At 68.5% G+C, this 56,571-nt stretch carries 54 protein-coding genes and 1 pseudogene (2 of these 55 only partly in view); 36 read left to right on the top strand and 19 right to left on the bottom strand.

Translation table 11 applies throughout. From position 1 onward, the window contains the following. Window positions 1–484, bottom strand: the 5' end (the start) of a protein-coding gene (locus RHCRD62_RS22000; RefSeq protein WP_050066874.1) for a sensor histidine kinase. 662 nt of this gene lie to the left of the window's left edge; only the first 484 of its 1,146 coding nucleotides appear in the window; it begins with the start codon at window positions 482–484; its stop codon lies beyond the left edge, outside the window. A 142-nt stretch (window positions 485–626) separates the two neighbouring features. Here RHCRD62_RS22000 and RHCRD62_RS22005 point away from each other — a divergent pair, with 142 nt between their 5' ends. The 6 genes from RHCRD62_RS22005 (at window position 627) to RHCRD62_RS22030 (ending at window position 5,594) form a co-directional block, all read left to right on the top strand. Continuing rightward, window positions 627–1,217 (top strand): GlcG/HbpS family heme-binding protein, encoded by a 591-nt coding sequence (locus RHCRD62_RS22005; RefSeq protein WP_050066875.1) that lies wholly within the window; start codon window positions 627–629, stop codon window positions 1,215–1,217. A 143-nt stretch (window positions 1,218–1,360) separates the two neighbouring features. After that, window positions 1,361–1,957 carry an ankyrin repeat domain-containing protein gene (locus RHCRD62_RS22010; protein ID WP_253277441.1) on the top strand — a complete coding sequence of 199 codons (597 nt, stop codon included), beginning with the start codon at window positions 1,361–1,363 and terminating at the stop codon, window positions 1,955–1,957. Window positions 1,958–2,006: 49 nt separating this feature from the next. Further along, the gene (locus RHCRD62_RS22015; RefSeq protein ID WP_050066877.1) at window positions 2,007–2,549 is read left to right on the top strand and encodes a YaeQ family protein; all 543 of its coding nucleotides are present in this window, start codon (window positions 2,007–2,009) and stop codon (window positions 2,547–2,549) included. 168 nt (window positions 2,550–2,717) lie between these two features. Next, window positions 2,718–3,491: a hypothetical protein gene (locus RHCRD62_RS22020; protein ID WP_050066878.1), complete on the top strand. Its 774-nt coding sequence runs from the start codon at window positions 2,718–2,720 to the stop codon at window positions 3,489–3,491. A gap of 468 nt (window positions 3,492–3,959) precedes the next feature. Next, window positions 3,960–4,619: a hypothetical protein gene (locus tag RHCRD62_RS22025; protein ID WP_157051026.1), complete on the top strand. Its 660-nt coding sequence runs from the start codon at window positions 3,960–3,962 to the stop codon at window positions 4,617–4,619. 198 nt (window positions 4,620–4,817) lie between these two features. Next, window positions 4,818–5,594, top strand: a complete 777-nt coding sequence (locus RHCRD62_RS22030) for a hypothetical protein (RefSeq protein WP_050066880.1) — start codon at window positions 4,818–4,820, stop codon at window positions 5,592–5,594. Window positions 5,595–5,641: 47 nt separating this feature from the next. On the opposite strand, the pseudogene RHCRD62_RS22035 reads toward RHCRD62_RS22030, so the two are convergent. After that, window positions 5,642–5,955, bottom strand: a pseudogene (locus RHCRD62_RS22035) (TMEM165/GDT1 family protein); the annotation flags it as partial. A gap of 391 nt (window positions 5,956–6,346) precedes the next feature. On the opposite strand from RHCRD62_RS22035, the gene RHCRD62_RS22040 reads away from it, so the two are divergent. Then, window positions 6,347–7,090, top strand: a complete 744-nt coding sequence (locus tag RHCRD62_RS22040) for a hypothetical protein (protein ID WP_157051027.1) — start codon at window positions 6,347–6,349, stop codon at window positions 7,088–7,090. A gap of 135 nt (window positions 7,091–7,225) precedes the next feature. On the opposite strand, the gene RHCRD62_RS22045 is transcribed toward RHCRD62_RS22040, so the two are convergent. From RHCRD62_RS22045 to RHCRD62_RS22060, 4 genes are all read right to left on the bottom strand, one after another. Next, window positions 7,226–7,939 carry a TMEM165/GDT1 family protein gene (locus RHCRD62_RS22045; RefSeq protein ID WP_050066882.1) on the bottom strand — a complete coding sequence of 238 codons (714 nt, stop codon included), beginning with the start codon at window positions 7,937–7,939 and terminating at the stop codon, window positions 7,226–7,228. Between the two features lie 276 nt (window positions 7,940–8,215). After that, window positions 8,216–8,695, bottom strand: a complete 480-nt coding sequence (locus tag RHCRD62_RS22050) for a peptidase (RefSeq protein WP_253277442.1) — start codon at window positions 8,693–8,695, stop codon at window positions 8,216–8,218. A gap of 187 nt (window positions 8,696–8,882) precedes the next feature. Beyond that, window positions 8,883–9,707: an SMP-30/gluconolactonase/LRE family protein gene (locus RHCRD62_RS22055; RefSeq protein ID WP_050066884.1), complete on the bottom strand. Its 825-nt coding sequence runs from the start codon at window positions 9,705–9,707 to the stop codon at window positions 8,883–8,885. Between the two features lie 106 nt (window positions 9,708–9,813). Further along, window positions 9,814–10,437: a superoxide dismutase gene (locus RHCRD62_RS22060; RefSeq protein ID WP_050066987.1), complete on the bottom strand. Its 624-nt coding sequence runs from the start codon at window positions 10,435–10,437 to the stop codon at window positions 9,814–9,816. A 175-nt stretch (window positions 10,438–10,612) separates the two neighbouring features. Between RHCRD62_RS22060 and RHCRD62_RS22065 the strand changes: the two genes are divergently transcribed. Together RHCRD62_RS22065 and RHCRD62_RS22070 are read left to right on the top strand one after the other, a co-directional pair. Continuing rightward, complete coding sequence (locus RHCRD62_RS22065; protein ID WP_050066885.1) at window positions 10,613–11,752, top strand: acyltransferase family protein; 1,140 nt, start codon at window positions 10,613–10,615, stop codon at window positions 11,750–11,752. Between the two features lie 119 nt (window positions 11,753–11,871). Beyond that, entirely contained in the window at window positions 11,872–12,468 is a 597-nt protein-coding gene (locus RHCRD62_RS22070) for an Rv1733c family protein (RefSeq protein ID WP_050066886.1), read from the top strand. Window positions 12,469–12,550: 82 nt separating this feature from the next. Here the strand turns inward: RHCRD62_RS22070 and RHCRD62_RS22075 are convergent, their stop codons facing one another. Then, the gene (locus RHCRD62_RS22075; protein WP_050066887.1) at window positions 12,551–13,480 is read right to left on the bottom strand and encodes an LLM class F420-dependent oxidoreductase; all 930 of its coding nucleotides are present in this window, start codon (window positions 13,478–13,480) and stop codon (window positions 12,551–12,553) included. A 250-nt stretch (window positions 13,481–13,730) separates the two neighbouring features. Here RHCRD62_RS22075 and RHCRD62_RS22080 point away from each other — a divergent pair, with 250 nt between their 5' ends. From RHCRD62_RS22080 to RHCRD62_RS22110, 7 genes are all read left to right on the top strand, one after another. Next, on the top strand, window positions 13,731–14,075 hold the full coding sequence (locus RHCRD62_RS22080) for a rhodanese-like domain-containing protein (RefSeq protein ID WP_050066888.1): 345 nt from the start codon (window positions 13,731–13,733) through the stop codon (window positions 14,073–14,075). Beyond that, window positions 14,076–14,978, top strand: coding sequence for a DUF4328 domain-containing protein (locus RHCRD62_RS22085; RefSeq protein ID WP_050066889.1), 903 nt, complete (start codon window positions 14,076–14,078; stop codon window positions 14,976–14,978). It abuts the gene before it with no gap. Continuing rightward, complete coding sequence (locus RHCRD62_RS22090; protein ID WP_050066988.1) at window positions 14,975–15,733, top strand: glycerophosphodiester phosphodiesterase; 759 nt, start codon at window positions 14,975–14,977, stop codon at window positions 15,731–15,733. Before RHCRD62_RS22085 ends, RHCRD62_RS22090 begins: the two co-directional genes overlap by 4 nt. A 68-nt stretch (window positions 15,734–15,801) precedes the next feature. Then, on the top strand, window positions 15,802–16,713 hold the full coding sequence (locus RHCRD62_RS22095) for a DUF5926 family protein (protein WP_050066890.1): 912 nt from the start codon (window positions 15,802–15,804) through the stop codon (window positions 16,711–16,713). A gap of 183 nt (window positions 16,714–16,896) precedes the next feature. Continuing rightward, on the top strand, window positions 16,897–17,808 hold the full coding sequence (locus tag RHCRD62_RS22100) for a polyphosphate polymerase domain-containing protein (RefSeq protein ID WP_050066891.1): 912 nt from the start codon (window positions 16,897–16,899) through the stop codon (window positions 17,806–17,808). A gap of 54 nt (window positions 17,809–17,862) precedes the next feature. Then, window positions 17,863–18,540 (top strand): DUF4956 domain-containing protein, encoded by a 678-nt coding sequence (locus tag RHCRD62_RS22105; protein ID WP_050066892.1) that lies wholly within the window; start codon window positions 17,863–17,865, stop codon window positions 18,538–18,540. Then, window positions 18,540–20,168 (top strand): CotH kinase family protein, encoded by a 1,629-nt coding sequence (locus RHCRD62_RS22110; RefSeq protein ID WP_172671122.1) that lies wholly within the window; start codon window positions 18,540–18,542, stop codon window positions 20,166–20,168. The genes RHCRD62_RS22105 and RHCRD62_RS22110 overlap by 1 nt, the downstream gene beginning before the upstream one ends. A 15-nt stretch (window positions 20,169–20,183) precedes the next feature. Here RHCRD62_RS22110 and RHCRD62_RS25975 read toward each other — a convergent pair whose 3' ends face one another. The 4 genes from RHCRD62_RS25975 to RHCRD62_RS22130 all read right to left on the bottom strand — a co-directional run bounded on the left by RHCRD62_RS25975 (window position 20,184) and on the right by RHCRD62_RS22130 (window position 23,521). Beyond that, entirely contained in the window at window positions 20,184–20,420 is a 237-nt protein-coding gene (locus RHCRD62_RS25975; protein ID WP_157051028.1) for a S4 domain-containing protein, read from the bottom strand. Between the two features lie 214 nt (window positions 20,421–20,634). Continuing rightward, window positions 20,635–21,258: a LutC/YkgG family protein gene (locus tag RHCRD62_RS22120; protein ID WP_050066894.1), complete on the bottom strand. Its 624-nt coding sequence runs from the start codon at window positions 21,256–21,258 to the stop codon at window positions 20,635–20,637. Further along, on the bottom strand, window positions 21,255–22,769 hold the full coding sequence (locus RHCRD62_RS22125) for a LutB/LldF family L-lactate oxidation iron-sulfur protein (protein WP_050066895.1): 1,515 nt from the start codon (window positions 22,767–22,769) through the stop codon (window positions 21,255–21,257). The genes RHCRD62_RS22120 and RHCRD62_RS22125 overlap by 4 nt, the downstream gene beginning before the upstream one ends. Beyond that, on the bottom strand, window positions 22,766–23,521 hold the full coding sequence (locus RHCRD62_RS22130) for a (Fe-S)-binding protein (RefSeq protein ID WP_050066896.1): 756 nt from the start codon (window positions 23,519–23,521) through the stop codon (window positions 22,766–22,768). The genes RHCRD62_RS22125 and RHCRD62_RS22130 overlap by 4 nt, the downstream gene beginning before the upstream one ends. A gap of 154 nt (window positions 23,522–23,675) precedes the next feature. Here RHCRD62_RS22130 and RHCRD62_RS22135 point away from each other — a divergent pair, with 154 nt between their 5' ends. Together RHCRD62_RS22135 and RHCRD62_RS22140 are read left to right on the top strand one after the other, a co-directional pair. After that, window positions 23,676–25,343 carry an L-lactate permease gene (locus tag RHCRD62_RS22135; protein WP_050066897.1) on the top strand — a complete coding sequence of 556 codons (1,668 nt, stop codon included), beginning with the start codon at window positions 23,676–23,678 and terminating at the stop codon, window positions 25,341–25,343. A 46-nt stretch (window positions 25,344–25,389) separates the two neighbouring features. Beyond that, on the top strand, window positions 25,390–26,103 hold the full coding sequence (locus tag RHCRD62_RS22140; protein WP_050066898.1) for a FadR/GntR family transcriptional regulator: 714 nt from the start codon (window positions 25,390–25,392) through the stop codon (window positions 26,101–26,103). Between the two features lie 12 nt (window positions 26,104–26,115). Here RHCRD62_RS22140 and RHCRD62_RS22145 read toward each other — a convergent pair whose 3' ends face one another. Next, window positions 26,116–26,574 (bottom strand): carboxymuconolactone decarboxylase family protein, encoded by a 459-nt coding sequence (locus tag RHCRD62_RS22145; protein WP_050066899.1) that lies wholly within the window; start codon window positions 26,572–26,574, stop codon window positions 26,116–26,118. A 49-nt stretch (window positions 26,575–26,623) separates the two neighbouring features. Between RHCRD62_RS22145 and RHCRD62_RS22150 the strand changes: the two genes are divergently transcribed. Next, the gene (locus tag RHCRD62_RS22150; RefSeq protein WP_050066900.1) at window positions 26,624–28,009 is read left to right on the top strand and encodes a MocR-like pyridoxine biosynthesis transcription factor PdxR; all 1,386 of its coding nucleotides are present in this window, start codon (window positions 26,624–26,626) and stop codon (window positions 28,007–28,009) included. A 34-nt stretch (window positions 28,010–28,043) separates the two neighbouring features. On the opposite strand, the gene RHCRD62_RS22155 is transcribed toward RHCRD62_RS22150, so the two are convergent. From RHCRD62_RS22155 to RHCRD62_RS22175, 5 genes are all read right to left on the bottom strand, one after another. Next, window positions 28,044–28,595, bottom strand: coding sequence for a ferritin (locus RHCRD62_RS22155; protein WP_050066901.1), 552 nt, complete (start codon window positions 28,593–28,595; stop codon window positions 28,044–28,046). 133 nt (window positions 28,596–28,728) lie between these two features. After that, on the bottom strand, window positions 28,729–29,274 hold the full coding sequence (locus RHCRD62_RS22160; RefSeq protein ID WP_050066902.1) for a ferritin: 546 nt from the start codon (window positions 29,272–29,274) through the stop codon (window positions 28,729–28,731). A gap of 75 nt (window positions 29,275–29,349) precedes the next feature. Beyond that, window positions 29,350–30,837, bottom strand: a complete 1,488-nt coding sequence (locus RHCRD62_RS22165; RefSeq protein ID WP_253277432.1) for an LCP family protein — start codon at window positions 30,835–30,837, stop codon at window positions 29,350–29,352. A gap of 50 nt (window positions 30,838–30,887) precedes the next feature. Beyond that, window positions 30,888–31,700, bottom strand: a complete 813-nt coding sequence (locus tag RHCRD62_RS22170) for a CPBP family intramembrane glutamic endopeptidase (RefSeq protein ID WP_050066904.1) — start codon at window positions 31,698–31,700, stop codon at window positions 30,888–30,890. A gap of 36 nt (window positions 31,701–31,736) precedes the next feature. Continuing rightward, window positions 31,737–32,504: a DUF2470 domain-containing protein gene (locus RHCRD62_RS22175; RefSeq protein ID WP_050066905.1), complete on the bottom strand. Its 768-nt coding sequence runs from the start codon at window positions 32,502–32,504 to the stop codon at window positions 31,737–31,739. Between the two features lie 136 nt (window positions 32,505–32,640). On the opposite strand from RHCRD62_RS22175, the gene RHCRD62_RS22180 reads away from it, so the two are divergent. From RHCRD62_RS22180 to RHCRD62_RS22195, 4 genes are all read left to right on the top strand, one after another. Further along, a complete protein-coding gene (locus tag RHCRD62_RS22180) occupies window positions 32,641–33,372 on the top strand; it encodes a hypothetical protein (RefSeq protein WP_050066906.1) in 732 nt (243 codons plus the stop codon). 111 nt (window positions 33,373–33,483) lie between these two features. Continuing rightward, window positions 33,484–34,404 carry a prephenate dehydratase gene (pheA, locus tag RHCRD62_RS22185; protein ID WP_050066907.1) on the top strand — a complete coding sequence of 307 codons (921 nt, stop codon included), beginning with the start codon at window positions 33,484–33,486 and terminating at the stop codon, window positions 34,402–34,404. Between the two features lies 1 nt (window position 34,405). Continuing rightward, window positions 34,406–35,074, top strand: a complete 669-nt coding sequence (locus RHCRD62_RS22190) for a histidine phosphatase family protein (RefSeq protein ID WP_050066908.1) — start codon at window positions 34,406–34,408, stop codon at window positions 35,072–35,074. Between the two features lie 66 nt (window positions 35,075–35,140). Next, window positions 35,141–35,752: a TetR/AcrR family transcriptional regulator gene (locus RHCRD62_RS22195; RefSeq protein WP_050066909.1), complete on the top strand. Its 612-nt coding sequence runs from the start codon at window positions 35,141–35,143 to the stop codon at window positions 35,750–35,752. A 3-nt stretch (window positions 35,753–35,755) separates the two neighbouring features. Here the strand turns inward: RHCRD62_RS22195 and RHCRD62_RS22200 are convergent, their stop codons facing one another. Next, complete coding sequence (locus tag RHCRD62_RS22200) at window positions 35,756–36,358, bottom strand: TetR/AcrR family transcriptional regulator (RefSeq protein WP_050066910.1); 603 nt, start codon at window positions 36,356–36,358, stop codon at window positions 35,756–35,758. 86 nt (window positions 36,359–36,444) lie between these two features. On the opposite strand from RHCRD62_RS22200, the gene RHCRD62_RS22205 reads away from it, so the two are divergent. From RHCRD62_RS22205 to RHCRD62_RS22250, 10 genes are all read left to right on the top strand, one after another. Next, window positions 36,445–37,629 (top strand): aromatic ring-hydroxylating oxygenase subunit alpha, encoded by a 1,185-nt coding sequence (locus tag RHCRD62_RS22205; RefSeq protein ID WP_050066911.1) that lies wholly within the window; start codon window positions 36,445–36,447, stop codon window positions 37,627–37,629. A gap of 6 nt (window positions 37,630–37,635) precedes the next feature. Further along, window positions 37,636–38,400 carry an enoyl-CoA hydratase/isomerase family protein gene (locus RHCRD62_RS22210; RefSeq protein WP_050066912.1) on the top strand — a complete coding sequence of 255 codons (765 nt, stop codon included), beginning with the start codon at window positions 37,636–37,638 and terminating at the stop codon, window positions 38,398–38,400. Then, complete coding sequence (locus RHCRD62_RS22215) at window positions 38,397–39,056, top strand: hotdog fold domain-containing protein (protein ID WP_050066913.1); 660 nt, start codon at window positions 38,397–38,399, stop codon at window positions 39,054–39,056. The genes RHCRD62_RS22210 and RHCRD62_RS22215 overlap by 4 nt, the downstream gene beginning before the upstream one ends. Further along, window positions 39,053–40,303, top strand: coding sequence for a CaiB/BaiF CoA transferase family protein (locus tag RHCRD62_RS22220; protein ID WP_050066914.1), 1,251 nt, complete (start codon window positions 39,053–39,055; stop codon window positions 40,301–40,303). The genes RHCRD62_RS22215 and RHCRD62_RS22220 overlap by 4 nt, the downstream gene beginning before the upstream one ends. 245 nt (window positions 40,304–40,548) lie before the next feature. Then, on the top strand, window positions 40,549–42,090 hold the full coding sequence (locus RHCRD62_RS22225; RefSeq protein ID WP_050066915.1) for a class I adenylate-forming enzyme family protein: 1,542 nt from the start codon (window positions 40,549–40,551) through the stop codon (window positions 42,088–42,090). Between the two features lie 70 nt (window positions 42,091–42,160). Further along, entirely contained in the window at window positions 42,161–43,564 is a 1,404-nt protein-coding gene (locus RHCRD62_RS22230) for an MFS transporter (protein WP_050066990.1), read from the top strand. Window positions 43,565–43,569: 5 nt separating this feature from the next. Then, window positions 43,570–45,702 (top strand): molybdopterin-containing oxidoreductase family protein, encoded by a 2,133-nt coding sequence (locus tag RHCRD62_RS22235; protein ID WP_050066916.1) that lies wholly within the window; start codon window positions 43,570–43,572, stop codon window positions 45,700–45,702. Next, window positions 45,699–47,936 (top strand): molybdopterin-dependent oxidoreductase, encoded by a 2,238-nt coding sequence (locus RHCRD62_RS22240; RefSeq protein ID WP_050066917.1) that lies wholly within the window; start codon window positions 45,699–45,701, stop codon window positions 47,934–47,936. Before RHCRD62_RS22235 ends, RHCRD62_RS22240 begins: the two co-directional genes overlap by 4 nt. Next, window positions 47,936–49,564 carry an FAD-dependent oxidoreductase gene (locus RHCRD62_RS22245; protein ID WP_050066918.1) on the top strand — a complete coding sequence of 543 codons (1,629 nt, stop codon included), beginning with the start codon at window positions 47,936–47,938 and terminating at the stop codon, window positions 49,562–49,564. The genes RHCRD62_RS22240 and RHCRD62_RS22245 overlap by 1 nt, the downstream gene beginning before the upstream one ends. After that, entirely contained in the window at window positions 49,561–51,681 is a 2,121-nt protein-coding gene (locus RHCRD62_RS22250) for a molybdopterin-containing oxidoreductase family protein (protein ID WP_050066919.1), read from the top strand. The genes RHCRD62_RS22245 and RHCRD62_RS22250 overlap by 4 nt, the downstream gene beginning before the upstream one ends. Here the strand turns inward: RHCRD62_RS22250 and RHCRD62_RS22255 are convergent. Continuing rightward, a complete protein-coding gene (locus tag RHCRD62_RS22255) occupies window positions 51,656–52,615 on the bottom strand; it encodes a hypothetical protein (protein ID WP_050066920.1) in 960 nt (319 codons plus the stop codon). The genes RHCRD62_RS22250 and RHCRD62_RS22255 overlap by 26 nt on opposite strands. A 184-nt stretch (window positions 52,616–52,799) precedes the next feature. On the opposite strand from RHCRD62_RS22255, the gene RHCRD62_RS22260 reads away from it, so the two are divergent. From RHCRD62_RS22260 to eat, 3 genes are all read left to right on the top strand, one after another. Then, the gene (locus tag RHCRD62_RS22260; RefSeq protein WP_050066921.1) at window positions 52,800–54,323 is read left to right on the top strand and encodes a class I adenylate-forming enzyme family protein; all 1,524 of its coding nucleotides are present in this window, start codon (window positions 52,800–52,802) and stop codon (window positions 54,321–54,323) included. A gap of 2 nt (window positions 54,324–54,325) precedes the next feature. Further along, window positions 54,326–55,063, top strand: a complete 738-nt coding sequence (locus RHCRD62_RS22265) for an SDR family oxidoreductase (protein WP_050066922.1) — start codon at window positions 54,326–54,328, stop codon at window positions 55,061–55,063. A 161-nt stretch (window positions 55,064–55,224) separates the two neighbouring features. Continuing rightward, on the top strand, window positions 55,225–56,571 hold the 5' portion of the coding sequence (eat, locus tag RHCRD62_RS22270) for an ethanolamine permease (protein WP_050066923.1). The gene runs 108 nt beyond the window's last position; only the first 1,347 of its 1,455 coding nucleotides appear in the window; its start codon is at window positions 55,225–55,227; the stop codon falls past the right edge of the window.

Raw genomic sequence — 56,571 nt, forward strand, 5'->3', positions numbered from 1 at the left:
ACCGTTCCCGCTCGGCGCTTTCGCGCTGCACCTGCCCGAACGCGAGGACGATCAGAGCGCCCGTGCACAGCGGCGCCAACAGCACCGGCCACTCGGTCCGTCCACTGAACGACGAGAACTCGATACCCGCGAACAATGCCAGCGCCGCGACCACGGGATAGGCGAGCCGACGGGGGAACGCACTCGTGCACAGGAAGAAGATCGGGAACGCCGACCATGCGAAGCTCGGCGCCAGCCACACCAGCGCCACCCACGTCGTCAGCACCGGCCACACCCACGGCTGCCACACCGATCCTCGGCGCGACAGCACGACGACTACCGCATACAGCGCGGCGAGCACCAGGACAAGCGCCGCGACGATCACCCATCGGCCGTTGACCCCGTGATAGGTGAGGTAGCGGGCGGTCGACGCCGCGAGCAGCAGATAGAAGGAGGCGTGGATCGCGAGACCGATCGGTCCCCGGAACGCCGCATTGCCCTGCATCCCGTCGATCCTACGGACGGCGCGGCGGGCGCGGATCGGCCATTCGGATGATGTCGAGCCACCCGGGCGACCGATGCCGACGAGGCGGGGTGGGCGTCAGGCTCGATGTCGACCGATCAATCGTCACCCGAAAGGCTCGACCATGTCTCTCTCCCGTCGCCTGCCCCGCGTCCTCGCGATCACCGTTCCCGCGCTCACCCTGCTCGCCGTCACCGCGTGTGGTTCGACCGACGACGCCGCGGCCTACGAGAGCACCACCGGGGTCACGCCCGCTGCGGTGTCGCAGCAGCAGCCCAACGGCGGAGACGCGGGTACCGTGAGCGCCACCCGCCTGTCGGTGGATGCCGCCGGACGCGCCGCGCAGGCCGCGCTCGCGCAGTGCAAGGCGGACGGACTCGGGTTCGTCACCGTCTCGGTCGTCGATCGCGCGGGCAACGTGCAGGCGATGCTGCGCGGCGACAACGCTGCCGAGCACACCGTCGAGGCGTCACGGGAGAAGGGCTACACCGCAGCGGCATTCGGTGCGAACACCTCCGATCTCGCCGGCCGAGCGAAGGGCGACGGCGCGACCGTCGCCGATCTGCCTGGCACCCTGTTCCTGCCCGGCGGCGTGACGGTGAAGGTCGGGAACGCGTCGATCGCAGGCATCGGGGTCGGCGGAGCGCCCGACGGCAACGCCGATCAGGCCTGTGCCGCAGCCGGTCTCGCAGCGATCGAGGGAAGCCTGAAGTGAGGACCGTACCCCTGGCGGCGGCGCTGATCGGTGCGGTTCTGGTCGTGTCCGGCTGCGCGAGCGGCATTCCTGCCGGGAACAACCCTCCGCAGGTGGCGACGGTGCCCGATGCCGGGGTGACGTCGACGGCAGCCGCACCCGAAATCTCGCCGGAGGAGGCCGAGGCATCGATGTTCGAGGCCGCTGCCGCGAACAATGCGGACGGAGTGCGGGAAGCGCTGGCCCAGGGCGCGGACATCGAGGCCAGGGGAGAGGGGGGCCGGACCCCGTTGGTGACGGCGACGAAGGCCAACGCCGTGGCGGCGGCGAGCGCACTGATCGAAGCCGGAGCCGACGTGAACGCGAAGGACGACATGCAGGACTCGGCCTTCCTCTACGCGGGGGCCGCCGGACTGGACGAGATCCTCGCGCTCACCGTCGATCATGGTGCGGATGTTCGGAGCACCAACAGGTTCGGCGGCACCGCGCTGATTCCGGCGTCCGAGCACGGGTACGGGGAGACGGTGCGGACGCTCATCCGGGCGGGGGTGCCGGTGAACCACGTCAACGACCCCGGGTGGACGGCGCTGCAGGAGGCCGTCGTCTACGGCGACGGCTCGTCCCGGTACGTCGACGTCGTCGGGCAACTACTCGACGCGGGCGCCGACCCGACGATCCGTGACAACCGCGGACGCACCGCGTTGGAGAACGCGCAGCGGCGGGGGCAGTCCGATGTGGTGGCGTTGCTCACCTTGCGCTGACCGTGGCAGTTGGTGTGCGATCACGCAGCCGCGATAGGCTGGCGCTCTCATGGCACTCAGCGCAACCATCCACACCTTTGTCGTCCAGTTGGCGGACGTCGATCGCGGCGTCTATCAGGATCTGGAGCTGCGGGTCGCCCGTCATCCGTCCGAAACTGCCGAATTCATGCTGACGCGGCTGCTCGCCTACTGCCTCGAGTACGAGGATGGCATCGCCTTCAGCGTCGGTGGAGTGTCCGCCACCGACGAACCCGCGGTACTCGTCCGTGACCTCACCGGCCGCCTCACCGCCTGGATCGACATCGGCGCACCCGACGCCGACCGCATCCACCGCGCTGCCAAACTCGCCGACCGCGTCGCGATCTACACCCACCGTGACCCGGCGAAAGTGCTGGCTCAGCTCACCGGTAAGCGCATCCACCACGCCGACGCAATCCCTGTCTACAGCTTCGACCGTCCGTTCGTCGATGCCGCGTCCGCCGCTGTCGAGCGCCGGAACACCGCCACCCTCTCCGTCACCGAACGGTCGCTGTTCCTCGACCTGAACGGAACGGGTTTCAGCACGCCGATCGAGGAGCATCGGTTCGGGTAGCCGACCCGAGGTGGTTTCGTTGCTGCATCGGGAAAGCGGTTAACGCTTTGACCTGGGAGAACGCCTGCGTGGGGTTTTGCCGCGGTGGTCTTTTTCGTCCCTTATAGTCGCCGGGTAGTCGGGGCGGGCAGTGGGCCGGTCCCGTCGATTCGTGGAGGGGACTTTGTGATGGGTGGACTGGTGCGTGCGGGCGGGGTGATGCTCGCGGTGGCGACGATCGCGTCGGGTGGGCTGGCGATCGGGGCGGGGACCGCGGCGGCGCAGGGGTCTTCGGCAGGAAGTAGCGACTATTATTCGTATTCATCGGATCCCGGCCCCTGTGGCTGGCCCCCGGGGTTCTGCGACGACGAACGGTTCCAGGCTACGGTGCAGGTCGGCGACACCTATCTCGACTATCGCGGACCCGATCGCGCCGCACCGGGTACCGAAACCACGTTCATCGCCGACTTCTATGCGGGGGATCCGACCGCGTCCATGCCGCCGTTGGAGCCTGTGGAGATCAGCAGTGTCACCAACCACACCCCAAAGGGTTTCGAGTTCGTGGGGGCCACGGTAACGAGACACACCTACAACGGTGCCCTCGAGACGCTGGATTCGACCACTTCGGTGGACCCGAGAACCGGGGATGTGACAGTCAAAGCAGCCAACGGTGCCTGGGCAGTCCCGAAGGGGAACAACTCACGAGTGAAGGTCGTCCTGACCTACCGGGTGAACGAGGTGGGTTTCGACACCACCAGCGGGATCACGTTCACCGGCACCGACACCCCGACGTCGGGAAAATGGGTGGCAGTGGGGAACACCCAGAAGTACAACGACTACGAGACGGTATTCGGTAGCGCGGAGGAGGCCCTACCGAACTCGGATGAGGTGCTGGAGGTATTGTCGGTGCCCCTCATCCTCATGCTGTCGCTGCCTGGCTCCTCCGACGGAATCGGTTCGTAACCGCTGACCACCGGTTGACAGGTTCGTGGTCTTCCTGGACCGCGAGGATCGAAGCGGTGGCGATCGGGCCGGTCAGGCTGCCGGGGAACTGTCCGTCGAGGAGCAGCATCACGTCCGACACGAGAGGCATTGTCGCGGAACCGTATTGGATGAATCGCTCGGGTAGGTGCTTGCCGAGCGCCGGTGATGATTTTCGAGTGATGCCGCAAAAGTCAGTGTCGCCCTGCCCGACCAGTGTCCGCCGAGAGGCTCCGCAGGGCCCTCGGCGGGCCGGGCGGCGGGCCGGGTCGGGACGCCACCCGGGGAAGCAGTTAACGCTTTGACCTGGGTAAATGAATGTGTGGTTTCGCCGCTGTGGTCTGTTTCGTCCCTTATAGTCGCCGGGTAGTCGGGGCGGGCAGTGGGCCGGTCCCGTCGATTCGTGGAGGGGACTTTGTGATGGGTGGACTGGTGCGTGCGGGCGGGGTGATGCTCGCGGTGGCGACGATTGCTTCGAGTGGTTTGGCGGCGGGGGTGGGAGTCGCGGGAGCAGTGTCGCCGCTGTTCGCAGGTTCGTCGGGCGAGCCCGGCCTTTTCGACCAGTTCAGGGAGTACCCGGATACCGGCGACGAGTCCCTCGGATTCTCGTGCATGTACGAAGGCCCCGCTGGGGCTGTGGTGGGGCAGGAAATCGCGTTCAAGTCGGTGTGCAAAACGGCGTTGGGGCTAGGCACTTCGACGCCGAAGCCCGCCGCCGTCATGACTTCCTTCACGCACAGCGTGCCGGACGGCTTCGAGTTCGTCGGAGCGCAGGTCACGTCTTACGACTGGGATGAACCCCCGTACGTGATCAAGGTTCTGCCCTCGTCCGTCGCCGTCGATCCCACCTCGGGGGATGTCACGCTGACGGCACCCGCGGAGGGGTGGACGATTCCGGAGGGTTTCAACGGAAAAGCCACCTACTATTCCGGTGATGTCACCTTCATCCTGCGCTACAAGCCGACGGTGCCTGTGCTCGACGGTGTCAGTCACGTCAAGTACACCGGTATCTATGACGGTGTCACCATTCCCGCCACGACGGACAGGTGGTTCTCGACCGGTAATACGGGGGTTGCCGAACTCCCGGGGACCGGCAGCTCGGGATCCTGACCCGAGGCCACCGGTCGAGGGCACGTGGGTGCCCCGGCCGGGTTGCCGCGGTCGCCGCGTTGAGGAAGTGGTTAACGCTTTGACCTGGGTAAATGGACGTGTGGTGTCGCCTCGGTGGTCTGTTCCGTCCCTTATAGTCGCCGGATAGTCGGGGCGGGCAGTGGGCCGGTCCCGTCGATTCGTGGAGGGGACTTGGTGATGGGTGGACTGGTGCGTGCGGGCGGGGTGATGCTCGCGGCAGCGACGATTGCGTCGGGTGGGTTGGCGATCGGGGCGGGAACCGCCGGAGCAGAGGGAAGTAGCGACTACCTCGCCCCTGTATGTAAGAGCTACGGAAACATGATGGTCTCGTATCCGATCGACCTTGTAGCCGGCTCCGTCGGAAACGACTGCCATCCTGTCGGGTTCAGTTCCCAGGTGGCAGTCGGCAACGCGACCATGACGTACAGCGGAACCGATCGCGCCGAGGTCGGCGAAGAAATCCTGTTCCAGGCCCAAATCGAGGTGGAGGATCCGAACGCCCCCGACGTGGTCATCACGAGTCTTACCCACCATGCTCCGGCAGGTTACAAGTTCCTACGCGCCTACGCGTCGAAGTACACCCCCTCGGGAGTCAACCTGAATCCCGTGATCACGGTGGATCCCGTCACGAGGGACGTCACGCTGACGGCGGGGGACGGGGGTTGGTCGATCAATGGCGAGGGCGTCCAGATGATAAATGTCAGTCTGTTCTACGACGTCATTTCGGTGGATGGTGACAGCACCAGCGGGGTCAGGGTCACCAGTGCTGACGCCCCGGCATCGGGGGAGTGGATGGCGACCGGGGATACGCGGGCGTTCCCGAATTCCGTGGGGTGGCTCGGCAGCGTGGGGGACTACCTCTTCACCCCGATTCCGCAGACGACACCGCTGGACGGCTCCATCGAGGCAGCCACGATTGGGTCGCTGTCGCTGCCTGGTGTCTTCGCTCCCTAGCCGCTGTCTACCGGTCGAGGGACTCGTGGGTCTCCTCGACCGGATCAGGCCGGGCTGCCGGGGAACAGGCCGTCGAGGAGCAGCATCACGCCGAACACGAGAAACAGTGTCGCGGCGCCCCATTGGATGAACCGTTCGGGCAGGTGTTTGCCGAGAACCGCGCCGACGATGATGGCGAGGGCATCGGCCGCGACCATGCCGATCGTCGATCCGATCCACACGCCGACCCAGTCGTTGTCGGCCGCGAGGGTGATGGCCGCGAGCATCGTTCTGTCGCCGAGTTCGGAAAGGACGCGTACGCCACGGTCAGAAACGCGGAGGTGCCGACGCGGCCGGCCTTGCTCTGCTCGTCCTCGCTGAGAAGGGAGCGGACCCGCTCGTCCGGGGCGCGCGTGGGTGCTCCCACACTCCAGAATGCCTGGCTGCGTGGGCAATCCGACATCGTGGCATCGTGCCGCCCCGGTTCGAACCCCCTGCGAACGGTGAGCTTCACAACCTCGGCCGGCGGGAGGCGTACCGGGGACGGCGCCCAGCGACCCCCGCCGGCAGCGGTGGCACCGGCGTTTCGGGGGTTGAGTCCGGTCTTCGTCGTGGGCGGTATCGGGTTGCCTTTCGGGAAGCGATTAACGCTTTGACCTGCGGAAAAGAGATTGTGGGGTTCTGCGGCGGTGGCCCGTTCGGCCGTCTACGGTCGCCGGGTAGTCGGGCGGGCGAGGGGCGCCTGTCTTGTCAACCAATGGAGGGGATTGTCGATGGGTGGACATCTGGTGCGTGTGGGTGGGGTTGTGCTCGCGGCGCTGACGATTGCTGCGGGTGGGATGACGGTAGGGGTGGGAACTGCAGGGGCACTTTTGAGTAGCGGCCATTCGGACACGCCCTGCCCGCCGCAAGTAGGGCCGTGGTTCCCCCATCTGCCTACCCTTGAAGAAATCCTGATGCCCTGCGACGAGCAGGAGTTCTTCTCCGTGTCGAAGGTCGGGAACGCCTATCTGGGCTATCGAGGACCCGACGCGGCCGCACCGGGTCAGGTGGTTGATTTCGAGATGTGGTTCTCACTCGACTTTCCCCTCAACCGCAACGACGTCCCAGCCTCGCAACCGGACCGGGTCGTCACCACCCTCACGCACCATGTTCCGCGCGGCTTCGAGTTCCGGGCGGCCGAGGTGCGTTCGGATTGGATACCGTTGGACGCGACTACCTCGGTCGATCCGGTCACCGGGGATGTCACGATCACGGCGCCCAGTGATGGCTGGGTGATTCCGAACAACGGGACAATGGACACGCTCAACGTGACGATGACCTATGCGGTCACCGAGGTGGGTGAGGACGGTGCCAGCCGGGTCGGGTTCACCGGCACGGACTCCCCGGTGTCGGGGCAATGGGCGGCGACAGGGAACACCCGGGCACACCAGGACTTCATGGAAGGTCCGTTGGGGAGCGCGTCGCTGGGAAGTACCGCGCTCGGCGGCGCCGTGTTCGGTTCCTCGGATTCCTGACGCCCGTCGATCGGTCGAGGGGACTGCGGGTCTCCTCGACCGGTAGGGCGTCGGAACGCCGGGAACGCAGCCAATGTCAGACGCCCGCCACGTCACCTCGTGGGTGTCGTGGCGGGCGGTTGGACCGGATGCTGTTCAGCGTGCCTGATTGTCGAGGGTTGCGGGTCCTTCCCGGACGGGCAAGGCTGCGGCCCGCCGGGCAAGCGCGTATCGGATGCCTCCCGCCATGGCCGCGATCCCGAGGATCGATGCGGCGGCGATCGGTCCGGCCGGGCTTCCGGGGAACAGTCCGTCGAGGAGCAACATCACGCCGAACACGAGAAACAGTGCGGCGGCGCCCCATTGGATGAACTTTTCGGGCAAGTGCTTGCCGAGGACCGCGCCGACGATGATGGCCAATGCATCGGCCGCGACCATGCCGATCGTCGAGCCGATCCACACGCCGACCCAGTCGTTGTCGGCCGCGAGGGTGATCGTCGCCAGCATCGTCTTGTCGCCGAGTTCGGCGAGGAAGAACGCGGAGGCGACGGCCAGGAACGCGGAGGTGCCGACGCGGCCGGCCTTGCTCTGCTCGTCGTCGCTGAGGCTGTCACCGCGCAGCGTCCACGCCGCGAAGCCGATGAACGCGATACCACCGAGGATGCTGATGAGCGTCGTCGGGAGGGCTGCACCGAGGGAATGCCCGACGGCGACCGAGACGAGGTGGACGACGGTGGTGGCGACGGTGATGCCGCCGATGACGACCCACCAGCGGTAGCGCAGCGCGAATGTCATCGCCATCAGCTGGGACTTGTCGCCCAGTTCGGCGACGAAGATGACGCCGAAACTCAACAGCAGTGCGGCAAGCACGGGTGATCCTCCGTTTCGTATCGGAGGATGTTGGGAACGCTCCTCCGGCCGCGGACGCGGGGTGCGCCTACGGCCGAAGGTCTCGCCCACCGGTCACAACCGGTTCGGGCAGCCGGGCGGACCTCCGTCGCCGAAACTTCCGAGGTCCAAGCCAGTATGTCGACTGCTCGATTGGGGGCTACTCCCCTTCGCTAGCCGAAAGAATACCCAGAACTGGACAACTTGCCAAGTACCACAACAAGTTTGGGGACCCGAACTTTATAATTCCGTACCAGCTCAGGCGGCGAGCAACATCGCCAAAATTGCGGTGTCGGGATCACTGTTCGGATCGAGGCTGACTCGGCTGATCATCGATGTGACGGTGCCGTCCGCCTCCGTCTCCACCCAGGCCGCGCGATGATCGAGGCCCAGATACGGCAGGCCCGGCAGGAGTACGCACCCCGACGCCGCGCCCGTGCACTCCGGCAGCGACGGCACCGTCTCCGACGGTGGATGCAACATCATCAGCGCCGGCGGCTGCCGGTCCGCGAAACATCCTGGGCTGACAGCGGATTCGCCGATCACCGGACCCTCCGCGAGTACCAGTCCGACGGTTCCCGGCTCCGGATCGTCCGGAAGCTGCTCGTGGGCTCCGAAAACCGTTGACGTGGAAAGCAACCCCGGGATGGACGCCACCCGCACCGCAAGGACGAGCAACTGCGCCCACTCCTTCGTGGTGTCCGGCCAGCGCCCCGAGATGACGAACCCCCGCAGCATCCCGGCGGCATGGAAAGGTGAGACCCCGATGTATTCGTTCCTGCTCACGACCACACCTCCTGCCATCGTCGCTCGACCCGGCGACGCTGCCGGCAGATACCTCAAGGATGCGCCCAAAATGGCTGGCAGACAACTCGGGTCGAGTGCCAGGGAGCCCACGAAGTCGCCGGTCCACGCGGCTCGGACGTTACGTTCCGGCAACCCCGACGCGCAGGCGCAGCACGGCCCCCACCATGTCATCCGCCGACCACTCGGGAGTGCGCAGGGTGCACACGAACAGGTCACGTCCATCCGCGCCGCCCAACGCCAGAGAGTGCGGACCCGGCACCGGCAGACGGTCGGTGACCCGGCCGCCCGCATCGAGCCTCAGCACCTCGTCCGTGGTGACGGACGCCGCCCAGATTCCGTCCTCCGCATCGATCGCCAGACCCTCCGGGCGCGCGGACTCCTCGAACTCCGCGAACACCCGCTGCTGCTCGAGGCTGCCGTCCGGGGCGATGGTGAATGCCGTCAGGCGCGGCGGCACCGAGCGGCTCTCGGCGACGGTCAGCGTCACCCCGTCCGAGCCGACCACGATACCGCCCGTGCACGTCAGCGAGCTGGCAACATCGTGCACGGTCCCGTCGGGCTCGATCATCGCTAGGTCCGCCGTGGACGCGTCGTCCCCGCGACTGCCCACGTACGCGCGGCCGGACTCGTCCACGTACAGGCCCGCGAGGGGGCGGGTCGCGACGCCGTCGAGGTCGGCGTGAATGACCAGGCTGCCGTCGAACTCGCGACGTATCAGCAGGTGGTCGTTGCTGGATGCGATCAGTAGCCGTCCGTCGGGAAGAAAACCCAGGCCAGCGGGCAATCCGAGGACTTCGGCCACGGTGTTCAGGGTGCCGCCGGCGAGGTCGAGCGCCATTACGGTCCCCACGCCATGGTCGGAGAACCAGACACGGCCGTCGTGCCAGCACGCACCCACCGGGTAGGCGAGCCCGTCGACAAGTGTGTCCACCGTCACGGTCACCCCTTCACGATACGACCGGACGACCGCTCCGAGACACCCCCGAGCCCCCCGAAAGCACGGATCGCCGCACCCGAACACCGGGTGCGGCGATCCGACGAGCCGAATGTCAGGCGATGAGGCCTGCGGTCGCGGTGCGGGCCTTCTCGAAGCGCGCAGCGACGTCCGCCCAGTTGACGATGTTCCAGAAAGCCTTGACGTAGTCGGCCTTGACGTTCTGGTAGTCCAGGTAGAAGGCGTGCTCCCACATGTCGAGCAGCAGCAGCGGGACCAGGCCGATGGAGATGTTGCCCTGCTGGTCGTACAGCTGGACGATGATCAGCCGCTGGCCGATCGAGTCCCAGGCCAGGATGGACCAGCCGGAGCCCTGGATGGCGTTGGCGTTCGCGGAGAAGTGGCTGCGGAACGCGTCGAAGCTGCCGAACTGGTCGTCGATCGCGGCGGCCAGCTCACCCTCCGGCTTGTCGCCACCGTCCGGGGACAGGTTGTTCCAGAAGACGGTGTGGTTGGTGTGGCCGCCGAGGTGGAACGCGAGGTTCTTCTCGTGCAGGTTCACCACAGGAGCGAGCGCGTCGGCTTCGCGCAGCTCAGCGAGCTTCTCGAGGGCGGTGTTGGCGCCGGCGACGTATGCGGCGTGGTGCTTGTCGTGGTGCAGCTCCATGATCTTGCCGGAGATGTGCGGCTCGAGAGCTGCGTAGTCGTAGGGCAGTTCAGGCAGCGAGTAGACAGACACTTCGGTCCCTTCCTTACGGGCGCGGGTGACGCCCGGCATGTACCTTCTTCGATCCTTGCTCGGGCTCTAACCCAAACTCATTGGTACACCCTTCGCAATATTTGCGATCAGGCGCCCGACGGTCGGGACTGCCCGGAATTCGTACACGAGGTGAACGAAACCTTAAACTTGCGTGATGCCCGAGCCGACCGTCGCCCCGTCCCAGGGGACGCGACTCCGATTCGGCGGGGCGAATCTCCTGCGGACGCTTGCCGTCCTGGCGGTCCTGTACTCCCACATCTCGTACTACCTGATCGACGACCTCGGCACCGGATGGTGGGTGATCGACGTCGTCTACGAAACCCTGGTCGACGGTGTGAAGCTCAACCAGCACCTGTCGTTCCTCGGTGTCGCCGTCTTCATGATGCTCACCGGGCTGCTGTTGACGGCGTCCGTCGCCCGCACCGCACCGAGCCGATTCCTCGTCAACCGCATCGGACGCCTGCTGCCGGCCCTCTGGATCGCCGTGGCGCTCGCGATCCTGCTGGTCACACTCGGTATCAACGGCATGTTCAGCGGGCAGGACGGCATCACCTACGGGCAATCTGCGCTCAGCTTCGTCCTCGGGGGATTCTTCCTCACACCCGAGGTCGCGGTACTCGGCGTGACGTGGACGCTCGTCGTGCAGATCACCTTCTACCTGTACAGCGTCGCGACCCGGCCACTGCTGCGGCGGGCACCGATCGCCGTGCCGATCCTCGGCGCCGTCCTGTGCATCGGCGTCCTGCTCTACAACGTGTACATCCCACAGCCGTACTCGGTTCCGATGCTCACCAAGGTCGCGGCCACCCTTCCCGCCGTGTTCCTCGGCCAGATCATCTACATGGCGTGGACGTCGATGGCGAGCTGGCGATGGCTCGTCGTCGCCGCACTCGCGCAGGCCGAGGTCGTGCTCATCGCCACCGATATCCGTGCCTACTGGGCGGGCGACCGCTACCTGTGGACGATCGCCGTCGTCGCCGCCGCGGTCCTCGTCCTCGCGCGCTACGACGGACCGATCGCACACTGGTCGGTGGTCCGGTGGACCGGCACCCGCAGCTACGCCATCTACCTGCTGCACACCCTGATCCTGTACCGGGCGTACGACCTGGCTGTCGGTGCGCTCGGCAAGACGGGTGCAGTCATCGTGTTCCTCGCGGTCACCGCCGTCGCGTCGGAACTGCTCTACAAGCTGGTCGAAGTGCCCGCAGGACGCTGGATCGGGTCGCTGGCGTCCCGCGTCGGCAACCCGAAACCGAGCGTTCGCGGCAAATCTGAAGTCGCGGACGCCGCATAGCGACCGGTCGGTAGTGACCCACGCCACATGTGATCGCTCCTTAAACCTCTTGATCTTGGTCGCGACCAGGTCGACTCTGAAACAAGGGTCTGATGAACAAGTGACCAGGAGGGGCTCACATGTGGCGGGATGTGCGCGACTACGTGGCACTGACGCGGCGATCGCTGCGCCTCCGACACGACCCCCTCCGCAGACACCCCGACCGACTCGAAGCACTGCTCGCCGTCGGTCTCCTGCTCCTCCTCGTGGTGACGATTCCCCTCGCCGTGTGGCTCGGTGGCGCCGCCAGGGACCAGCAGTCGGCGCTCGCCGACCAGCAAGCCCGTGATCATCGGCAGATCGTGGCCACCACGGTCGAGGACGCCACCAGCCAGCCCGTCGCCTCCGACGCCGTACCCGTCAGCATCGACTCCGCGCCCGCGCGGTGGGTCGTCGACGAGCGCCCCCACCGCGGCGACGTGCCCGTGAACGCAGACGCCCCCGCAGGTACCGAAGTGACGATCTGGGTCGACGCGGACGGGAACCTCGCCGCTCCGCCCATCACCGACACCGCCGTGGCCACGGCCGGCGTGATGGTCGGTCTCTTCACCTGGACGTCCGTCGCCCTCGTCGCGACCACCGCCTTCCTCGGAGCCCGCGCCCTCCTCGACCGACGCAGGCGCAGGCAGTGGAGCGCGGACATCCGAGCCTTCCTCGGGTCCGCCACCTCGCACTGACCCGCTGCCGGCAGGCGGTCCCTAATGTCACATCGGGGAACGTCAAGTGACCCGATGTGACATTAGGGAACCCCGGGCGCTGTCAGCCGAGCTGCGGCATGACCTCGGACGCGACGAGCTCGAGCTGGTCGAGGTCGCCCAGATCGAGGGTCTGCAGGTAGATGCGGGTCGAGCCGAGTTCGGCGTACCGGCCGATCTTGTCGACCAGTTCGGCGGGCGAGCCGGCGAGACCGTTGGTGCGCAGTTCGTCGACCTCGCGTCCGATGGCGGCGGCGCGACGCTCGATTTCGGCGTCGTTCCGGCCGCAGCACAGGACGAGCGCGTTGGAGTAGACGAGTTCGCCGGGATCGCGGTCTGCGGCCCGGCAGGCGCTGCGCACCCGCTCGAACTGGGTGGCCGTCGCGTCGAGCGATCCGAACGGCACGTTGAATTCGTCGGCGTAGCGAGCGGCCAGTTCGGGGGTGCGTTTGCGGCCGTTGCCTCCGATGAGGATCGGGGGCCCCGCGTGCTGGTGGGGCTTCGGGAGTGCGGGGGAGTCGACGATGCGGTGGTGGGCCCCCTCGTAGGAGAACGTGTCGCCGATCGGCGTCTTCCACATCCCGGTGATGACGGCGAGTGCGTCCTCGAGGCGGTCGAAGCGTTCCTTCAGCGGCGGGAACGGGATGCCGTAGGCGAGGTGTTCCTCCTCGTACCAGCCCGCGCCGAGACCGAAGTCGACGCGGCCGCCGCTCATCGCGTCGACCTGCGCGACGGCGATCGCGAGGGGGCCGGGGTGGCGGAACGTCGCGGAGGTGACGAGTGTTCCGAGGCGGATGGTGGACGTTTCGCGGGCGATGCCCGCGAGGGTGATCCAGGCGTCCGTCGGTCCGGGAAGGCCGTCCGAGTTCATTGCCAGGTAGTGGTCGGAGCGGAAGAACGCGCCGTACCCGAGTTGTTCGGCGGCCTGGGCGACCCGCAGCAGTTGTTCGTAGGTTGCGCCCTGTTGGGGTTCGGTGAAGATACGCAGTTCCATGCCGTCAACTCTGCCCGATGCCGGGTCGCACCGCCGCGCTCGTAGTGTTGTGCACTATCTGTGAACAACCTTGTGGAGACTGTGGATAACTCGGTGGACAAATTGTGGCTTGGGTCACAGCGCGGCCCGGAAGATGCCGGATGGCCTGTGGAAACCCGTCCACAACGATCCACGGTCTGTGGAATTCACACCTGGGGACCGAACGCGAACTCGAATGCCGAGCCTGTGCAGAACGTGACAGTATCGAGGCGTGAGCTTCGCTGACGTTCCCACCGCCCCGGTGTCGGAGGTTCCCGCGCCGCCGTACACGGACGCGGTCCTCCTCGACATCCGCGAGGACGACGAATGGGCGGACGGGCACGCCCCCGACGCCCTGCACATCCCGATGAACGACATCCCCGCCCGGATGGACGACATCGACATCGACGCTGTCGTCTACGTGGTGTGCCGGTCCGGGGGCCGGTCGATGAGCGTCGTCCCATACCTCAATCAGAACGGATTCGAGGCCGTCAACGTCGCGGGCGGCATGGTCGCCTGGCAGAAATCCGGTCGTCCCCTGGTTGCGGACGACGGCAGGGCGGCGAAGATCTACTAGATGAGCGTCCAGGTCTGCGTTCGCTGCGCCAACCGTTGGCCCGTCGTCGGTGCGCCCGCCCGCTGGTGTCCCGGGTGCCGCGGCGCGTTGATGTCCCCGATTCGTCCCGGCCGCGTCGAGCCGCGTGAGGGCCGGAACTTCCGGTGGGTCGCGCGCCGACCCGGCGCCCGGTCGCTGCCTGCCGCACCTCGCGGTGTCGCCGACGACCGGACACCCACCTACCGGGAGACGCCGCGGTGGGGTCTGACGGACCCCCGGGAAGCCGATGCCCCGGCCCTGCAGACACGCACCGAGCGGCTCGCCGAGGTCGCGCCGACCCTGCTGGGCGCCACGGCCGCGTTGTTCGCACTGGCCGCCGTCGCCGAACTTCTCCGGTATGCCCTGCTGCTGTACAACCGCACCGCCCTCGTATCGCCGACGCTGCTCGCCGTCTCGGATGCACTGGTGTTCACGATGGGTGTGGTGGCGCCGATGGTCGCGTTCGCGGCGGCGGCCGCGTCGGTGGCGTGGCTGCTCGGTGCTCGACGCTCCGCGTGGGAGGCCGTGGGCCGGGAGGATCCCCGCTCCCCGGCGGCCGTCGCGTTCGGATGCCTTGTTCCGGTGGCGAACCTGGTCTGGCCCGGAGTGTTCCTCACCGAACTCGCCACCACGGACGACCGGATCCGGTTGCTGGTGCGGGTGTGGTGGGCGACGTGGGCGACCAGCGGCGTGATGCTTGTGGTGAGCCTCGTGTGGCGTTCCCACGACTCCCTGCAGGCCCGCGCCAACGGGGTTCTCTTCGCGGTCGTGATGAACCTGGTCGCGGCCGCGGTGGCGGTGCTGACACTGATGGTGATGCGCCGCGTCGACGGCCTCGACCTCGGTGGTCGGCCGCGGTCCCGGACCCGGTGGGTGGTCGCGTGAGTCCGGACCGCAGGGGCCCGCTCGTCGTCGCGCACCGGGGCGCGTCCGCCGCACTGCCCGAGCACACACTCGCCGCCTACGAACTCGCCCTCAAGGAGGGTGCGGACGGACTCGAGTGCGATGTGCGGCTGACGCGGGACGGGCATCTGGTGTGTGTCCACGACCGCACCGTCGACCGCACCTCGACGGGGACGGGAGTGGTCAGCGAGATGACGCTCGGCAACCTGTCGGAGCTGGAGTTCGGTGGCAACGGCGAGCCGGTGCTGACCCTCGCCGAGCTCATCACCCTCGTGCTCGACCACACCTCACGGCCGACGAAACTGTTCATCGAGACGAAGCACCCGGTGCGGTTCGGTGGTCTCGTCGAGAGCAAGGTCCTCGCGGAGCTGGCCCGATTCGGGCTGGCCGCACCACCGTCCGCGACCCATTCCCGCGCGGTCGTCATGTCGTTCTCGGCGGGAGCGGTGTGGCGGATCCGCCGTTCGGCCCCGCTGCTGCCGACCGTCCTGCTGGGGGAGTCGTCGCGCTATCTCGGCGGTGGCGCCGCGACGACGGTCGGCGCGACCGCGGTGGGCCCGTCGATCAAATCGCTGCGCGAGCACCCGGAGATCGTCGATCGGGCGGCCGCGGCCGGACGGGCCACCTACTGCTGGACGGTGGACGACCGCAGCGACGTCGAGTTGTGCCGTGACCTCGGGGTCGGGTGGGTGGCCACCAACCATCCGGGGCGGACCCGGGAGTGGTTGGGCCGCTGACGGCGGCCTCGACGCAGACAGTGCTGAGCGCTGCCTCGCGGCAGGTCCGGGAGTGTAGGTTTCCCGACGTGGGTAAGAGCAAAAGAAACAGTGGTCCGAAGCCCGACAGCAACCGCGCCGCGAAGCTGGCCGAGCGGCGCGCAGCGCAGGAGGCGGCCGCGTCGACCGCGGTGGCGCGTCCATTCGAGGGCCTCGCGGCCGAGTGCGATCTGATCGCGCTGCGCGAGTTCGTCCCGTCCGCGACGGCGCCGCTGCCCGTGACGTCGGGCGAGCGCGCCGTGACGGTCGCGACGGTGCTGCCCGGCGCGGTCGCCGCACTGGTGCGTGACGAGGACACCCCGACCGGTTTCGTGGGCCTGCAGGTGCAGGTCCAGTCGCCCGACCTGGGCGCGGATCTCGCGGCGGCCGCGACGTGGGCGACCACGGCGGCCCCCGGTGAGTCGTTGACGTCGGCGAACCCGACTTCGGACGGTCCGCGACTCGCGGACGTGGTCGACCCGAACGCTGCCCTCGACATCACCGTGTACCAGGACTTCAACTGGTGGATTCCGGAGGGCGTCACCCCGGCGCCGGAGGTCGCGGCGACGGTCGAGCAGGCCAACTCGGTGATCATGCCGTCCGCGCGACTCGAGGCCGACGGCGTCGTCGCGGCGTGGTGGGTCGACGCGGGGGAGAAGGCACACCTGCGCTGGGTGCGTCCCGAGGACGAGGACGCGCTGATGCTGGCGCTGGCGCGCGTGCACGCGTCCGGTGGCCTTCACCTCGGTGAGGGCTCCCGGTACGCGGGCTCGTTCCGCGCCCACGGACTGCTGGTGCCGGTGTTCGACCTGGACCCCGAGAAGCACGCGCAGGAGTGGGCGGCTGCGACCGCAGAACTGGGCGACCGCCTCGCACAGGCGCTCGCCGTCGACGCCCCGCTGACCTCCGACGAGCGGCGCGCCCGCGACGGCCTCCGCGGTCGCCAGATCACCCTGCGCTGAGGCGACTCCGCCGCCGGTGAGCGAGTTCGGTAGCCAGCGCCACCGAACTCGCTCATCCGGCCGAAGGCGAGTGGATTGGCAGCAAACTGCCAGGTTCACCCAACCAAATCTCTAGGCAAACAGTGTGTGCTGTCTGGGTAAACAAAACGTTTACGGAACCAGACATCACGGAAGGCTGAGCCGATGGGACTGTTCGACCGATTCCGCTCCCCCTCGCCGGAGGGCAGGCACCGGACGGAGGACGCGCCCACCGAACCGACCGGATATCAGCAGACCGCGAGCAGGTTGCACGCGTTCAACCGGTACGAGATCAAGTACTTCGTCGACGAGTTGAAGGTCCCCGAGTTGCGGCGGGAACTGTCCGCGCGCATGGACAGCGACCCGTTCTCGCCGCTCGGCGGATACCCCGTGACGTCGCTCTACTACGACACCCCCGACCTGCGGTTCTACTGGGAGAAGATCGAGGGTCTGAAGTTCCGACGCAAGCTCCGCCTGCGCCTGTACGGGCTGCCGGAGGAGTGCACCGACGAGACCCCGGTGCAGATCGAGATCAAACAGCGCGTCAACCGGGTGACGCAGAAGCGTCGCATCGCCCTGCCGTACGGCGTCACGCAGCGCTGGCTGAACGGCCGCGAGGAATTCGAGTGTCACCCCACCCAGCGGTCGTTCGTCAACGAGGTGACGACGCTGATCGGCAACCTCGACCTGCGGCCCGTCGTCACGACCGGCTACCTGCGTGAGGCCTTCGTCGGTCGCGAGGCCGACCTCGGCCTGCGGGTCACGATCGACCACAAGGTGCACGGCCGTGACCGTGACTTCCACTTCGCTTCCGGGGCGGAGAACCGGTTCACGCTGCCGCCGAAGCTGGCGGTCGTCGAGCTCAAGGCGAACGAGCGCGTTCCCTACTGGGCGACGGATCTGACTGCGCGACTGAACATGTCGGTCATCCGGGTGTCCAAGTACTGCCAGTCGATAGAGGCGTTCGGAATGGCTCCTCGATCTCGTAGCGGCTCACCGGAACTCGTACTCCCCACGGGATACGACGACCGCGCACCCGCCGACGTGCTCGACAACTCCGTCCGCACCGCGAGCTGACGGTCACACCGAACCATCTCCTTCACCCTTCACGACCATCGAGACAGGAAATCCATGACCCTCGACCTGCAAGACTTGAGCGGGACGTTCAGCACACTCGACATCATCGTGTCGTTGTCACTGTCGTTCGTGTTGTCCGCGATCATCGGCTGGGTCTACCGCTACACCCACAAGAACGTCTCCTACAGCCAGTCCTACGTGCAGACCCTCGTGATGGTCGGCATGGTCATCTCGCTGATCATGCTCGTGGTCGGCTCCAACATCGCACGTGCCTTCGCGCTCGTCGGTGCGCTGTCCGTCGTCCGATTCCGCAACGCGATCAAGGAAACTCGTGATGTCGGGTTCATCTTCCTGGTGATGGCGATCGGCATGACGACCGGTACCCGGTTCTATCTGCTGGCCATCGCGGCGACGGTCGCGATCTGCCTGGTGCTGCTGATCATGAACAGGTTCAGCTGGTTCAAGCTCGACGTCCATCGTCAGGTGGTCAAGGTTCAGGTGCCGCCCGAGCAGGAGTACTCCGCGCTCGTCGAGGACGTCATGATCCAGTACTGCACGGAGTTCGAACTCGTCTCCACAGAAGCGGTTCGCGCGGGCGCGCTGAACGAGCTCTACTACACCGCGCAGTTGAAGAAGGGTCGCAAGTCCACCGAACTGATCGCCGCACTCAGTGGGGTCAACTCCGGTCAACGCGTCACCGTCCTGACCGGATACGACCAGACGGACATCTGATGCACCCGACGAACACGTCCGGTTCGATTCCGCCCAAGAGCAGGTTCCGGCACAGGATTCCGACGTCACTGCGCCAGCACTGGAAGCTGCTGGCGGTGTTCGCCGCGTTCGTGACGATCATGGCCACCGTCTTCGGGGCCACTCGCATTCGGCCCCAGATCACGGGTGACGCCACGATCATCGCGTCCGAGGTCACCGACAACATCGCCGGCACCGTCGACCTGTTCGACGACTCCGTCTCCCACGAGGTGTCCCTCGACATCACCGATGCCGAGTACCAGGACATGATCACGACGTTCCAGAAGACGGGTGAGAAGAAGTGGGTCACCGCCGACATCACCATCGACGGGACCTTCGTGAACGACGTGTCGATCCGCCTGAAAGGCAACTCCACTCTGATGGGAGTGCGGGGCGAGAACGCCATGCCAGGCGGTGAGGGGTTCACTCCACCGGAGGGGATGGAGATTCCGGAAGGCATGGAGATGCAGGAGGGATTCAACCCGATGGGAGCGATGGGAACGCAGGCATCGGAGGATGATCCGACGTCCCTGCCACTGCTCGTCAGTTTCGACGAGAACGAATCCGGGCGCGCCTACCAGGGATTGACCGAACTGTCCGTCCGGCCGGGATCGCCGGTGCTCAACGAAGCGATGTCGCTGTCGTTGACGGGCGACACCGGGCAGGCCACCCAGCGGTACGCCTACACGGTGTACTCGATCAACGACAGTGCCACCACTACCCGACTGGTTCTCGAACACCCCGACGATCTGTACGCCAATACCCTGTACGAATCCGGCGGCTACCTCTACAAGGCAGACGCGAACTCGCGCTTCGAGTACGCAGGCGATGACCAGTCGGCCTACGCCGACCAGTTCAAGCAGATCAACGCCGTGGACAGCGGCAACCTGCAGCCGATCATCAACTTCCTGAAGTGGCTGGACACGGCGAGTGACGAGGAGTTCGACGCACACCTCGCCGCCTGGGTGGACGTCGACTCCTTCGCCGACTACCTGGCCACGCAGAACCTGCTCGTCAACGCCGACGACATGAGCGGCCCGGGGCAGAACTACTACCTCTGGTACGACCTCGAGACGGAGAAGATCACCGTGGTCTCGTGGGATCTCAACCTCGCGATGCAGGGGGACACCTCCACCGGGCCGCACGACGCGGTCTCGATGGGGATGCCCGGCGGCGACGCACCGGGCGGTGCCACGGCGCGCGAAGACATGACGCCCCCCGAAGGCATGACGCCTCCCGAGGGAATGATGTTGCCGGAAGGCATGACTCCGCCCGCCGCCGCCACCGACACCGTCGACGCGTCGTCCACGACGGACGGTCGGACACCGGGGCCGGGGATGGGTGGCCGCGGCGGACCGCAGGTCGAGAACACGCTGAAGACCCGGTTCATGGAATCCGATGCCTTCACCGCACCGTACGAGGAGGCCTACTGGGACCTGTTCGACCGGATGTACGCCGACGGACTCGCCTCGGACACCCTGGACCGGTTGGCGAACACGATCCCGGTCAGCGACGGGCTCACCGCAGAGGACCTGGAGTCGGCCGTCGCCGAGATGCGGACCTGGATCGATCAGCGCACCGTGGCACTGTCCGAGCAGCGCACCGCCTGATCGCCGTGGGAGCTGTCACGTGATTCGGGTCAGGTGACGACCACGAGTCGTGGTTTCACCGGCATCGGAGTGCCTGCGATCGTGACGTGGTCGGTCGGTCGGTCCGACGACCTGACCGGGGTGGCGGGCGGGCAGTCCGTTGACGAGCACGAGCCCCTCCATCGCGAGCACCGCAGCCTGGGAGCGGCCGACGCCGGGGTTCTGTTCGACGAGGGCATCGCACACCGGCTTGCATGCGGATACGTCGTTCATGTTCACAGTCTGCGCCGCACCCGTGAACGCCCCGGTCTCCGAATCTGGCGCGTGACGGACGTCCGGGTGAACACGACGTGGACGCCCAGGTGATTGCCAGCGGCGCCCAGCCTTTCTGCCAGGATCTGCGGCCACACTGAGACCGTCGGCCCGAACGTGGGGAGGCTGACGACTCACCGCCCGGTCACGCGCAACCCCGGGCGGTGGGTCCGCGTCAGCGCACTACGACGACGTGCAGGTTGCGGGGGCCGTGGACGCCCTCGACGCGCTCGAGTTCGATGTCCGACGTCGCGGACGGTCCGCTGATCATCGTCGTCGGCCTCTCCGGCACCAGCCGTGACAACGACTCCGGCACCCCGACCTCGATCGACTCGACCGACACCACGCACACGTGGACGTCGGGGACGAGCGTCAGCGCTCTGCGGCCCTGGTCGGGACTCCCGTCGAGGAAGATGGTGCCGGTTTCCGCGCAGGTGACGGTGGACGCCGTCACGACCGCGTCCAACTCCGACAGCTGCGGTGCCGGTACGTCGGCCGAGTCGACGACGACGTCGCCGCCGAAGCCGCCGAGCCACGACTCGTCCAGTCCTGCAGGCACTCCCACACGGCGTGCGCCGAGGTCGTCGAGTACCCGGGTGAGGGTCTCGGCGAGCGTTGTGGGATCGCACCGATGGACGTGCGCCTTGTAGTCGACGAGCCGGTCCACGAGCAGTTCGATCCGCTCGTCGTCCGGCATCGTCCGACCGGTCCGGTAGTCGCGTGGAATATGCTGCGGCACAGGTGAAGCCAGGGTCTGCGCGTCCCGGATCCGCGACAGGATTGTCTCCCGCGAGCTCATTTCCGTCCCTCCTCCCGTGCCCGGTCCACTTCCGCCCGCCCCTCCGGCGAGTCCCACCACTGCCGGAACGTCTGCTTCGGCGGCGCGGGAATATCGCGGGCAGCGGTCCACCCGCTCAGTGGGGGCGGGAGGGTCGAGATCTTCCCCTTGCGGCCGGCGGCAAGCCGGCCGAGTCCGGCAGCTTTCTGCGCCAACGTGAATCGTCGCGCCGAACTCATCGCCACCGACGCCGCCTTCATGACGGCCTTCTCCGCCGAGAATCCGGCGTTCTCCACCTTCTGGTGGCGCAGCTCGACGAGCAGTGACGGGATGTCGATCTTGACGGGGCACGCGTCGAAGCAGGCGCCGCACAGGCTCGATGCGAACGGCAGCGTGGCGTTCGGGTCGTCGGGGGCGTCCATCCCGGCGAGTTGCGGGGTGAGGACCGCGCCGATCGGGCCGGGATACGTGGAGCCGTAGGCGTGTCCGCCGGTGCGCTCGTACACGGGGCACACGTTCAGGCAGGCGGAGCAGCGGATGCAGTGCAGCGCCTGGCGTCCGATCTCGTCGGCGAGGGCGGCGGTGCGCCCGTTGTCGAGCAGGACCAGGTGGAACGACTGTGGCCCGTCGCCGGGGGTGACGCCTGTCCACATCGACGTGTACGGATTCATCCGCTCTCCCGTCGAGGAGCGCGGCAGCAACTGCAGGAACACCTCGAGGTCCGCGAACCGGGGGAGCACCTTCTCGATCCCCATGACCGTGATGAGCGTCTGCGGGATCGTCAGGCACATGCGGCCGTTGCCCTCGGACTCGACGACGCCGAGCGTTCCCGTCTCGGCGATCCCGAAGTTCGCCCCCGACACCGCGACCGGGACGGTCATGAACTTGTGCCGCAGGAACTTGCGGGCCGCGGCGGCGAGGTGTGCGGGTTCGGAGTCGAGGTCGGGGTCGACGCCCGCCATCTCGCGCAGGAAGATCTCTCGGATCTCCGACCGGTTGCGGTGGATCGCGGGAACCAGGATGTGCGACGGCTTGTCGTGTCCGAGCTGGACGATCAGCTCGGCGAGGTCCGTCTCGTAGGCAGTGATGCCCTGGGCTTCGAGGTGTTCGTTGAGTTCGATCTCCTGGGTGGCCATCGACTTGACCTTGATGACCTCGTCGGACCCGGTGGCCCGGATCAGGTCGGTGACGATGGCGTTGGCCTCGTTCGCATCCGCAGCCCAGTGGACGACTCCGCCGCGCGCGGTGACCGCGGCCTCGAGCTGTTCGAGCAGTGCCGGCAGCCGGTTCATGACGTCGGTCTTGATCGCGGACCCGCTGTCGCGCAGTGGTTCCCAGTCGGGGAGTTCGCCGGTCACGTGCAGACGCTTGGCGCGGATCGTGTGCGTGGCCTTGCCGATGTTGCGTCGCAGCTGGGCGTTGGCGAGTTCGTGGTGCGCGGCCTTCGGGAACTTTTCGGTGCCGCGCAGGAACCCGACGCCCTGCGGGGCGCGGGGCGGGACGGCGGGGAGTCCGAGCGGGACGGTGGTCATCTCGGCGCCACCTCCGCGGGTTCGGTCGAGGCCAGGATCTCGGCGAGATGGATGGTGCGCGTTCCCATCTGCAGTCGGGACATGCCGCCGCCGATGTGCATGAGGCAGGACGAGTCGCTGGCGCACAGGGATTCGGCGCCGGTCGCCGCGACGTTGCGGATCTTGTCGGTGAGCATCGCGGTGGAGGTCTCGGCATTCTTGATGGCGAAGGTGCCGCCGAAACCGCAGCAGGAGTCGGCTTCCGGCAGTTCGACGAGGTCGATGTCGCGGACGGCGCGCAGCAGTCGGAGGGGCTTGTCGCCGACGCGGAGCATTCGCAGCGAGTGGCAGGTGGGGTGATAGGTGACCCGGTGCGGGAACCAGGCGCCGACGTCGGTGACGCCGAGGACGTCGACGAGCAGTTCGGACAGCTCGTAGGTCTTGGCCGCCGCCGTCTGCACGCGCCCGCGCAGCGCGGTGGTGCCGTAGCGGTCGGCGACGATCTCGTGCTGGTGGCGGATGGAGCCGACGCAGGATCCGGACGGCGCGACCACGACGTCGTACGACGCGTCACCGAACTCGTCGGCGTAGTTCTCGACCAGGGGGAGGGCGTCGGGTTGGTAGCCCGTGTTGACGTGCATCTGCCCGCAGCAGGTTTGGCCGGGCGGGAACACGACGTCGTGGCCGAGGCGGGTGAGCAGGAGCGCGGTGGACTTCGCGGCGTCCGGGAAAAGGGTGTCCCCGAGGCAGGTGGCGAACAGCGCGATTCGCATGTGATCTCCGCAATAGTGGTTTGTGGTCAGACCACAGTAAGCCACGGTCAGCGCGTTTCCGCAACAATCGGCCTCCCCTGCGCTCGGGGCTCGATTGTGACCTGGGTCATGGTGTACGTTGCTGTGGTCTGACCACACACCCCCAGGAGTTCCCGTGGCAACCGACCTACTGGCGGAGACGTTCACCCCCGCCACCGATGCCGTCGCGCACAACCTCACCCTGACGGCGCTCGTCGGCCTGACCCCGCTGGTGACGTTCTTCGTCCTGCTCGCCGGCCTCAAGCTCAAGGCCTGGTACGCCGGTCTCGGCGCGCTCGCCGTTGCGGCGGTGGTCGCGATCGTCGGGTTCTCGATGCCTGTCTCGCTGACCGCGCTGTCGGCACTGCAGGGCATCGCCTTCGGACTCTTCCCGGTGATGTGGATCGTCGTCACCGCGATCTGGTTCTACGAACTCACTGTCGTCAGCGGCCGCTTCGAGGATCTGCGGCGGGTGTTCAGCTCCATCGGCCGCGGCGACATGCGCGTGCAGGCGATGCTGATCGCGTTCTGCTTCGGCGGCATGCTCGAAGCACTTGCCGGATTCGGTGCCCCTGTCGCGATCACCGGCGCCATGTTGATCGCGATCGGGATGCCGCCGATCCGTGCGGCGGTCACCGTCCTCGTCGCGAACACCGCACCGGTTGCATTCGGCGCCATGGCAATTCCGATCACGACCGCAGGAAACCTGACCGGCATCCCCGCAACCGAGATCGCCGCCGTGGTCGGTAGGCAGACGCCGATCCTCGCGCTGTTCGTGCCGTTGCTGCTGCTCTTCCTCGTCGACGGCCGGCGCGGACTGCGTCAGGTCTGGCCGATCGCTCTCGTCACGGGCGCGGTGTTCGCGTTCGCGCAGTTCTGGTGCTCGAGCCATTTCTCGTACGAACTCACCGACGTCGTCGCCTCGCTCGCCGGCCTCGCGGCGGCGGTGGCGATGCTCCGCTTCTGGTCGCCCGCCACCCCCGACGATCAGCGCTCCCATGTCGAACCGGAACCGCTCGGCGCGTCCCGAGTGCTGCTGGCCCTCTTCCCCTACCTGCTGGTCGTCGTGGTGTTCGGTGTCGCGAAGCTGTGGACGATCGGGTTCGACGTGCCCGCGTGGCTGGCCACGACCGACCGGAAGGTCGAATGGCCCGGCCTGTACGGCAACCTCCTCACCGGCAGCGGCGACCCCGCATCGAGCGCGATCTACACCTTCTCCTGGCTCTCGAATCCGGGCACGCTGCTGCTCATCAGCGGCCTCGTCGTCACCGCCGTGTACACACTCGTCTCCAGTGGTGGACGGTTCCCGATGACGTTCGGCATGGCGGCGACCACCTTCGGTCGGACCCTGGTCAAGATGCGGCTGCCGATCGCCACCGTCGCGACCGTGCTCGGTCTGAGCTACGTCATGAACCAGTCCGGTCAGACCGTCGCGATCGGTACCTGGCTCGCAGGCACCGGCGCCATCTTCGCGTTCTTCTCGCCGATCCTCGGCTGGCTGGGCACCGCCGTCACCGGGTCGGACACCTCCGCGAACGCCCTGTTCGCCAAGCTGCAGCAGACCGCGGGACAGGCCGCGGGCATCGACCCGACACTGCTGGTCGCGGCGAACACGTCCGGTGGCGTCGTCGGCAAACTCGTCAGCCCGCAGAACCTGACGATCGCGGCGACCGCGGTCGGGCAGGCGGGCAGTGAGCCGGTCCTGCTGCGCAAGGTGATCGGCTACAGCCTCGGGATGCTGTTCGTCCTCTGCGTCCTGGTGTTCCTGCAGTCGACCCCGGTGCTCGAGTGGATGCTGCCGTGACCGTGGCCGACCGCCTCACGAGGGCCACCGCCTAGGCTCGCATGCCATGCCCGAATCCTCGTCTCCGCAGCCCGGCTCCCGCGCATGGGAGCAGGTGCTGGCACGGCTGGAGCAGATGCTCCTGTCGGGCGAGGTGACGCCCGGTCAGCGGCTGCCCGGCGAACGCGTCCTGGCGGCGAACCTGGGAGTCGGCCGATCCTCGGTCCGTGAAGCACTCCGGGTGATGGAGGCGCTCGGCCTGCTGCGGGCGCAGACCGGGTCGGGGCCGAGCGCGGGCGCGATGATCGTCAGCCGCCCCACCGGTGGCATGTCGATGCTCCTGCGCATGCAGGTTGCGGCACAGGGGTTTCCGGTGTCCGACGTGGTTCAGACCCGGCTCGTGCTCGAGACGGAGGTGATGCGGACGCTCGCCGCACGACGTCCGGCACCGGACCTCGCGACGGCGGTCGAGCTGCTCGACGCGATGGACGACGCGGCGCTGAGCGAGACGGAGTTCCTGATCCTCGACTCGCAGTTCCACGTGGCGCTGGCCGACGCGGCGGGAAACCAGGTGGTCGCGGCGATGATGGCGGGCCTACGCGAATCCATCGAGGCCTATGTCGTCGGTGGCGTGGACGTCGCGGCCTGGCCGACCACCTGCACCCGCCTGCGGCACGAGCACCGCGGGCTGGTGTCGGCGGTGGAGGACGGCGACCCCGACCTGGCCGAGCGCCGGATCCTCGACCACATCCGGGGCTACTACGAGGGCCTCGGGCACTGACGCGCCGGACCCTCAGCGGACGGTCGGGACGCGGCGGGTACTCACTGCGATCCGGTTCCAGGCGTTGATGGTGAGGATGACGCTGATCAGCTGTGCGAGTTCCTGGTCGTCGAAGTGCTCGGCCGCCCGGTCGTACACCTCGTCGGGGACGAATCCGTCGGTCAGCACCGTGACGGACTCGGTCAGTGCCAGGGCCGCGCGCTCGCGGTCCGAGTAGAGCCCGGGTGCCTCCTCCCAGGCGCTGAGCAGGTAGAGCTTCTGTTCGCTGATGCCGGCCGCGCGGGCGTCTCGGGTGTGCATGTCGAGGCAGAAGGCGCAGTGGTTGATCTGTGAGGCGCGGGTGAGCACGAGCTCGACCAGGGTGGGGTCGAGGCCCTTCCTCGCGGCGGCGTCGAGGGCGACCATCGCCTTGTAGACCTCGGGAGCGGCTTCGAACAGGTTGACACGTCGTGCGGTCTCGGTTGTCGTCATGGTGCAACCGTAGAACGCAAATGGTCCCTGCAAATGGTTCAATCGAGCGGTGACATCGTGGGCCAATCTCGGGTTGGATCTGCACCTGGACCTTCGCGGCAGGTCCGGGGTGCGCGCCGCGTTGACGGCCGCGCTCCGCGAGGACGTTCGCTCCGGCCGGCTCCCTCCGGGGGTGCTCCTGCCGCCGTCCCGAACGCTGGCCGCGGACCTCGGGGTCGCCCGCAACACGGTCGCCGACGCCTACGCGGAACTGGTCGCCGAGGGATGGCTCACCGCCCGGCAGGGGTCCGGAACCCGGGTGGCTGCGCGCGCCGCAGCCGTGACGATCGGCCGACCGACGCGGCCGACCCCGCCGCCGCGGCCCGTCCACAACCTGATGCCCGGGTCACCGGATGCCGCGTCATTCCCCCGCGGCGCCTGGCTCGCCTCCACCCGCCGCTCGCTGACCGAGGCGCCGAGCGACGCATTCGGCCCCGGCGACCCGCGGGGCCGTCCGGAGCTACGAAAAGCACTGGCGGACTATCTGTCCCGCGCCCGCGGTGTTCGTGCCGACCCGGACCGCATCGTGGTCTGCGCGGGCACGGCGCATGCGGTCTCGCTGCTCGGATCGGTGCTCGGCGGGCCGATAGCGGTCGAGTCGTACGGCCTGCACGTGCACCGAGACCTACTCGCCACGGCGGGTGTGCGGACGGTGCCGGTCCCCGTCGACGAGGACGGTGCGCGCGTGGCCGCGCTCGCGTCGGCCACCGTCGCGGGTGCACTGCTGACGCCCGCCCACCAGTTCCCCATCGGTGGACCGCTTCATCCGGAACGCCGTGCCGCGGTGGTGGATTGGGCGCGCGACACCGGTGCGATCCTCCTCGAGGACGACTACGACGGAGAGTTCCGCTACGACCGACAGCCCGTCGGTGCGATGCAGGATCTCGACCCCGAGCGGGTCGCGTACCTCGGCTCGGTGAGCAAGAGCCTGTCCCCGGCGCTCCGCCTGGGCTGGATGGTGCTGCCCGACGGACTGGTCGACCCGGTGCTCACCGCCAAGGGCATCTGGGAACGCTGGGTGAGCGTGCCGGACCAGCTCACGCTGGCGGATTTCGTAACGCGCGGCGGCTACGATCGCCAGATCCGGCTGATGCGGTCGCGGTATCGCAGGCGCCGAGACCACTTGGTGGCGGCACTCGCCGAGCGGGTACCGCACGTGCGGGTGTCCGGCATCGCGGCGGGGCTGCACGCCGTCGTCGAGGTACCGCCGGGTGACGAGCGGCGGGTCCTGGCCGCCGCAGCTGACGAGGGCCTCGCGCTCGGTGCGCTGTCGGTGTTCCGGCATCCCGACAGCACGGACACGTGGCGCGAGGGTGTGGTCGTCGGCTACGGCGCCCCGCCCGAGCATGCGTTCGCCGGCGCCCTGGACGCACTGTGCCGGGTCCTCATGCGCTGATGCGCAGTGGCGCGCCTACGGAGGGTTGGGCGTCCTACAGTGCTCCGCCCGCCGCGGGCGGTGCCCCGACGGATTCTCCTGCAGCACTGTTCATCTCGCGGGCCACGAAGTTCTCGAGGTCGAACAGGTTGGTGCCCGCCCGGTTCGCGACGGCGAGGAGCGTGTTCATGGTGGCCACTTCCTCGACCTGCTCCTTCAGGAACCACTGCATGAACTGCTCGCCGAGGTAGTCGCCCTCCTGCCGTGCGGTACCCGCGAGTGCAACGATCTGCTCGGTGACGGTGCGCTCCTGCGCGAGTGCCAGCGCGATTGGTTCGCGGTGGTCCTCGAACTGCGACCTGACCGGGTCGACGCCGCTGAGCTCGACCGGAAGATCACGGTCGAGGAAGTACTGGACGATCATCATCGCGTGGTTGCGTTCCTCGACGGACTGCGCGAAGAAGTACTTCGCCAGCTGCGGCAGATCGGTGCCCGCGAAGTAGACGGCGATCGCGACGTACTGGTGCGACGCGGTGAACTCGTGACGGATCTGATCGTGGAGGAGGGCGTGAAACTTGGTGTCGTTCGCGTCATCCGGCTGGCTCATGGGCACGACAATAGTGCTGGTCAGAGCGTTGCGCACCCAAGTGCAGCCTTATTGAGGGCAGTGTTTCCTAACTGAGTCGACCCTTCCCGCGGACGCGGAGGGTGGCGCGAGAACCCTTCCGAACTGGGGGTTCTCAGACGGAACCACCCGCCGCGAGAGGCGCCGACGGGTCGGCTCCCGCGGCCGACTTCATCTCCCGCGCCACGAAATCCTCGACGCTGAACAGGTTCCCGTCGGCGCGGTCCACGATCGCCAGGAGGGTCGTCATGGACGCGACCTCCTCCACCTGCTCCTTGAGGAACCACTGCATGAACTGCTCGCCGAGATAGTCGCCGGTGTCCCGGGCCGTGCGCGCCAGCATCGTGATCTGGTCTGTCACCGTCCGCTCCTGTCGCAGAGCGAGTTCCACCGGTTCGCGGACGGATGCGAACGCGGTGACGACCTCGTCGACACCGGGAATGGTCACCGCGAGGTCGTTGTCGAGCAGGTACTGGACCATCATCATCGCGTGGGTGCGTTCCTCGTCGGCCTGCGAATAGAAGCGCCGCGCGAGCTGAGGGAGGTCTTGCCCGTCGAAGTAGACCGCGACCGCGATGTACTGCTGCGACGCGGTGAACTCGTGACGGATCTGCGCGTGCAGGAGAGTGTGGAAGTCGCTGCGCTCACGGGGCTCGGCCATGCGCGCAGAGTACCGCCGCGGCCGACCGCGGCCAGGTACGCCGGGGGAGCAGCCACACAGCGGGCGGCACCGCGATCAGTTGGCCGTGATCAGGTCCGCGGGCACCGGTTCGTCGTTCGCGAGGGCCTCGAAGAACCGGGACGCCTTCTCCTGATCCCACAGCAGGACATTGCCCGACCCGGAGACGTCCTCGAACCCGCCGACCGGCACCGTCGTGGTGACCAGGTCGCCGCGCATCGCCCATGCCAGCGACGCCAGGTTCCACAGGTGGTCGCCGTCGTCGACCAGCAGCGAGCCCGCAGTGTCGGTGACCAGCGACCACAACCGGAACGGGTTGAGCATCGTGCCGAGGCTGGTCGCCTTGTCCAGCAGGGCAGCCATGAACAGACGCTGGTTGTTCATCCGGTCCAGGTCGGCGAGTGGCGTCGCACGCGTGCGGACGAACCCGAGCGCCTCCGCACCCGTCAGATCCTGGCAGCCCGGCTGCAGATTGATACCGGCGAGCGGATCGTCGATCGGGTACGGCACGCACAGATTGACGCCGCCGATGGCGTCGACGATGCCCGCGAATCCCCCGAACCCGATCTCCGCGTAGTGGTCCATCCGCAATCCGGTGGCCTCCTCGACGGTGCGCACCAGCAGTTGCGGGCCGCCGCCGTCGATCGCGAAGGATGCGTTGATCTTGTCCTCGCCCCAACCGGGGATGTTCACGTACGAGTCACGGGGAATCGACACCATCGTCGCGGCACCGCTCTTCGGGACGTGGATGACGATGATGGTGTCCGTGCGCTTGCCCGCGATGTCGCCACCCGCGGACAGTTCCTGGTCTTGCTCGGCGGTCAGACCCTCGCGGCTGTCCGACCCGACGAGCAGCCAGTTCGTTCCGGGGGTGTCCGCGATCCGGCCGGGGTAGTCGGCGAGCGCGTCGATGCGGTTCAGCGACCGGTCGAGGTACACGACGGAGACGACCATGAGGATCACGAGCACCAGCGGGATCAACCCGATCCGCCTGCCCCAGTGCCGTCGCCGACGCGATGGACGCGGGGGGTTCGCGGGAGGCTCGGTACCGGGGCGTCCGCTCCGTGGCGGCGGCGGCGGGGGCGGCGGCGACGCCGGTGGCGGCCTGCGGCGCTGCGGGTCGACGTACGGCTGAGGCGTCTGCGTCGGCGCGTACTCCGACCGTGACTGCGGGCCGGGTCCACCCGGTACGGGCGCGGCCGGACGCGGCGCAACCGGTTCCTCCGACCACGCGCGCGGCGTCGCCGCCCTGCCGTCGCGGCGAATCACCTGGGTGCCCTCGCCGGGCGGTGGTCCAGGCTGCTGCCGATACGCGGGCGTGGGCGCCGGATAGCGCGGCGGGGGAACATTGCCGCGTTGCGGCGGGGGGACGTTACCGCGGTGCGGCGGGGGTACATGGCCGCGTTGCGGCGGGGGCGGAACGCTGCCGCGCGGCGGCTGCTGCGGTGCACCGGGGCCGTGCGGGCCCCAGGACTGTCCCCGGCGTGGATCGGCCGCCCGACCCCGGTCGCGGGGGTCGGGGTTGCGGGGACGGTCGTCGTTCACATCGGAAACTGTACTGGTCACGGCCCGGAGGTCGCCGATGTCCGCTGCGTTCAGGGCAGCCAGGACACGTGGCCACGCAGCAGTGTGTAGCCGACGAACGCGACCGCGTCGATGAGCCAGTGCGCGACGACGAGGGGCCACAGTTTTCCGGTCCGCTGCCAATAGCGTCCGAACACGATTCCCATCACGACGTTGCCGAGGCCGCCGCCGAGGCCCTGGTAGAGGTGGTAGCTGCCGCGCAGCAGCGCCGATGCGGCGAGGGACGCGTTCTCGCTCCACCCGAGCCGTCGCAGCCTCGAGATCAGGTAGGCGACGACGAGGATCTCCTCGGCGGCGGAGTTCGCGAGTGCCCACAGCACGAGGGCGGGCAGCCGCCACCAGTGGTCGTCGACAGTGCTGGGGACCACCGTCAGGTTGGCTCCGACCGCGGTTGCGGCGAGGTAGAGCGCGAGGCCGGGCAGCCCGATCAGCGCGGCCAGGCCGACGCCGGGGAGCAGGTCTCGGCGCCACCGCGGGTGCCGTCCGAGTCCGATGCGGTCGGGGCCGAGTCCGCTACGCCACAGCAGGTACAGGCCGAGGGCGGCCCACGCGCACAGTCGGACGATGCCGAGCAGTTGGCGTCCGAGGTCGATCCAGCCGAACGTGGAGCGGGAAGCGTTGAGCGCGACCGACTGGTCGGACAGTTGGCCGGGCTGTAGGGCCGTCTCGATCAGCGACAGGATCCCGGACAGTCCGCTGAGCCCGAACGTGACGAGCAGAACGATCGTGACCTCGACCCACAGTGCGCGGCGCTGCGCTCGGTCGAGCGGCGGTTCGGTCTGTGGGGGCGGGGTCGGGCGCAGCCAGTCGTCGAGCCGGGTCACGTCACGCACGATAGGCGCCTTCGGCGCTCCAGCGCCTCAGTGCCGGGCGCGGAGACCGTTGAGGAAGGGGCAGCCGACGAGGATGCGCAGTGCCCGGTTGAGGCCGGCGGCGTCCTCGACGGGTTCGGTGAACGAGAGCCGGACGTCGCTGTCACCGGTCGGGGACTCCACGCGGAGACGGATGCCGTAGCGGTCGAGGCCGAGGGGGCGGACGCGACCGCCTCGCATGGTCGCGGGAAGTCGATGCGCCAGTTGGTGGATCAGGTCGCCGTGACCGGATTCGAGGTGCTCGAGCCAGCAGTCCTCGACGGACCAGAACGGGTCGGGGACGGCGTCCAGTAGGTCGTCGAGCGGGACGGGCTCGGCGCCGTGGCTGTCGGCGACGACAGCGGAATCGAGGACCAGTCGCAGCAGGGTCGTCGTGTGCCCGACGTCGAGAAGCGCGGGATTCGGGTGATCGGCGGCGACCGCGGCGGCGAGGGCGCGGGAGGCCTCGCCGGGCACGGCGTGCAGGGAGCCGCGCAGCCACACGAGGGACCGGACGCGCTCCCGCAGGACGAGCGGCGCGTTGTCGGTGAGTTCGAGCACGGCGGGGAGACCGCCGCGCCCTGCTTGCCAGGCGAGTGCGGTGACCGCGACATCGGACGGGACGGCGAGCACGACGTCACCGCACGACCGGAGGTGGTGGACCGCCACGGTGACCGGGTCGATGCCGTCGACGGCGAGGACCGCCTGCTGAGCGCGTGCGCAGGCGGTGCGAACGCGTTCGGCGGTGGTCGGGCCGAGCGTGGTGGCGGCGGTCATGTGGTGCTCCTTCTATTCGGGTCCCCTGAGGCTCGAGGTCGTCCAGGTGCGATGGCTCACGATAGGTTAGCCACGCCTAAGTTAGGGTATGCATACCCAGGCGCGCAAGAGTTCCGCGCCGGATTACTGTTGACCGGTGGCCACCCTGCTCAACCTGCAACCTCCCGCCCCCCGAGACCAGCAACCGCCCTTCGCCGGGCTCCTTGCCGAGACCTGCGCCGACGCCGCGGCTGTGCGCGCTCGCAGTCGCGACGCACTCTTCGGCGCGCCGCTGCTCGCCGTGTCCGGGATCGACGGCGTCGATGCGAGCGACGGACCCCTCTGGCTGCGGCTCGACATCGCCCCCGACGCGCTGCCTGCGACGCTCCCCGAACTGACACGCATCGAGGTGGAGTGTCCGTTCGAGTACCTCGACGACGCCGTCGCGCTCGCTCACGGTGACCCGCACCCCCTCCCGGCGCGCCTCGCCGTCCGCGTCGATCCCGCAGGCGCGGGACGCGGCTGGGCTGCCGAGTCGTCGGAACGGGTCGCCGCAGCGGGTGCGCAGCCCGTGCTCGCCGCCGGTCTCGCTGCGGACGACGTCGCCGACTTCCTCGCCGTCCTCGCGCACTCCGACGCCGGCTTCGTCGCCCACGCGACCACCGCAAGTGAGGTCGTCGCGATCCTCTCCGCCACTGTCGCGGCACTGCGCGGCGACGACATCCCCGCCGCGTTCGCCGCCGCCGACCCCGCGCCGATCGCCGCGCTCACGACAGCGGCCGCCGAGGCGATCCGCGAGATCCTCGTCGCGATCGCAGTCCCGGCAGACGCAGGCATCGCAGCCGACCTCCGCGAGCTGGGAATCACCGCCGACATCGGCATCCGCTGACCCTGCCGCCCGTCGACCTGGCGCGGCCGGCAGCCGCCACCTGACGGATGGCCGGGGTGGCGGGGTCGTGGCGGGGGCGGGGGCGGCCCGCGCGCTGCGTAACCTGGACGGGTGCCGCGTATCGCTTACTTCGGACCGTCCGGGACCTTCACCGAGATGGCGCTCGCCCAATTCGAGTCGTCGGGTGTCCTGGCCGGAGCCGTGGAGCGGGTCGCCGCGTCCAGCCCGCCCGCCGCCCTGGCGTTGGTCCGGGACGGCTCGGTGGACGGGGCCGTGGTCCCGATCGAGAGTTCCGTCGAGGGGCCGGTGCGGCCGACGCTCGACGCGCTCGCGGTGGGCGAGCGGTTGCAGATCATGGCCGAGACGGAGCTGGACGTCAGCTTCACGATCGTCGGCAGGCCGGGGACGACCCTCGGCGACGTCCGCACGATCCGCGCCTACCCGGTCGCCGAGGCCCAGGTGCGGGAGTGGATCGAAAGCACGCTGCCGGACGCCGCCGTCGAATCCGCGTCCTCCAATGCCGGGGCCGCCGAGGACGTGGCAGCGGGACGTGCCGACGCCGGGGTGTCGACGGCCCTGGCCGGCGAACGGCTCGGCCTGGTTGCGCTCGCGTCCGACGTCGCGGACTTCGCCGGTGCCCGAACACGATTCGTACTCGTCACCCGCCCCGCGCCGGTGCCCCCCGCGACCGGATCGGACCGGACCTCCGTCGTTCTCCAGCTCAACCACGAGCCGGGATCGCTCGTCGGCGCGATGTCCGAATTCGCCACTCGCGGAATCGATCTCACCCGCATCGAATCCCGTCCGACCCGTATCGAGTTCGGCACCTACCGCTTCTACCTGGACTGCACCGGGCACATCGAGGACTCTGCCGTAGCGGAGGCGCTCAAGGCGTTGCACCGCAAGCACACGGTCCGGTTCCTCGGATCCTGGCCTGCCGCGACGGACGGCGGCAAACGGCCTCCGTCGGACGACGAGGCGAACGACTGGTTGCAGCGCATCGTCGCGGGCGAGAACGAAGGGACGAACTGAGGTGGCGGGCAAGCTGATCCTGGTCCGGCACGGACAGACCGAGGCGAACGTCGCGAGGCGGTTGGACACCCGGCTTCCCGGTGCCCGGCTGACCGAGTTCGGCGAGGGGCAGGCGAGGACGTTCGGATCGGCGCTGGCCGGACCCCTTCCCAAAGCGGTGGTGGCCTCGGAAGCGTTGCGGGCGAGGCAGACCGCGAGCTACATCGAACAGGCGTCCGGCATCGTCGTGCAGGTCCGTGAGGGCATCCACGAGGCGCAGGCCGGTGAGCTGGAGGACCGCTCCGACCGTGCCTCACACGAGTTGTTCGCCTCGGTGTTCCATTCGTGGCACATCGGTGAGCTGGGTGCCCGGATTCCCGGCGGTGAGTCCGGCGAGAACGTGCTGGAGCGGTACCTGCCGGTGGTGGACTCGCTCCGTTCGCAGTATCTGGACGGCAGTGACGACGAGGGCGACGTGCTCGTGGTCAGCCACGGTGCGGCGATCCGGCTGGTCGCGGCGCACCTGACCGGTCTCGACGGCCGGTTCTCCGCCGACACTCACCTCGACAACACCCAGACGATCGAACTCGTCCCGACCGCGGCGGGCGGGTGGGAGTGCGTGCGCTGGGGCCTGGTGCTGCCGCCGTTCCGGGTTCCTGCGGTGGACGTCGTCGACGACCCGATGGGCTGATCGGGTTCCACCCGGCGGGCTGATCGGGTTCCACCCGGCGGGCTGATCGACCCGTACGCTGAGTTGGTGACAGGGACGGGGCGCATCGACGGGCGCACGCTGCGGTATGCGGGGCGCCGGGACGAGCTGCTCGACGCGGTCACGGCCTACGTGATCGAGCACGGGGTGGCCGAGCTGTCGATGCGTCCGCTCGCGAAGGCGGTCGGAGTCTCGCACGCCTCGCTGCTGCATCACTTCGGGAGCAAGGAGAACCTGCTCGCCGAGGTGATCGAGCGGATGCGCGGCGAGTCGATCCCGGTCGAGCTGACGGCCGAAAAACTCGACAACCCAATGGAGATTCTGCGCACGTGGTGGCAGGTGCGGATGCAGCCGGCCCAGCTGTCGCGGTTCCGCGTCATGCTGGAGATCTATGTTCAGGCGGTCCTCAAGCCGGACCAGAATCCGCGTTTCCTCGACCGGTTCGTCGGGCAGTGGCTCACTGTTCTCGAGTCCGGGCTGAGGGCCGCGGGCTGCCCGGATACCGAGGTGTCGGCGCGGGCGACACTGATCCTCGCGCAGGTGCGGGGTCTGACGCTCGACCTGCTCGCCACCGGCGACCAGGACCGGGTGAATCGGGCGTTCGAGACGTACGTGGACGCGCTCGCCGTGACGGTCGCCGGCTGGTCGAGGCCCTCCTGACGATCAGCGTCGACGGGGAAGGAGCGCGGGGACGACGAAGGCCCTGAGTTTCTCGCGGACCCGCTCGAGGGCGTTGTCGTCGGTGCCGTACTGACTGATGTACATGATCTCGAGCTCGGAGATCCATTCGGAGAGCATCCGCAGGTCGAGGTCGGCGCGGATGTTTCCCGCGGCCTGTTCGTCGGCGAGGATCGGGCCCCACAGCTCGTGTGTCAGCTCGATCGCGCGGCCCGACTCGCCCAGCAACTGCATCGACAGGGCCATCGACTCGGGGGAGACCAGCCGGTTGACCATCGGGTCGAGGTGGCCTTTGCGGATGTCCTGGCAGATGCCCTCGACGATGCGTTCCTCGACGGTCGGCCACCGGGTGATGTGTGCGCGGGCCCGGCTCATGTTGGCGCGGGCGCGCCGGACCACCGATTCGGCGATCAGGGACTCGCGGTCCGCGAAGTAGCGGTACACCGTTGCGCGCGACATCGATGCGGCCTTCGCGACATCCTCCATCGTGGTCTTGGCGATGCCGTACCGCGCGAAGCACTCTTCGGCCGCCGTCAGGATTGCCGCGCGGGCGTCTGTCTGGTTGTCGGTTCCGGTCCGTGCTGCCACGGAGGAACAGTACCAATCGAGAAATCAACCGAAAGTAGTTAGATAAGACGCTAGACATTGATTGTCTCGTGTGTCACGCTCGGTTCATGGAGCGCGACGAGAAGATCAGGCTCACGCAGCGGCTCATCGCCCACGTGGACAACGACACCACCGACTACGCGGACGACCTGCTCCGCGTGCCGTTCTCGGTCTTCAACGACCCCGAGCTGGCGGCGAAGGAACGGGACGTCGTGCGGCGCTTCCCGCACATCGTGGCCCACGTCGACGAGCTGCAGAAGTCCGGTGACTTCCTCACCACCGAACTCATCGGCACACCGCTGCTCGTCGTCAAGCAGAACGACGGCAGCGTCAAGGCCTTCTCCAACGTGTGCAGGCACCGAGGATCCAAGGTCGAGTTCGGTGAGTCGGGCTGCAAACGCGTCTTCGCCTGCCCGTACCACAACTGGTCCTACGGCAAGGACGGCGCGCTGCGCGGATTGCCGCACGCCGAGGGGTTCGACGGCATGGACCGCGGCGCGTACGGGCTGGTCGAGTTCCCGTGCGAGGTCCGGCACGGACTGGTCTGGGTGGTGCCGACGGTCGGCGCCGACCTCGACATCGCGTCGGTGCTCGGTGCCAAGCACGACGCCGAGGTCGCCGACACCGGCATGGCCGCCTCCTTCCAGGTGCGGAAGGAGACCTGGAAGCTGGACATGAACTGGAAGATCGCCGTGGACGGCGTGCAGGACTCCTACCACCTCTGCCAGTTGCACACCAAGACCGTGTGCAACTACCTCGAGGGCAACATCACCGCGCTCGACGTGGTGGACCGGTCGTGGCGACTCGTGGTGGCGCGCAAGGCGATCACCGAGGTCCGCGATGCCGATCCGGACAGCTTCGACGTCCGCGACTACTCCCTCGCGAACTACACGATCTACCCCGGAACCATGTTGGTCACAGAGCCGAATCACTTCGAGGTCTGGACCATCGTCCCCGACAAGGACGATCCGAACGTCAGCTACTGCACCATCCGGTTGCTGTCCCCGAAGAAGCCGGAGACACCGCGCGAGGAGCGGATCCTGGAGAAGAACTGGGAACTGCTGATGGAGACTCTCCATGCCGAGGACTGGTTCGTGACCAAGACCATCACCGACAACGCCGCGCACGGCCAGGTCGAGGAGCTGATCTACGGCCGAAACGAGTTGCCGGGACAGCTCTTCCACAACATGGTCGCGGGCGACGTCGCCGAGCTCGACCGCGAGCGCGAGGCCCGGCTCGCGGCGTCGCGGTAGCCCCCGATGACAGTCCTGCTCCGGGAGCATCCCGCACCGGGTGTGCTCCGGTTGACCTTGAACCGTCCGCAGGTGCGCAACGCGATCTCGCTGTCGCTGCAGCGTGAGCTGGACGACGTGCTCGCCGAGGCCTCCCGCGACGACGCGGTGCGTGCCGTGATCGTCGCGGGCGCCGGCCCCGACGCCTTCTCGGCGGGGTACGACCTCTCCGAGCTCGCGGTGATGTCACCGGACGAGACCATGGCCGCGATGCTCGAACGGGAGGAACTGCTGTGGCGGTATCTCACGTTTCCGAAACCGATCGTCGCGGCCGTCGCCGGTGCAGCCCACGGTGCCGGCAACATCATCGCCGCAGCCTCGGACCTGCGGGTCGGCGGTCCCTCGACGCGTTTCACGATGAGCTCCGCCAAGTACGGCGGCGCGAACCTGACCTGGCTGCTGGACGGCCTGGTCGGAGCGGGCCAGGCGCGGGACCTGTTGATGACGTCGCGGACGGTCGACGGCGCCGAGGCCCACCGGATCGGTCTGCTCAGCCGCTTCGCCGAGGACGGGGAGGTCGGACAACTCGCGATCGACACGGCGACCCAACTCGCCGAGCAGCCGCCGGAGGGGCTGCGTGAGATCAAGGCGCTGCTACTCGACGGGCCGGGCCGGGATCTGCGGGCCCGCTACGACCGGGAGAACTCCGTCGCCCGGACCACGCTGCGCCCGCGTCCGATCACCGACATGTTCTCCGGATTCTTCGCCCGACCGGGACGGACGGCGCGATGACCGATCCGACCACCCTCGACATCTGGAACCCGGGCTGGCCGGATCCGTTTCGGCCGACTGTCGGCGCCGACGACGAGTACGCGGACCTCGTCGACGCGCTGCGCGAGGTCCAGGAAGCGGTGACGCGGAGTCGCCCGACACCCGAGGCGGCGGCGGAGGCCGCCGCCGCATTGCGGGTGGTCGCGCGGCGAATGCGGGAGTTCGAGGTCGACGAAGACGAGCAGATCGCCGGAAAGCGTTGGGAAACACCGGGGAAGGCACATTCACTCGCTCCAGTCCTGCACATCGACACCGTGACCGACACCGCCGCCACCGGACGCGTGACGGTGGGACGGTTCCACTCCGGCCGGTACGCGATGAACGGCGGGGTGACGCCGCTGATCTTCGACGAACTCCTCGCCCGCCTGGCGAACAGTGCCGGCCGGCCGTGGGGGCGCACCGCGTACCTCAACGTGAGCTTCCGTGCGCTCGCACCACTGCACACCGAACTGACGGTGACGGCCGAGCTGGTCAGACAGGAGGGTCGTAAGCGGTTCTTGCGCGGGGCCATGTACCACGGCGACGTCCTGGTCGCCGACGTGGAGGGACTGTGGGTGGAACTCAAACCCGAACAGACACAGAATATCTCGAAAGACCTGGAAGGACGTGAGCGATGAGCGGGTTCTCGCTACTGGACGGGGTGCGCGTCCTCGAAGTCGCCCAACTGGCGCCGGCCTCGCTGGGCGGGCACCTCGCGGACCTCGGCGCCGAAGTGATCAAGGTGGAGTCGGGCCCGCTCGGCGACCCGGTCCGGGTCGGCGGCAGCCGGGCGATCGGCGACGCGGACGGACCCGCGTTCATGCATCTGCGGTGGAACCGCGGAAAGAAGTCCGTCGCGCTCGACCTGCGCAGCCCCGAGGGTAAGCAGGCGTTCCTCGACCTCGCCGGTTCGTGCGACGCCGTGATCGAGGGCATGCGCGGTGGCTACCTGGATTGGCTCGGAGTCGGCTACGAGCAACTGCGGCACGTGAATCCGAAGATCGTGCTGTGCACCGTGTCCGGTATGGGCACCGACGGGCCCTATCGTGTTCTCGGCACCGGCGGTCCGGTATTCGACGCGTACGCCGGGCTCCGTGAGGTGAGCACGCCGGCGGATCCCCCGACCGAGGGCATGGCGGGTTCCACGACTCCGCCGATCGCGATGTACGCGCTCGGAGCGTACGGGGCGATGGGCCTGCTCGCCGCGCTGCACAAGGCGGGAGCCACCGGCGAGGGATGCCACGTCGAGGTGGCGGGTATCGACGTCGCGGCGGCGTGGATGCCGGATCTGGTGGATGCGGAGCTGAACAGGGATCGGTCGATTCCGCGTCCGACCTGGCTGCCGGACGGGCGACTGCCCGACTGGCCGCGGCTCGAGGCGTATCGCACCAGCGACGGCGAGGCGATTCTGTTCGGGTCGCACGTGGAGAAGTTCTGGCACAACTTCCTCGTCGCGGTCGGGCGGGACGACCTGGTCGGCGTCGATCTCACCAGCACCGATGACGGTGCCGCCGCCCGCGCCGACCTGGTGTGGCGGGCGCTGACGGAGATCTTCGCGCAACGCACCCGCGCCGAGTGGGTGGGGTTGTTCCTCGAGCACGGCATCGCGGGCGGCCCGGTCAACACCGTGGCGGACATGCTCGCCGATCCGCACTTCCGGGCGCGGGAGAACACCTACCGCGTCGACCACCCGGAGGCCGGTGAGCTCGAGTTCGTGGTCAGTCCGGTGCGCGTTGCCGGGGAGAAGTTCGCCCCCTCGCTGCCGCCTGCGGTTGGCGCGGACACCGCGGCGGTGCTGCGGTCGGTGGCGCATTACAACGATGGACAGATTGCCGCCGCGACCGACCCGCGCGCCCCTCGAGTCGAGGCGTCGACCGCCGACTGACCCGGACGGGGGACCCGTACGAACGACGCCCACTCGAAACATTTTGCGTGGGTGTCGTTTTCGTGTCTCGGTGCGGTCCGGTCGCCTGGGTTGAAAGTCCCGAATCGGGCATTGCGCCCTCTCCCTACAGCTGTTAGGTTTACGGCACGAAGTGAGGGTGATCACACCACGTCGATGCTGCTGGCGAGCCGGGCGGCGACAACGCCGCCGGCCGACGACACGGCACTTGAACACAAGGAGCACAGATGAATCTCGCGGACCTGACCCGGTTCTGGGGCAAGACGCGTTCGCAGCAGCAGGCGATCGTGTTCGGGGACACGTCGCAGACTTGGGGCGAGGTCGACGCGATCACCGACGCGCTCGCGCGCGGTCTGGCGGCCCGAGGTGTCCGCAAGGGTGACCGGGTCTCGGTCATGATGCTCAACCGCCCCGAACTCGCCCACGTCATCCTCGCGACGCTCAAGCTCGGCGCCATCAGCGTCCCGCTCAACTTCCGGCTGACGGCCAAGGAGCTGGCCCCGATGGTGGTCGACTCCGCTCCGCGCGTGGTGATCGTCGAGGACGACTTCGCGCCGCTTCTCGAGGTGGCCGCCGAGCAGGTGGAGTTCGAGACCTACTCCATCGGCGGCAGCACCCACCCGCCCTACGAGCGACTGATCGATCCGGGTACCGCGCCCGTCGTCGCCATCGACGCCGACGACCCCGGCTTCATCTGCTACACCTCCGGCACCACCGGAGTGCAGAAGGGGGCCCTCATCACCCATCGCAACGCGATGACTCCGGGCATCTCGCAGTCGATCACCTTCGGCTTCTCGTCCCGGGACCGGGTGCTCTGCTCGGCTCCGCTCGTGTACACCGGCTCGGTCCTGTCGATCTTCATGCAGCTCGTCGTGGTTCCCGGCGCGACGATGGTGCTGCTGCGCGAGTACGACCCCGAGATCGCCCTCGACACCTTCGAGCGCGAACAGATCACCGCCACGACCACCGTCCCGGTGATCTGGGAGCGGATGACGATGCTGCCCGACTTCGGCACCCGCACGCTCGCGAAGTTCACGTTCGCCGGGACGGGCGGCGCACCGGTCAGCCTGGACCTGCTCGACTTCTACCGCTCGCACGGCATCCCGCTCACCCAGTGCTACGGCCTGACCGAGGCGTCCGGCATGGTGTCGACCCTCGCGTACGAGGACGCCCTGTCCCGCCCCGGCTTCGCCGGGCTCCCGCTGGTCGGCACCCACGTCCGGATCGGGGATCCCGACGTGGACACCCCGGCGGGCGAGGTCGGCGAGATCCTGGTCCGCGGAGAGCACGTCCTGCGGGAGTACTGGAACAAGCCCGAGGCCACCGCGGCGACCCTGGTCGACGGGTGGCTCCGCACGGGCGACCTCGGCATGCAGGACGAGGGCGGCTTCCTCAAGATCGTCGATCGCAGCAAGGACATGCTCATCTCCGGTGGGCTGAACGTCTATCCGGCCGAGATCGAAAAGGCCCTGCACGGCATCGAGGGTCTGGTGGACCTCGCCGTCATCGGCGTCAAGGACGACCGCTGGGGCGAGGTCCCGATGGTGGTGTTCCACAGCGAGCGCCCCGCCGCCGAGATCGTCGCCGACATCTCCGCCGTCGCCGGCGAGAACCTCGCGAAGTTCAAGCGCCCCAAGCACGCCGTCGCACTCGGCGAACCCCTGCCCCGCACCTTCTCCGGCAAGCTCGCCAAGCCGTCTCTGCGCCAACGCTTCCCCGAGGTGCCCGTCGACGCCCTCGCGGTCGACGGCACCGCTGCGCCCGCCTGAGCCAGGACAGGTCTCCCAAGGCGCGAACCCTCATCCACTGCAGTTCCCCCTCCCGAGAGGAATGCACGTCGTGGCCCGAGCTCGTGAAGTCAACATCTCCCAACTCATCGACACCGCACCGGTGTCGGCCCTCCAGAAGCGCGCCATCGCACTGTGTCTGGCGCTCGCCGTCCTCGACGGCATGGACGCCCAGCTGATCGGCTTCGCGATTCCCGCGCTGTCCGAGGACTGGGGACTGTCCAAGGCGTCGTTCGGGCTGCTGCTGGCGCTCAGTAGCGGCGCGATGGTCGTGGGCAGCCTGCTGTTCGGTCCAGTCGCCGACCGGTGGGGCAGGCGCCGGGTCATCCTCGTGTGCACCGTGCTGTTCTCGGTGTTCACCCTGGCGTCCGCGTTCGCGCCGTCGATGGGTGTGCTGATCGTGCTGCGCATCCTCGCGGGAATCGGCCTGGGCGGAGTCACCCCGAACCTGATCGCCCTCACCAGCGAGTACAGCCCGGCACGCAGCCGCGCCACCCTGGTCACCATCGTCGTCGCGGGCATGTCCCTCGGCGGCTTCCTCGGCGGACTCGCTGCCGCGCAACTCATCCCGGCGTACGGCTGGCAGTCGATCTTCGTCGCCGGTGGCGTCCTCCCGCTGATCGCGGCGGCGTTCGCCTGGCGATGGCTGCCGGAGTCGGGCAAGTTCCTCGCCGCACGCGGCGACCACGACGCCGTGTCGAAGATCGTCGCGGCGATCTCCCCGCAGACCGACCTCTCCGACGAGGTTCGGTTCACCCAGGACTCGGTGGCCGAGACGAAGTCGCCGGTGCGGGAGCTCTTCGCGGGTGGACGGGCAGTGGACACCGGTCTGCTCTGGATGGTCTTCGTCGTCAACTTCCTGGTGATCTACTTCCTGTTCGGATGGATGCCGACGCTGTTCAGCGAGGCGGGTCAGAGCTCGTCGAACGCCATCCTGGCGGCCGCCCTGTTCAACCTCGGTGGCATGGCGGGTGCCCTGTCGGTCGGCCGCATCACCGATCGTGTCGCCGCGGCATGGGGTCCGTCCGGCGGCCCCCGCGCGGCCTATGCGGTGGTCATGGCGGGCTACAGCATCGGAGCGCTGTTCATCGGCGCGGTGGCGATGTCGCTCGCCAACTCCACACTGCTGCTCGTCGCGATCTGTGTGGTCGGGTTCGGCATCTCCGGCAGTTCGGCGGGCATCATCGCTATCGCGGCGTCCATCTACCCGGTGGCCGCGAGGTCGACCGGCATCGGCTGGGCCATGGGTGTCGGGCGCATCGGGTCCATTGTGGGTCCGACCGTCGGTGCCGCCCTGATCGCGGCGGGCATGGACGCCCGCACGATCTTCCTGCTGATGATCGTGCCGACGGGACTCGCGGTCCTGACCCTGGGGGTGCTGCTGCTGCGCGAGCGTCGCCGTGACCGAGTCGTGGACGTCGCCGCACCCGCGGCCGTCGCCGTCGCGGTGGACTGAGCGCCGTGCGATCCGCCACGTCCCGCCGGACGTCGTACTGCAGACTGTGCGCGTCCTCGTGCGGCGTCCTCCTCGACGTCGAGGACGGGCGGATCGCGCGGGTGCTCGGCGACGCCCACCATCCAATCTCCGGCGGCTACACCTGCCCGAAGGGGCGCCGCGGCGGCGACCTCGTCCACGGACCGGACCGGCTCACCACGTCGATGCGGCGCACGCCCGACGGATCACACGAGCCGGTACCGGTGTCGCGGGCCGTCACCGAGATCGCGGCTCGCCTGCGCACCGTCGTCGACCGTCACGGACCGGATGCGGTGGCGCTGTTCATGGGGACCCAGCAGAACTTCGCCGCCCTCACTCCGCCGATGGTCCGGGCCTGGTTCAAGGGCACCGGTTCGCACAAGCTGTTCTCCACCATGACCATCGACCAGTCCGCGAAATGGGTTGTCGCCGAGCGAATGGGCACCTACCTCGGGGGCAGGCAACGGTTCGAGGACGCCGACGTGTGGCTGCTCGCCGGTACCAACCCGGTCGTCTCCGGCAACGGCGGTGACGGGGACGGCGCGGTGGTCCAGAACCCGTCCGTCACGCTGCGCGCGGCACGCGAGCGGGGTCTGCAGCTGATCGTCGTCGATCCGCGGCGCACCGAGACCGCCGCCCTGGCCGACGTGCACCTGGCTCCGCGGCCGGGAACGGACGCGGTGTTGTTCGCGGGCCTGCTCCACGTGGTCCTCACCGAGGGACTCCACGACGATGAGTTCTGTCGCCGGTACACCGCCGATCTGGACCTGCTCGTGGACGCGGTCTCCGTCGTGACTCCCGCTGTCGTACAGCGTGTCTGCGGTGTGTCCGCCGACCTGCTGCGACACGCGGCGCGGGTGTTCGCCGGAGGTCGTCGAGGCATGGCGACCAGTGGAACCGGCCTGTGCATGGGGCCCCACTCGAATCTCGCGGAGCATCTCGTCGCCGCCCTGAACGTGGTGTGCGGGAGGTACCTGCGGGAGGGGGAGCGGGCCGACGACCGCGCCGTCCTGACCCGGTACGTGCCTGCCCGCGCGGAGGTCGCGCCGCCGTCCCGGTCCTACGAGCACGGCTACCGCAGCCGCATCGGTGGGGTGCGGGCGATCCGCGGTGAACTGCCGTCCGGCATCCTCGCCGACGAGATCCTCGACCCCGGACCCGACCGGATCCGGGCGCTCGTCGTCTCCGGCGGCAATCCCGCCGCGGCGCTGCCGGATCGCGCGAAGGCGCTGCGCGCGTTGCGATCCCTGGACCTGCTGGTGTGCGTCGACCCACGCATGTCCGACACCGCGCGACTCGCCGACTACGTGATCGCCCCGACCGTCATGTACGAACGCGCCGACCACACCGCCATCATGGAACCCTTCTTTCCGCGCCGGTTCGCGCAGTTCACGCCTCCGGTCGTGACGCCGCCGCCCGGTGTGGTCGACGACTGGCGGTTCTTCCTCGACCTCGCTGCCGCGTCCGGGCAGCCGGTCAAGTTCGCCGGCCGCATTCTCGATCCCGCCGCGCCGCCGACCTCCGAGCAGTTGCTGGCGATGACGGCCGAACGAGGACGCGTGCCGTTCGCCGACCTGGTGACCGCCCGCCACGGGCAGCTCGCCGGGGACAGCGGCGCCCTGGTCGGCCCGCCCGACCCCGGCGCCGCCGGGCATCGTCTGGTGACGATGCCCGACGACGTGCGTGCCGAACTGGGTGCCGCGCTGACGGAAGTCACAGTCACGCAGAGGTTTCCGATGCTCCTCACGGTTCGTCGGATCCGCGAGGCCGTGAACTCCACGGGAACCCGCGTTCCCGGACTCGTTCGGGGTGGAACCAATCCCGCGAGCATGCACCCCGACGACCTCGCCGCTCTGGGTGTCGCCGACGGGCAGCAGGTGACCGTGCACTCGGCATCCGGACGGCTTCGCGCGACAGCGAAGGCCGATCCCACCCTCGCGCGGGGAACCGTGTCGATGACGCACTGCTTCGGCAGTGTCGACCCCGGCGACGACGTCGGAGTGAATGTCAACGCGCTCACCGGAACCCGTGACGGTGTCCAGACGATCAACGCAATGCCGACGATGACCGCCGTTCCCGTGACGGTCGGGCCGGCCGCACCCGAGGAGGAGTCGCGATGACCACCAGGGAGCCGACTGTCGGTCACCGGATCTGCCCCCTGTGCGAGTCGACCTGCGGGCTGCTCGTCGAACTCGACGGTCGCACCATCGTCCGGGTCGCGCCGAACCCCGACGACGTGATGAGCGCCGGGCACAGTTGCGCGAAGGGCCTCGGGCTCGGCCGCATCGAGGGGGACCCGGACCGGATCCGATCACCGCTGCTGCGCACCGCGGACGGCGGGTTCCGGGAGGCCACCTGGGACGAGGCGTTCGCCGAGATCGAACGCAGGCTGCCGGAGTTCGTCACCGGTGATCCGGGCAGTTGCGCGATCTACCACGGTAATCCGGCGGCACACCACCTGGATGCGACCTTCTACCTGGGTGAGCTGATCGGTGCCGTCGGCACCCGGAACATCTACTCGCCGGCCAGTGTCGACACCTGGCCGAAGAATCTCGCGCACATGCTGCTGTATGGCACCGGGCTGGGAATGAGCCTGCCGGACCTCGACCGCACCGACTACCTGCTGATCCTCGGCTCGAATCCGATGGTCTCCAACGGCAGCACCGTCACCGCTCCGGGCATGCACCACCGGTTGGAGGCGCTGCGGGAGCGAGGTGGCACCCTCGTCGTGGTCGACCCGGTGCGTACCCGCACCGCCGAGGTCGCAGACCTACACGTGCCGATCCGACCGGGCACCGACGCGCTGTTCCTGCTCGGCGTGCTGTCCGTGATCGCGGCCGAGGGTTCGGCGCGACCCGATCGGGTGCCGGACGTGGTGGACGGCATGGACGCGGCGCTCGCGATGGCGGCGGAGTTCGATCCCGAGTCGGTGGCCGACGCCTGCGGGATCGACGCCGACCTGATCCGGGCGGTGGCCCGTGGCTTCGCGGCGGCGCCGTCGGCGGTGGCGCATTCTCGGATCGGCACCTGCATGCAGGAGTTCGGCACTCTCGCGAACTGGCTCGTCGAGGTGCTGACCGTCGTCACCGGCAACCTGGACCGCCCAGGTGGCGCGATGTTCTCGATGCCGGCCGGCGGAGGTCAGAACACCTGGCCGGTGACGAAGCCCCCGAAGCTGATGTTCGACCGGTGGCGCTCCCGAGTCCGCGGCTTCCCGGAGGCGATGGGGGAACTGCCCGCCGTGTGCTTCGCCGAGGAGATCCTCACGCCCGGTCCGGGACGGACGCGGGCACTGATCACCCTCGCCGGCAACCCCGCCCGGTCGTTGCCCAACAGCGGGGCGGTCGAGGATGCCCTCGGTGCTCTCGAGTTCATGGTGTCGGTGGACTGCTACCTCAACGAGACCACCCGGCACGCGGACGTGATCCTGCCCCCGCCTCCGGTGACGACGCGTGGCCACCACGATGTGACCCTGTCGCACTTCCAGATCCGGAACGTCGCGCGCTACACACCGCCGCTGCTCGCGCTCGCCGACGGCGAGATGGCGGAATGGCAGATCCTGCTGCGGTTGGCCGCGATCGCGACGGGAACGCCGGACCGCCCGGTCGAGGAGCTGGACGACGAGGTGGCCGCCGTCGCGGCGAGGCGTGCCGCGAAGCTCGTGGGCTGCACACCGGAACGGGCCGCTGCGGCGACCGCCGATCGACGTGGACCGCTGCGGCTGCTCGATCTACGGCTGCGCAGCGGACCCTACGGTGATCGCTTCGGCCTCGACCCGGGCGGACTGACCCTCGCGGTGCTCGAGGACCACCCGGACGGCATCGACTACGGACCGCTGATGCCGCGACTCCCGGAGGTGCTGCGCACCCCGGACGGTCGGATCGACCTGATGCCCGAACTGATCGTGGCGGATCTGCCGAGGCTGCGCGCGAGCCTGCCTCGACCCGTCCCGGAGCTGCAGCTGATCAACCGGCGCCAGCGCCGCGGCATGAACTCGTGGCTGCACAACGCGCTGCCCCAGCCCGACGCCGGCCAGTGCGCCCTGCTGATGAGCCGCGAGGATGCTGCCGAACGCGGCCTCGTCGACGGCGACCGCGTGAACGTGACATCCCGCGTGACCACCGTGACCGCGGAGCTGAGGATCGACGACGCACTGCGTCCCGGCGTGGCGAGCATGCCGCACGGGTGGGGTCACGATGGGCCGGGACTTCGCACCTCGCGGTCCGCGTCGGCCCCCGGCAGCAACTACAACGCCTTGGTGGACGACACCACCGACCTCGAGGCGCTCACGGCGTCCCCGATCTTCAACGGCGTCCCGGTCACCTTGACGCGCACAAACGAGGAGCATCCCTGATGGCGTACGTCGTCACCCAGAACTGCTGCAACGACGCGACCTGTGTCGCCGTGTGCCCGGTCGACTGCATCCACCCGACTCCCGCCGAGCGCGAGTACAAACGCACCGAGATGCTGTACATCGACCCGGGATCCTGCATCGACTGTGGGGCCTGCTCCGACGTCTGCCCGGTTGACGCGATCGTCCCTGGCGACGCGGTTGTTCCGGACATCGATCGCTACCGCGACATCAATGCCGAATACTTCCAACGGAATCCGCGCACCACGTCGCCCGGCGCCCACGTCCAGCCGCTTCCGCTCGCCATCGCCACCGTCGGTGTGGCCGAGCCCCCGGTGCTGCGGGTGGCGATCGTCGGGTCCGGCCCTTCCGCGTTCTACGCCGCGGAGGAACTGCTCGCCCGCCGCGACATCGCTGCCGAGGTGACCATGTTCGAGAAGCTCATTGTTGCAGGGGGACTGGTGCGATTCGGCGTCGCGCCGGATCACTGGCACACGAAGACGGTGGACCGCGTGTTCGACCGCACGGCGCGGCGTGACGGCTTCACATTCCACCTCGGTGTCGAGGTCGGACGGGACGTGACCGTCGACGAGGTGCTGTCACACCACCATGCGGTGATCCACGCGTCCGGTGCGTCGGGGGACCGCCGACTCGGTGTTCCCGGCGAGGACCTGCCGGGCAGTCACGCTGCCCGCGAGTTCGTGGCCTGGTACAACGGCCATCCCGACCACGCGGAGCGCACGTTCGACCTCGGCGCTTCGCGTGCCGTCGTTGTCGGCAACGGCAACGTCGCACTCGACGTCGCCCGCATCCTGGTCTCCGACATGTCGACGCTGCACCGTACCGACATCGCCGATCACGCCCTGTCCGCGCTGGCGGACAGCCGGATCGAGGAGGTGGTGGTGCTCGGCCGCCGCGGTCCCGAACACGCGGCGTGCACCACCCCCGAACTGCTCGCGCTCGGGTCGCTGCCGGGGATCGACGTCCTCGTCGACGGCCCCGTGACGGCGGGCCCGGACGCTCCGACCAAGCTGAGGATCCTGGCGGAGTACTCGCGGCGGGAGCCGACCCCGGGGAACAAGCGCATCGTCCTGCGTTTCGGTACCACCCCTCGAGAGGTGCTGGGAGAGGGCCGCACCGAAGCGCTCTTGGTCGCCGACGGGGATACCGCGGGCCGCATCGAGTGCGGCCTGATCCTGCGGGCGGTCGGCTACCGCGGGCTGCCCGTCGCCGGGCTCCCCTTCGACGAGTCCTCGGGAACCGTCGCCAATGTCGCGGGCCGTGTCACGGTGCCGGAGACCGCCCGGGCCGTGCCCGGCCAGTATGTGGCGGGGTGGATCAAACGCGGTGCGACCGGGGTGATCGGCACCAACCGCCACTGCGCGGCGGAGACGGTCGAGTCGCTGCTCGCCGATCACCGCGGTGGGCTTCTCGCCGCACCGGCGTCGACGGCGGCCGACCTGACGGCGCTCGTCCGCACCCGCCGTCCCGATTCGCTCAGTGGTGCGGACTGGCGGGCGATAGACCGCCACGAGCGGGAGCGCGGCCGGGAGGCGGGCCGTCCCCGCATCAAGATCGTGGACGCAGACACCGCAGTGGCCGTCGCGACCGCCGCCCGAGGGTCCCGATGACACGCACTGTCCACACCTTCTGCCGCATCTGCGAGCCGGGGTGCGGCCTGCTCGCGGAGGTCGACGGCGGCGAGATTGTCCGGCTGCGACCGGACGCGGATCATCCGGTGCACAAGGGCTTCTCCTGTCACAAGGGCGTGCACTACCTGCAGGTCCACCGCGATCCGGACCGGCTGGACCGACCGCTGAAGCGGATGAATCCGCGCACCGAGGACGGTGGTGTCTTCGAGCCGGTCGGCTGGGACGATGCCGCCCGGGACATCGCGGCGCGCCTCGCGGACATCCGCAGGCGGCACGGGCGGAACGCACTCGCGGTCTATCAGGGAAACCCGTCGGCGTTCAACGGCGCCTACTACGCGAATGCCGCCACCATCGCCCGCGGATTCGACACCCGGATGCGTTTCAGTGCCGGAACTCAGGACACGTCCGCCAAATATGCTGCCAGCGAGGCGATATACGGCGCATCGATGGCACATCCGATCCCGGATCTGCTGCACACCGACTACTTCCTGTGCCTCGGCAGCAACCCTCAGGTCTCGCACATGACCCTGATCCACATCTCGGATCCGATGGCGAAGATCCGCGCGATCAACCGACGCGGCGGCACGGTGCTGTTCGTCAATCCGCGCCGCATCGAGTCGTCCTCACCGGAGACCGGCGACGTGCTGATGGTCAAGCCGGACACCGACTTCTACTTCCTCGCCGGGCTCCTGCACGAGATCGTCTTCCGGATCGGATTCGACCGGGCCGCGGTGGAACGCCGTGCGCGACGGGTCGACGAGCTGCTCGACTTCGTCCGGCAGTATCCCGTCGACCGGGTCGCGTCCGTCGTCGGTGTCCCGGCGGCAGCGATCCGGCGGGTCGCGGACGAGTTCTGCGCGGCGCCGAGTGCGAGCATCTACATGGCCACCGGCGTGAACCAGGGCCGCCAGGGCGCCCTGGCGTACTGGATGCTGACGATGGTGAGCCTGTTCTCCGGCAATCTCGGCAGGCGTGGCGGCAACATCTACTCCCGTGGTGTCGCGGACACGGTGCAACACTCGAAGCGCAAGCGGGAGGACCCGTTCTTCGAGGGCCCGTTCGGGGAGATGCGAACAGTGGGCGGCGACCTGCCCGCGGCCCTGCTCCCGGATTTCATCGAGAACGCCGACGACCCGATCCGCGCGCTGATCGTGGTGTCCGGGAACCCGCTGCTGTCGGTCGGTGGGGACGACCGTCTGCGTCGGGCCATGCAGTCGCTGGACCTGATCGTCACGGTCGACCTCTACCGCACGGTCACAGGGGAGATCGCGGACTACGTTCTGCCTGCGACGGATTGGCTCGAACGGGAGGACGTGAACTTCCTGAACACGATGGGTGTCGCGATGGAACCCTACGTGCAGTACACGCCCGCGGTGGTTCCGGCGCGAGGCGAGCGGCGCGACGACTGGTGGATCCTGTCGCGCATCCAGCAGGAGATGGGGGTCCCCGGACTGCTCGACGACCCGGAACCGAATCCGCTCGCGGCTGTGGACTCGGTGCTGCGAGAATCGGGCCTGACGATCGACCGGCTGAAGGGGATGTCGTGCCAGACGGCGGTACTACCGGAGGCCGTTCCGTCCGACGTCTTCGACATCGCGGTGCAGCACGAGGACGGTCTGATCGACTGCTGCCCCGCGCTCTTCCGGCGCTCGTACGCGACGGTCGAGAGTATCTTCGGGGAACTGGCCGCGGAACCCGCGGACCAACTCAAGCTGATCACGCGCCGGACCAACTACATGGTCAACAGCTGGTTGCACAACATTCCGGTGCTCAAACAGGGTGTCCACCAGGGTAATCCGCTGTGGATGAATCCGGACGATGCGCGAGGTCGGGGCCTGGTCGAGGGCGACGACGTCGCTGTTCGCAGCCGGCACGGGGAGGTCGACGCGGTGCTGGCGTACGACCCCGCCCTGCGTTCGGGCGTCGTGGCGATGACGCACGGCTGGGGACAGGGCACCGCTCGGGGGCTCGACGTGGCTCGGCGTCACCCCGGCGTGAACGTCAATCGGCTCGCCCCCACCGGTGCGGAGGGTTACGACCCGCTGAGCAACCAGTCGCAGCTCACCGGGATCAACGTGGACGTGCTCCGGCGGTGAGTGGGGAGGATTCGGACACCTGCCACAGCCGCACCACTCCCGAGGACCAGTCGTAGCCGGCGCACAGGCCGCCCGGCCCACTCGCGAGGGCGGTTCCCTCATCCAATCCGGTGGGGCGGTCGAGTTCGATCCAGGAATCGAGATCTGCCGCGGCGGCGAAGATCCGCTCCTCGTCGTCGCCGGCACACACCACGAGGCGATCCCCGACGGCGACGACCCAGTGAAACGGCACGCCCTCGTCGAGCCCAGGGCCGATCTCGTCCGAGCGCGCCGACACGAACGAGTCCGTGTCCACGGTCGACCGCACCCGCAGGACGTCCGTCTCGTGCGTCAGTGTCACCACCGACTCCTGCCCGACGACATCGACAAGGATCTCCTCGTCGTACACGATCGGATCACGCCCTTCGCCGAGCTTCGTCGGGTCGACCCAGTAGACCGCACAACCGTCCTGCCCGGCGCCCATCGAGAGCCCGAGATGACCGCTCGCGCTGCGCGAGACGTGCGACCCTCCCGCGGTCAGGTCGGTGAGTTCGACGAACGCCTCCGTTCTACCGTTGCGGACGAGGCGCCAGTGGTCGCTGTCGTCGCCCGGTTCCGTGAACGCGAAGGTCTCCGTCTCCGAATCCCAGTACGCGGAGCCCGTTCCCCACTGCGGCCAGCCGCCGTGCACGTGCTCCCAGACCAGCGTGCCGTCGCGTCCACGCAGCTGCGCCCGATCCTGAAGAGTGACCGCGGCGTAGTCGAGGGTGTCCGACACCGTCGACGTGCCGCAGCCGTCGAACCTCGCGGTGTAGAGCACCCGGTCGAACATCGCGTCGAACACGTCCACTCCGCCCGGTGACCGGACGAGCCAACCCGCCGGGTGCGCAGCGATCGTGCTGCGTTCCGGCATCGACAACTTCGCGCCCATCGCCGTCAGGAATGTGTTCGACATGAGATGCAGCGTACAAACTCTCGGCCCGCAGGCCCGGCATCGCGAAGTCGCCCTTGTGCAGAGAACCAAATACCATTAGGTTTACGGATGTGACGTGGGACACCCGACGGGTGCCGCGCACCCCTGTCCTGCGCTGCGGCGGTCGACGAGAATCCGGCCGCGACGACTCCTCGGGAGGCCTTCCATGAGCGGAACCGTGATCGACGCACTGACCTACTGGGCGCGAACCGTCCCCGACCAGCCGGCGATCGACTTCGCCGGCGATGTCGTGACCTACCGCGAACTCGACACCTGGGCGGACGGCGTCGCCGACGACCTCGCGGCGCGAGGGGTGTCGGCCGGGGATCGCGTCAGCTACCTCGGCACCAACTCCCTGGAGTGGTGCGTCGCGGCGCTCGGCGCGATGAAGGTCGGCGCGATCTCGGCACCGTTCAACCAGCGGATGCTGGCCGGTGAGCTGACCGTGCTGGTCGACGACTGCGAACCCACCGTCGTGTACTGCGACGCGGCGCTGCGCCCGCGACTCGACGAGGTGCACGCCGAGCGCAGCACGTTCGAGATCGCGGAGTTCGAGGCGGACGTTCGTCCGCTGCGCGGAGCGGCGCACTCGCACTTCCGCACACCGGTGACGGAGCAGTCCGATCCGACCGCCATCGTGTTCACCAGCGGCACCACCGGCAAGCCGAAGGGCGTCGTCTTCACGCACGCGACGATCGCGGGTGAGATGCACGAGTGGTCGCTGATGGAGCCGATCGAGCAGAACGGTCTGCGTCCGCTGCTGGTGCTGCCGCTGTTCACGGCCGCCGGGATCATCTGGGGCATCTCCCGCACCGTGCTGCACGGCGGCACCCTGCTCCTGCAACCTGGCTTCGACCCCGAGGCCGCCCTGCGGGTGATGACCGGCAGCCGGGCCACCACCCTGACCGGACCGCCGATCCTGTTCGAGCAGATTTCGCGGGTGCCTGGTTTCGACGACGCGGACCTGAGCCACCTCACCACCGCCCATGTCGGGGGCGCCCGCGTGCCGTCCGCGCTCGTCGGCACTTGGCTCGCCCGCGGCGTCCAGCTGCGGCAGATCTACGGGCAGACCGAGATCGGCGGATCGGCCTCCGCGATGCCCCGGAACGAGGCGGCCCAGCACCCCGACAAATGCGGGTTCGGCGGCATCTTCACCAAGATCCGCGTCGTCGACGCCGACGGGAACGACTGCGCCCCGGACGAAGTGGGGCAGATTCTGCTCCGAGGCCCGGGCATGATGCCGGGATACTGGCGCAACGAGGACGCCACCCGGTCGGCGCTGATCGACGGCTGGCTGCACACCGGAGATCTCGGAAAGCTCGACGAGAACGGGTACCTCACGTTCGTCGACCGACTCAAGGACATGATCATCTCCGGCGGCCTCAACATCTCGCCTGCGGAGATCGAGCAGGTGATCAACCGGCTGCCCGGTGTGGAGGAGGTCGCGGTGATCAGCGTGCCCGACGAGAAGTTCGGCGAGACCCCCGCCGCGATCGTGAAGAAGGTCGAAGGGCTCACCGAACTCGACGTCGTCGAGCACTGCAATCAGAATCTGGCCGACTACAAGGTGCCCCGCTACGTGGTGTTCGTGGACGACGGCCTGCCCCGGATGGCCAGCGGCAAGATCTCCAAGCGTGATCTGCGGGAGGCGTATTCCGATGTCCCGCAGACCTACCCGAAGGTGCGATGACCATGACACAGCAGCAGCGGGTGGCAGTGGTGACCGGGGGCGGACGCGGTATCGGTGCGGCCATCTCGCGGCGGCTCGCGGCCGACGGGTTCGCGGTCGCGGTGAACTACTCGTCCAGTGCGGCGGACGCCCAGGACGTGGTGGACAAGATCGTCGCGGGCGGCGGCCGCGCGGCCGCGATCTGCGCGGACGTGTCCGACGCGGAGCAGGCCGAGCAGTTGATCGCCGTGACCACGGCCGAGCTCGGCGCGCCGACCGTGTTGGTGAACAACGCCGGAATGAACATCGCGGGATCGGCGCGCAAGCAGTCGCCGTCCGACTGGGACCGGGTGATCGGCGTCAACCTCAGCGGCGCCTTCTACTGCACCCATGCGGTACTTCCTACGATGTACGAAAAGTCCTGGGGTCGTGTCGTCTTCGTCAACAGCCCGTCCGGCGGGCGACGCCCGTCCCCGGGCATGAGCGCATACGCCGCCGCGAAGGCGGGGCTCGTCGGCATGACCCGGTCGCTGGCAGTGGAGGTCGCGCGCCGGGGCATCACCGTCAACACGGTGATGCCTGGCTTCGTGGAGACGGACATCATCGCTTCCGGTGGGGAGAACGCGGTGGAGAACCTTGCCGCCCACTGGCCGAGGATCCCGGCAGAGTCCATCGCGTCGACGGTGTCGTTCCTCGTCAGCGAGGACGGTCGCCACGTCTCCGGCGAAGAGGTCGGAGTCTGGCTCGGTGGTCCCGTCTAGGCCGGACGAGTGCTTCTGCGCAGGCCAAGGCCTGCGCACACCCTGTCCGTCCGGGTAGGGCGGACCCCGTTCGCAACGTAGTTGCAACGCCAAACTCCATAGTGTCGTGCATCACAACGGAGGCGTTCGCGCCTTCGATCGACACACGAACGGGTGGTGGCATGTCACTGAAGGAGATCCCACAGAACTCGGACACCGCCGCGCACCACGACGGCGCCGACTTCCACGACGAGGACCGCGCCTACCTCGAGAAGCGGACACTGCGCAAGGGGTCCGCGGGCTGGTTGCTCCTCGCCGGGCTGGGTATCAGCTACGTCATCTCCGGCGACTACGCGGGCTGGAACAACGGTCTCGCGGAGGGTGGGTTCGGCGGGCTGCTCATCGCCGCCGTCGTCATCGCCGGCATGTACCTCGCGATGGTGCTCGGTATGGCCGAGCTGTCGTCCGCGTTGCCTGCCGCGGGAGGTGGCTACACGTTCGCGCGTCGTGCGCTCGGTCCGTGGGGTGGATTCGCCACCGGCACAGCGATTCTCATCGAGTATTCCATCGCGCCCGCGGCGATCGCGACCTTCATCGGCGGCTACGTCGAGTCACTGAACCTGTTCGGGATCACCGACGGGTGGTGGGTGTATCTCGCGGTCTACGCCCTCTTCATCGGAGTCCACCTGACCGGTGCGGGCGAGGCGCTCAAGGCGATGTTCGTCATCACCGCCATCGCGCTGGTCGGGCTGGTGGTCTTCGCGGTCTCCGCGATCGGGCTGTTCGACTCGGGCAATCTCACGGACATCGCTCCCACCGACGCGGTCGGGGCATCGGGATTCCTGCCGTTCGGTCTGTTCGGAATCTGGGCCGCGGTCCCGTTCGCGATCTGGTTCTTCCTGGCCGTCGAGAGGGTCCCGCTCGCCGCGGAGGAAGCGCGGGAACCGGAGAAGAACGTTCCGCGCGGAATCATCATCAGCATGCTCGTGCTGCTGGTCACGGGCGCGACGGTGCTCTTCCTGGCCACCGGGGCACTCGGCGCGGAGGCGCTGTCGACGTCCGGGAACCCGCTCGTCGAGGCACTCGGGGACGGTACGGCCGCGAAGGTCGTCAACTACATCGGGCTGGCCGGGCTCGTCGCCAGCTTCTTCTCGATCATGTACGCCTATTCCCGGCAGACGTTCGCGCTCTCTCGTGCGGGCTACCTGCCGAAGAACCTGTCGATCACCAATTCGCGGAAGGCACCGACCCTCGCCCTGATCGTTCCCGGCGTCATCGGCTTCGCCCTCTCGCTCACCGGTGAGGGTGCGATGCTGCTGAACATGGCCGTGTTCGGAGCTGCGGTCAGCTACGTCCTCATGATGGTCAGCCACATCGTGCTGCGGCGCAGGGAGCCCGGTATGCACCGCCCCTACCGGACGCCCGGTGGTGTCGTCACCACGTCGTTCGCCCTGGTGGTTGCGGCTGTCGCGGTGGTCGCGACGTTCCTGGTGGATCCGGTCGCCGCCTTCTGGACGCTCGGCGCGTTC

The sequence above is a fragment of the Rhodococcus sp. RD6.2 genome, from assembly GCF_001040705.1.
Taxonomy (GTDB): domain Bacteria; phylum Actinomycetota; class Actinomycetes; order Mycobacteriales; family Mycobacteriaceae; genus Rhodococcus_G.

What these genes read in the sequence shown, in the direction of transcription:
- RHCRD62_RS22005 (WP_050066875.1), top strand. Translation starts at nt 627, where the DNA reads ATGTCTCTCTCCCGTCGCCTGCCCCGCGTCCTCGCGATCACCGTTCCC.
- RHCRD62_RS22015 (WP_050066877.1), top strand. Translation starts at nt 2,007, where the DNA reads ATGGCACTCAGCGCAACCATCCACACCTTTGTCGTCCAGTTGGCGGAC.
- RHCRD62_RS22020 (WP_050066878.1), top strand. Translation starts at nt 2,718, where the DNA reads ATGGGTGGACTGGTGCGTGCGGGCGGGGTGATGCTCGCGGTGGCGACG.
- RHCRD62_RS22025 (WP_157051026.1), top strand. Translation starts at nt 3,960, where the DNA reads ATGCTCGCGGTGGCGACGATTGCTTCGAGTGGTTTGGCGGCGGGGGTG.
- RHCRD62_RS22030 (WP_050066880.1), top strand. Translation starts at nt 4,818, where the DNA reads ATGGGTGGACTGGTGCGTGCGGGCGGGGTGATGCTCGCGGCAGCGACG.
- RHCRD62_RS22040 (WP_157051027.1), top strand. Translation starts at nt 6,347, where the DNA reads ATGGGTGGACATCTGGTGCGTGTGGGTGGGGTTGTGCTCGCGGCGCTG.
- RHCRD62_RS22050 (WP_253277442.1), bottom strand. Translation starts at nt 8,695, where the DNA reads ATGCTGCGGGGGTTCGTCATCTCGGGGCGCTGGCCGGACACCACGAAG.
- RHCRD62_RS22065 (WP_050066885.1), top strand. Translation starts at nt 10,613, where the DNA reads ATGCCCGAGCCGACCGTCGCCCCGTCCCAGGGGACGCGACTCCGATTC.
- RHCRD62_RS22070 (WP_050066886.1), top strand. Translation starts at nt 11,872, where the DNA reads ATGTGGCGGGATGTGCGCGACTACGTGGCACTGACGCGGCGATCGCTG.
- RHCRD62_RS22075 (WP_050066887.1), bottom strand. Translation starts at nt 13,480, where the DNA reads ATGGAACTGCGTATCTTCACCGAACCCCAACAGGGCGCAACCTACGAA.
- RHCRD62_RS22085 (WP_050066889.1), top strand. Translation starts at nt 14,076, where the DNA reads ATGAGCGTCCAGGTCTGCGTTCGCTGCGCCAACCGTTGGCCCGTCGTC.
- RHCRD62_RS22100 (WP_050066891.1), top strand. Translation starts at nt 16,897, where the DNA reads ATGGGACTGTTCGACCGATTCCGCTCCCCCTCGCCGGAGGGCAGGCAC.
- RHCRD62_RS22105 (WP_050066892.1), top strand. Translation starts at nt 17,863, where the DNA reads ATGACCCTCGACCTGCAAGACTTGAGCGGGACGTTCAGCACACTCGAC.
- RHCRD62_RS22110 (WP_172671122.1), top strand. Translation starts at nt 18,540, where the DNA reads ATGCACCCGACGAACACGTCCGGTTCGATTCCGCCCAAGAGCAGGTTC.
- RHCRD62_RS25975 (WP_157051028.1), bottom strand. Translation starts at nt 20,420, where the DNA reads ATGAACGACGTATCCGCATGCAAGCCGGTGTGCGATGCCCTCGTCGAA.
- RHCRD62_RS22120 (WP_050066894.1), bottom strand. Translation starts at nt 21,258, where the DNA reads ATGAGCTCGCGGGAGACAATCCTGTCGCGGATCCGGGACGCGCAGACC.
- RHCRD62_RS22125 (WP_050066895.1), bottom strand. Translation starts at nt 22,769, where the DNA reads ATGACCACCGTCCCGCTCGGACTCCCCGCCGTCCCGCCCCGCGCCCCG.
- RHCRD62_RS22130 (WP_050066896.1), bottom strand. Translation starts at nt 23,521, where the DNA reads ATGCGAATCGCGCTGTTCGCCACCTGCCTCGGGGACACCCTTTTCCCG.
- RHCRD62_RS22140 (WP_050066898.1), top strand. Translation starts at nt 25,390, where the DNA reads ATGCCCGAATCCTCGTCTCCGCAGCCCGGCTCCCGCGCATGGGAGCAG.
- RHCRD62_RS22145 (WP_050066899.1), bottom strand. Translation starts at nt 26,574, where the DNA reads ATGACGACAACCGAGACCGCACGACGTGTCAACCTGTTCGAAGCCGCT.
- RHCRD62_RS22155 (WP_050066901.1), bottom strand. Translation starts at nt 28,595, where the DNA reads ATGAGCCAGCCGGATGACGCGAACGACACCAAGTTTCACGCCCTCCTC.
- RHCRD62_RS22160 (WP_050066902.1), bottom strand. Translation starts at nt 29,274, where the DNA reads ATGGCCGAGCCCCGTGAGCGCAGCGACTTCCACACTCTCCTGCACGCG.
- RHCRD62_RS22175 (WP_050066905.1), bottom strand. Translation starts at nt 32,504, where the DNA reads ATGACCGCCGCCACCACGCTCGGCCCGACCACCGCCGAACGCGTTCGC.
- RHCRD62_RS22205 (WP_050066911.1), top strand. Translation starts at nt 36,445, where the DNA reads ATGGAGCGCGACGAGAAGATCAGGCTCACGCAGCGGCTCATCGCCCAC.
- RHCRD62_RS22210 (WP_050066912.1), top strand. Translation starts at nt 37,636, where the DNA reads ATGACAGTCCTGCTCCGGGAGCATCCCGCACCGGGTGTGCTCCGGTTG.
- RHCRD62_RS22215 (WP_050066913.1), top strand. Translation starts at nt 38,397, where the DNA reads ATGACCGATCCGACCACCCTCGACATCTGGAACCCGGGCTGGCCGGAT.
- RHCRD62_RS22220 (WP_050066914.1), top strand. Translation starts at nt 39,053, where the DNA reads ATGAGCGGGTTCTCGCTACTGGACGGGGTGCGCGTCCTCGAAGTCGCC.
- RHCRD62_RS22225 (WP_050066915.1), top strand. Translation starts at nt 40,549, where the DNA reads ATGAATCTCGCGGACCTGACCCGGTTCTGGGGCAAGACGCGTTCGCAG.
- RHCRD62_RS22240 (WP_050066917.1), top strand. Translation starts at nt 45,699, where the DNA reads ATGACCACCAGGGAGCCGACTGTCGGTCACCGGATCTGCCCCCTGTGC.
- RHCRD62_RS22245 (WP_050066918.1), top strand. Translation starts at nt 47,936, where the DNA reads ATGGCGTACGTCGTCACCCAGAACTGCTGCAACGACGCGACCTGTGTC.
- RHCRD62_RS22250 (WP_050066919.1), top strand. Translation starts at nt 49,561, where the DNA reads ATGACACGCACTGTCCACACCTTCTGCCGCATCTGCGAGCCGGGGTGC.
- RHCRD62_RS22255 (WP_050066920.1), bottom strand. Translation starts at nt 52,615, where the DNA reads ATGTCGAACACATTCCTGACGGCGATGGGCGCGAAGTTGTCGATGCCG.
- RHCRD62_RS22260 (WP_050066921.1), top strand. Translation starts at nt 52,800, where the DNA reads ATGAGCGGAACCGTGATCGACGCACTGACCTACTGGGCGCGAACCGTC.
- RHCRD62_RS22265 (WP_050066922.1), top strand. Translation starts at nt 54,326, where the DNA reads ATGACACAGCAGCAGCGGGTGGCAGTGGTGACCGGGGGCGGACGCGGT.